Source organism: Exiguobacterium sp. s146, assembly GCF_018618415.1.
In the GTDB taxonomy this organism is placed as follows: Bacteria; Bacillota; Bacilli; order Exiguobacteriales; family Exiguobacteriaceae; genus Exiguobacterium.
The window spans coordinates 1,139,997-1,196,959 of the sequence record NZ_JACSMA010000001.1 but is presented as its reverse complement, the minus strand read 5'-3'; the positions used below and the strand labels follow the sequence as shown (position 1 = coordinate 1,196,959).

Below are 56,963 nucleotides of genomic sequence, written 5' to 3'. Positions count from 1 at the left end.
TGAGCGCTTTGAACTCTGCGCCTTCGACTGCCACTTCACCGTTGACGTACACATCTACTGCAGGTGCGTCAGGTGAAGCGTGGAGCACACGTACCATCGCGTTCTCGTGACCATCTGCACTGACCGGTACGATGAGTGCGAACGCCAAGGCGAGTGTACCAAGTAAAGACATCAATTTCTTCATGTGAAATTTCCTCCTTTTTCTGCTTGGGTTGACCGATTGACTGCATTCAACAAGTTTGATGCGGTGCTGCAATGTGTGCTACATCTGATTGCTATGTAGCTGGTGACATCTTTAATTTAAGACAACGGAGCAACGGCGTAAAGACGACGGTGTGCTCTCAATATGTCCGTGAGCACATTCGAATGAAACCGCTTTCTTTACATTAACCACACTTCCCCTTCCCTTTTATTTAAAAACCCCGTAACGCGTAACGTTACAGGGTTGAATATGCTTTTGCCCATTCGATGTCGTTCACGAACAGGGCATCGACGCCGAGACGGCGGAAGCGTTCGAGGTCCGCCACGGTTTTGACGGTATACGGCCGTACCGCGAGCCCAAACTCGTGAAGCCCGAGGATTTCATCATCGGTCAACGTCCGGACATGCGGATGCACTGCCGTCGCCCCGACCTTCTCGCAGTACGCGACGAGATCGTAGAGCGGTTGGGCCAGGAGCACGGCACGTTCGAACTCTGGCGCCAGCTTCTGCAACCGATTCAGAGTCATATGGTTGAACGAGGAGAAGACGACTTGTTCGACAGGGAGATGTTGATTACCGATGACGTCTATCAGCCGCTCCTCAATGCCCGGGTAGCGTTCGATATCGGTCTTGACCTCGAGATTGAGTCGAAGCGATGTCCCCCGACATAGGTCGAGCAACTCTTCCAACGTCGGGATGCGGTCCTCGACGTCGAACGGGACACCGGCATTGACGCGTCGCAGCTCCGACAGGCGCATCGAGGCGACTTGACCGTGTCCGTCCGTCGTCCGGTCGATCGTCTCGTCATGGATGAGGACGAGTTCCCCGTCTTTCGTCATATGGACGTCCGCCTCGATCCCATCGGCATTGGCGTCGACCGCGGCTCGGAACGCTGACATCGTGTTCTCAGGATAGCACGCCATCACGCCACGATGTGCATACAGTTTCATCAACGTCGCCTCAATTCGTTTGATATTTGTTCGTCAAATAGCGGATGAGCGGACGGACCGAGATATCCTCACCGGTCACTTGCTTGATGAGTTCGTTCGGTGTCAGCGCTTTGCCATGGCGATGGACATTGTCCTCGAGCCATTGTTTGATTGGACCAAACGTGCCCGTGCTGACGAGCGTCTCGAAGTCAGGGTGTGCGGCTTGAAGCGCTTCTGTCAATTGGGCGGCATAAATCAGACCGAGGGCATAACTCGGGAAGTAGCCGAACGATCCACCGGCCCAGTGGACGTCTTGCAGGACGCCTTTCGCGTCACTCGGTACATCGACGCCGAGATATTCCTTATAGAGCGCGTTCCATGCCGCTGGCAACTCCTCGACCGATAGCTCACCTTGGATGAGTTTCTTTTCGAGCTCATAACGGATGATGATATGCAGGCTATACGTCAACTCGTCCGCCTCGATCCGGATGAGCGACGGTTTCGCCTCGTTCACGCCGGCATAGAACGTCTCGAAGCCGACGTTCTGCAATTGCGGATGTTCGGATTGCAGGCGCGGATAGACACTCTTCAAAAAGGCCTCGCTCCGTCCGACAAAGTTTTCAAAGAAGAGGGACTGCGACTCATGAATTCCCATCGAGGCGCCACCACCGAGTCCGAGTTCATCGAGTTCGGAGTCGATCTGTTGCTCGTACGTCGCGTGTCCGGCCTCATGCATCGTGCCGAACAAGGCGTTGCGGAAATCGGTCTCGTCATATTTCGTCGTGATGCGCACATCACGGCGGTTGATCGTGATCTCAAACGGATGCACCGTGGCATCGAGACGCCCGCGCGTCAAATCATAATCGACGACACGCATCCAATCCTCACATAGTCGCTGCTGCACGGCCTTATCCATCGACCAGTCGAGTCCCTGGACCGGTTCAGGCAACTGGCGGATAAGCGGGACGAGTTCGTCGCGCAGTGTCTGGAACAACGCATCGAGCTGGTCGACGGTCATCCCCGGCTCATAGTCGTAGAGAAGGGCGTCATACGGGTGCGACTCATAGCCGAAATAGTCGGCGAACTTCCGCTGAAATCCAATGATTTTCTCGAGGTATGGGGCAAACATGGCCCAGTCGTCCTGGTCCTTCGCTTTCTCCCACGCCGTCTCGGCTTCGGAGACGAGCGTCACATACGCCTGATATTCCGAAGACGGGATTTTAGCGTTCCGCTCATATTGGGTCTTGGCGACCGCGACCGAACGCAATTCGATCGGTGTCAAATCCTCCGTCTCGGTCATCTCCGCCAACAACGCTTTGAACGGTTCGCTCGTCTGGCGTTTGAACGCCTCGGTCGACAGATAACCGATTGTCTCGGCCCGTAGCGGTGCCGACTGTTCCGGCATCTGGGTACGCATGTCCCAATACAGTAAAGAAATCGCCTCGTCGAAGGCACGCAATTGTTTGAAATGGTCACGCCACTGCTTTGTTAGTTCCATTCTGATTCCACCCCTATGACAGTTATATCGTTACTTCTTTACTTTAATATAGACGACCCGCGTTGCCTATTGTTTCGGCACATCGATTTTCCGATCATAGGCGAGCGGTTGTGTCGCCGGTCCTTCCAACACGTTTCCTTTCGTGTCGAACCGTGAACCGTGGCACGGACAATCCCATGAGCGTTCCGCATCGTTCCAATTGACGGTACATCCCATATGGGTGCATCGTGTCGAGACGAGATGGCATTCGTTGTCGAGGTCACGGTACGCGCCGACCTTCTTGCCGTCTACCTGGACGATCCCGCCTTCATCAAGTTGCAGGTCGTCGAGTGTACCCGGTCTTTCCAGTGACCCTTTGACGAATTGAACGGCCGTGTCGAGGTTCGTCTTTAAGAATTGCCCGACGTCGGCCGGTTTCAATTTCGAGCGTTGTGGGTCCAATAAGTCGTTGAACCGATTCGGGCGCCCGGTCAGTCGATCGGCCAGCAACAGTCCGCCGGCAATCCCGTTCGTCATCCCCCATTTGGCGAACCCGGTGGCGACGAACACGTCCGGCTCACGGCTGAACATTTGCCCGATGTACGGGAGGTGGTCCAACGTGATCAGATCCTGGGATGACCAGCGGAAACTCGCTTTCTTGGCCCCGAACGAATCATGGGCGAAGCGGTCCAAGCGGTCATAGCGCGAGCGGGTCTCGGTGACGTGTCCGCTCAAGTGTCCTTCGCCTCCGACGAGCATATACGTCTTGTCGCCATCCTTGAACGTACGGAACGACCGGCTCGGCTGATCGACACTCAAATACATACCGTCCGGGACGCTCTGTTCCGTCTCACAAGCGACGATATAGGAACGCTCGACCTCAAACTTCGAGAAGTACAGCCCCCGGATGTCGTTGAACGGGTAATGGGTGGCGACCACGACCTGATTCGCCTGGACCCGTCGCCCTGTCGACGTCGTGACGATCGGGCGCGGTCCCGGACTGATTTCGGTCGCCCGTGTCTTCTCGTGGAGTCTCCCGCCAGCCCCGACGAAGCGGTTGGCGAGCTCGTGTAAGTATTTGACCGGATGCATCTGGGCCTGGTCGCGAATGACGATCGCTTGTTTGACCTCGAACGGGAGGACCGCCTTCACTTCCTCGGTCGCGTCTCCCCCGGGCAGCTCAAGTTGTGCATACGCCTCGCGCTCGGCGACGAGTTGACTCGACCCATCGATTGAATATAAATATGAATCTTTTGTCTCGAAATCGATGTCGAACCCGGCCTCGACCTGTTGCCGCAAATAGGCGAGTCCCTGCTCGTTGAACTCGTAATAGAGGCGCGCCGTCTCTTGATTGAACGTCCGAATCAATTTGGAATAGACGGTCCCATGCTGAACGGAACATTTCGCGGTCGTGTGGCCGGTCGTCCCCCGGCCGATCTCAGTCGCTTCGAGCAAGACGACTTGCTTGCCGCGCTGTTGCAACTCATATGCCGTGACGAGCCCGGCGATTCCTGCCCCGATGACGACAATGTCACACGAAATAGAGCTCTCAAGTCGCGGATAAGGTGTTACCGCATTGTGCTGACGCCAGAGTGAATTGGTGAACGGATGACGATGCATAAACGTACCTCCTCTAATAAGATAAGTGTCTGTTACTGTGTATACCCCTTCCGATTCATTTCATACGCCTCAATTATTGACCTGATTCTTGATTTTGAAGACGATTTCAGGAGGCCTCATCCATTATGGTAGAAAAGTAAACAATGAAGGAGCGATTATCTAGTGAAACGAAACCGCAGACATCGAAGAAACACGTACATCATGAGGCGACTCTTTGTCGGCCTCGCCATGATTGGATTACTTGCCATCATCCCTGCATTGATCGGCTTTAAACAAGAAGCAGAACCGAAAACCGTTGCGCCGGCCGCGGCCGCCGTACCGGTCAAACAAGGACCGTCGTTCCCCGAGATTCCAATCAAACCATGGACGACTCAACCGCTCGTGTCGCCCGATACGGCCGAACTTCTCGTCGGGTCGATGGCGTTCGTCAATTTGACAGATGGCCAGGTGCTGATTGACAAGAATGGTGCCGACCGCGTCTTCCCGGCCAGTACGACCAAACTGATGACCGCACTTCTCGCTTATGAGAAGGCCGTCGCCGAGAAAGAACTCGATCAAAACGTCGTCATCGTCAAAAAATCTACTTTGGATATCCCATGGGACAGCCATATTGTCCATCTCGCGGTCGGTGACCGCTTGACCGTTCGCCAGGCCTTGTACGCGACATTGCTCGAATCAGGAAATGACGCGGCCAATAGTCTAGCCGAGTACGTGAGCGGCTCGACGAATGAGTTCGTCGAACTGATGAACGCACGCGCCCAAGTGCTTGGACTGACCGGGACCCAGTTCCGGAATGCCCATGGCTACTCCGACCCGAATCATTATACGACTGCGCTCGACATGGCTCGCATCACGTATGCGTTCGGCACTTATCCTGAACTCGTCGAGATTGCCGGAACGTATGAATATGAGGCAAAGTTTAAAGATGCTGCCGGAAATCAAAAGCGACGCTGGTGGTATCATCTCGGATCGGCCGTCAATGAACGGAGCATCCATTACTCGAAACTCGTCACAGCGACCAAGACCGGCTATACCGACGAATCGGGCTATACGATGGTGTTCTTGATGGAGCGGGATGGGAAACAATATGCCTTGGTAACGATGCAAGCCAAATCCGGGCAGACGTTCCCGACGATGCGTTCTGTCGAAAAAATCGCGTTCAATCTCACCACCGAGTGATTTAAGCAATCAAACGACGGTTTCTCTCTGTAAAGGGAGAAGCCGTCGTTTGCGTTTAAAGACATAAAATATGACGAGTTATATGACAAAAAGATGACACAGAAGTGTCACGAACATAACTAATTGTTAGAATGTTTAAACTTTAATCATGGAAAATAATGCACTCATCCGTTGATACTATGCGCTTTAGAGCCGTTTTTATGAAAAGATGCCAGTTTGCAATGATTTCCGTGGTCCGTTATGGTTAGTCACAAGTTCGCCTAGTCATTCAAGTTTGACTCATTTGTGTGAGACACACACATGATTGAACCGTGATTGATTGAATCGACACAATTGAAAGCAAACAGGAGGTAATCAAATGTTATGGCAAGAATGGGTATCCATCGCGCTTTACCTCGTGATGATGCTCCTCATCGGATACGTCGCTTATAAACGGACGACCGATTCATCAGATTATATGTTAGGTGGCCGCAAGATGGGGCCAGGTGTTACCGCCATGTCAGCCGGAGCTTCGGATATGAGTGGTTGGATGTTAATGGGACTTCCGGGCGCAATGTATGCCACGGGATTATCAGCGATTTGGTTAGCCGTTGGATTGGTCATCGGAGCTTACTTGAACTACTTGTTAGTCGCTCCCCGTCTACGTGTCTTCACAGAGATGGCAAATGACTCGATCACGATTCCTGACTTTTTAGAGAATCGGTTCCGAGATCACTCGAACTGGCTACGGATCCTGTCTGCATCCGTCATCATCATCTTTTTCACGTTCTATACGTCAGCCGGACTTGTCTCTGGCGGGAAGTTGTTTGAAAGCTCATTCGGGCTCGACTATCAGACAGGTGTCATCGTGACGATTAGCGTCGTCGCACTATATACACTGTTCGGCGGTTTCACAGCCGTCAGTTGGACGGACTTTGCGCAAGGTGTCATCATGTTCCTCGCTCTCGTCCTCGTCCCAGTCGTCGCCTTGACTGACGTCGGTGGTGTCTCGAACGCCGTCGATACGGCTTCGACAATCAACACGGAATTGTTCGACCTGTTCAAAGGAACAACGACGCTCGGAATTATCGGTCTCCTCGCTTGGGGACTTGGGTACTTCGGTCAACCGCACATCATCGTCCGCTTTATGGCGATTCGTGATGTGAAATCATTGAAGACGGCACGCCGTATCGGTATGGGCTGGATGACAGTCTCAATCATCGGTGCCGTCATGACTGGACTTGTCGGGATCGCCTACTTCCGTGGTCAAGGCAATCCTCTCGCTGACCCGGAGACGGTGTTCATCCGTTTCTCAGAAGTATTGTTCCACCCGTTCATCACTGGATTCTTGCTCGCTGCAATTCTAGCAGCGGTCATGTCGACGGTATCGTCGCAGCTTCTCGTGACATCTTCGGCTTTGACAGAAGACTTCTATCGCAAGTTCTTCAATAAAGATGCCAGTGAAAAAACGATGGTCCTCGCCGGTCGAATCGGCGTCTTGACGGTCGGACTTGTCGCGACACTCATGTCGCTCAGCCCGTCGAACACGATTTTGACGCTCGTCGGTTATGCTTGGGCCGGTTTTGGCTCAGCGTTCGGTCCAGCGATTCTCTTGTCACTATACTGGAACAAGATGACGCGCCAAGGTGCACTTGCCGGTATCCTCGTCGGGGCCATCACGGTCATCGTTTGGATCGTCACCGGACTCTCGACGGTCATCTATGAAATGGTGCCAGGCTTCTTCCTCAGTATGCTCGCCATCGTGCTCGTCAGTACGTTCACGAGCCAACGTGAGCAGAAACTGATTAACCGTGAATTCAGTGAAATGGAAGCTGAACTCGCCGTTGCGAAAAAAGAATAACATCAATCAAAAAACGCGGGCCGTTCGGCTCGCGTTTTTTGTTGCGCACGGTCACGTATCCTTATTCTAACGCGGCTCGTTTTATAAATGACTGTGACAATGGATTAAAGAAAAAACCACAGACATCTTGTCTGTGGTCTGAATAAATTACATCGCTCTCGCCATGAACCATAGTTGAATGAAGAATGGCACGAGGACGAGCACGAGCATCGCGTTGCGCATCCGACGATTCCGGTTCCAATAATACGCCATCAAGACGAACGGATGAAGCGCCGTCAGCTGGTAAGGGTTGAACCAGAACCAAGTGAGCAACAAGACGATAAAGAAATATAGGACCGAGCGCTGTTTCGTGGCACGCCATTCTCGCCACATATCGAACGCCCCTTTGAAGAACACAATAAACGTTACTACCCAAAATACCATCACAATCACACTATTCAATGATTAGACCACCTTCATGAGACATTTTCGATATAGAATCCGCCCCAGTAGATATGCCGATACGTGTACTCTTTCCCACTCTCTGCCGTGATGATAATTTCATCCTCTGTCAACACGAGCACGTGTACTGGAATCTCACCTTTTCGAAGCATCGGACTGAACAATTGGAACTGCTTGTTCAACCACTTCCGTTCTGTGAAGTCACGGTAATGGTGCAAGGCGAGCGAAGGATGGACCAAGAACACGCCGAGCACAAAGGCGATGGCCCCTGGCGATGCTGAGACTTCAAGCAGTAAAGAGAAGACGAGGACGAGCGATAGCACCGCATAGCCGAATTCGAGTAACTCCATCAACGAAGCCCGGCTCGCAATCACGTACTGCATGACACGGAACGCCACATACAGCAACAGACTGACCGCCACATACTGGGAAAACGGGGCACTGCTCATCGAAACGTCTAGATAGAACAAGACCGGTAGTAACATAACCCACTTCCATAATTGTAAGGCGAGGTAAAACAATGTTTGATCGATGAAACGACGATTGTGTACGAGCCGTTGCATATCCATGTTTCCCACCTCCGATTAAAAGATGTGACCTTAACCGTATCATTCCCTGAATCAAAGAATGATAACAAGCATTTACACGTCAACCGGATATTTCTTTTCGTTCGATAAGCGTGGCGTTTAACAGCCCCCCGAGAAGGATGACCGAGGCCGCCAAATAAAACCAGATCAGCAAGATGATGAAGGCACCAAGTTGACCGTAAAACTGTTCATAGTTTGCATACTGTGAATAGTAGCTGAAGACGTTCGAAACTGTCAAGATGCCGATGGTAGCAAACGCCGCCCCGGCCCAACTGTCACGGAATGTTCCGCGATGGCTCGGCAACCACTTATAGACGAGCAAGAAGACGCTGAACAGGACGAGCGTGCCGACAATCCAACGGAAATAGAACCAGATTTGCGCATAGCGTTCGACGATGTCGTCAATAAAGATGATATGTGTCGCCAACTCCCTGAGCGCGGTCTCGATGACCGGGATCAGTAGCGAGAATGGCAAGACGAACATGAGCGCGAGCGTCACGGCGATGTCTTGCAAGACGCCCCGCCAGAACGCCTTGTTCCGAATCAGGCGATAGGCGTCATTGAGCGACCGGACGAGCGATTGGACCGCCATCGATGAGATCCAGAGCGCCGGCAAGATGCTGAGTGAGGCAATCCGCAACCGTGAATCATCAAAAATCGCCTCGATGTTCCCTTCCAGCAATCGATAGCTGGCTTCAGGCATGACCAGGGCGAGTGCGGAAATCACGTCTCCGCTCGAGAACGGCAGCCACCCGACAATCCCGAGTACGAACAGTAAGAACGGGAACGTCGACAGGATGAAATAATAGGCCAACATGGCGGCTTGGTCAAAAAATCGTTCGGCAAAAAATCGTTTGAATGTATGAAGGAATGGTTGTATCATTTCGTGCACTCTTTTCTGTATTTTATTAAATAAATACGGTATTTGAAATAAAAAATCGATAAACGAAAGGCAAGAATGGCGCGACGCGTCCGATTCTTGCCCCGATTTTAACTGATGTTCTCTCGTTTCGCTTCCCACGCCTCGACATGTTCTTTACCAGGTAAATCCACATCATCACGATTGAACACCGGATCACGTCCGACCCGCTTCTGTGCCACATAATCGTCGAGCAGCGCTTTGGCGACCTTACTGAGTCGGAAGATGGCATACATATTGACGAGCGCCATCAAGCCCATAAAGATATCGGCGATCGACCAAACCAACCCCGCCGATCGAACCGAGCCGAACAAGACCATCCCGACGACCGCGATCCGGTAGATGACCAGATACACTTTTCGTTCGGAGATGAACTCGATGTTCGTTTCCCCATAATAGTAATTCGCCAAAATCGAACTGAACGCAAACAATAGGATGGCGATTGTCATGAGTGTCGTCGCGAGCGGTCCAATTTCTGTCAAGAGCGCCTCTTGTGCGAGCTCGATGCCTTGGAAGTCCTCTGACCCCGGCACTCCCGAGATGAGGACAATCATCGCCGTCGCCGTACAGATAATGAGTGTATCGACGAACACGCTGAGCGATTGAATGAGACCTTGTTTGACCGGGTGGCTGACCTCCGCGGTCGCGGCCGCATTCGGAGCCGACCCCATCCCCGCCTCGTTCGAGAACAATCCGCGGCGAATCCCTTGCAGGACGGCCGCACCGACCGCACCGCCGAGCAGTTGGCGGAAGCCGAGGATCCCTTCTGAGAAGATGGCCGAAAAGACGGCCGGGATGACCTCTAGATTGGTGAACACGACCCACAAGGCGAGCAGGATATAGCCGCCGGCCATGATTGGGACGATAATCCCTGACAACGTTGAAATCGAACGGATTCCGCCGAAGATGATGATGGCGGTCACGATGGCCAAGACGATGCCGACCCAGAGCGTATCGATTTCGAAGACGTTATTGATGGATAGAGCGATCGTATTGGCCTGAACCGAATTGAACGCGAATCCAAATGCGAACGTGATTAAAATCGCGAACACGATGCCGAGCCACCGTTGACCGAGCGCCCGCTCGATATAGTAGGCCGGTCCACCGCGCCAAGCCTTCCCGTCGTGCACTTTATACACTTGGGCGAGCGTGCTCTCGACGAAAGCGGAAGCCGAACCGATGATCGCGATGAGCCACATCCAAAAGACGGCCCCCGGTCCCCCGAGCGCGATGGCCGTCGAGACGCCGGCGATATTCCCGGTCCCAACCCGTGCGGCCGTTCCGATGGCGAACGCCTGGAACGACGACACCTGCCCTTTCTCGTGTTTAATTCCTTTGACGAACAGCAACTTGAACATTTCAGGCAGCATGCGGAACTGGACGAATCCCATCCGGATGGTGAAATACAACCCTCCGGCAATTAAAACGAAAATGAGTACATATGTCCATAACAGGTCGTTCACCTGCATGACGAGCTCACGAATATCCATGCGCATCCCCTCCTTTTACGGAGTTAATACCCGCTCGACGGATCGCAGAAACGACACGATCAGTGCGAAGCCTGTTCTAGTATGCGTTCACAGAGGGCGTGCGTCGTCAAACTGTCCTCAGCTCGCACCGAGTCGTTCGGTTCACCGACGAGTAGCTTTAGGAACTCGTCAAGCATGGTCGTGAAGCCGCGGCGTGTCAGATTCGACTCCCACGGGTTAAGCGCGCGCTCGAGCATGCCGTCACGGGTAAAGTCATACACTCGCTCGACATCGCGCGACACCCGTTTCAGACGAGGGGACATCACTTCCATCACTTCTTCCGTACAACCGTTGTCCCGGTTCATGATGCCAATCGCCTCTACCCCTCCGGCCGTGAATTGAATCTGGAGCTGTTTCAATGTCCCGGCCTCATGGCGCGTCCGAACGGTCAGATTCTCGACAGGCGCGAGCCCGGTCAAAAAGCGGAGCGTATCGACGACGTGGACGAAGTCCTCGATGATGAACTCACGCAGCGTCGCCGGTTGATACGTCCGATTCTTTTGAATCAAAACCAGATTCGGGTCGGATACTTCTTTCAAGGCAGCCGTCGCCGTTGCGAAACGGCGGTTGAACCCGGTGATGAGCTCGACGCCTTGCTCGGCAGCGAGGCGAACGAGACGCTCCGTGTCCTCGAGCATGAACGTGACCGGCTTATCGATGAAGACGGGCACGCCTTGCGCGAGCACGTAACCGACCTGATCGGCATGGACCGATGTCGTCGAGTGTATCAGCGCGCCGTCCATCGTCTCGAACGGGACGTCTTTGAGCGATGCATACTGACCGGCAAAACGATACTTTTCGACGAGTTGACCCGCTTTCGCCTCGTCTCTCGAGACGAGATAGACGTCAACCCCCTCTAAACCGGCATAGACCGGCAAATACGCCTTTTTGGCGACGTCCCCTAACCCAACTACGACAATCTTCATGTGCACATCTCTCCTCTTCATAAGACTGAACAAAACCCCATGGCGTGCGCCCGGGGTCAAGGGTTCGTTTAATGGACTGCTACAATTTCAAAACTGGTGATTGGCTTACGAATCGCATCTGACACGATTTGATACAGGTCGGCCAATTGTTGATTATCATTCAAGTCGGGCGCCCGATCGAGAACGACCTCACACGTGCGAGTCGTCTGTTCTTTGTCCTGGAACGCATATTCAATGGTATATGTCTGCATGACACGTCTCCTCTCAAGCGATGTATACGTATGTATAGCCTGAAACGAAATGATTGAAACGCCTCGGGTGTGCGACTCAAATCGCTCGAGAGCCCCCTGTTCGACCCGTTCTCCCCCCATTGTACCATTCGTACCTAAGGCGACGCCTCCCCCATCTGTGACAAAATCTGTCTCGTTTGTCGGAAGCACGATTAAAACCGCCTCCAATCCGTTTGCTTGTAAATGTGGGCGAAGATTCCTAGAATGGACAAGTATGCATCAAAGACATAGGAGTTTTAACATGAAAAACAATCTTACTTATCTTGCCTTCCCGCTGGCCATGCTGTTGTTGGCCGGTTGCACGAACGAGACAGAACCGAATCCCGAGTCGAAGACGGAACCTCAGGAACAGGTTACCGTTGAGACGGAGCCCCCTGACCAGACCGAAACGAACGATCACTTCACGGGCTACGACTTGATTGAAGTCGAGGGTGGAGATTTGTCAGGCGACCGCGAGCATAATGTCGTCGTCGATATCGGATACGGGGAACGCGAGTACTGGGCGTTCACGAACGAGCACGGACAACTCGTGAAAGTGCTCGCCGACGAGATCGTCTTGCAAGATGATGAGCTCGAGGACGTCACGTCTTCGGGTCGCTATTATTCAGACGAGGCGAAAGTGCCTGGTGTCGAGCATCGCGACCTCGACGAAGGGCACGTCATCGCCGATTCGCTCGGCGGCGTCTCGAACGCCTTCAACATCACTCCGCAGGACAGCACGCTCAACCGCCACGGGGACCAGGCGTACATGGAGAGCGTGATCCGGAGCGCAGGCGGCGCGACCGACTTCGAGGCCATCATCACCTATCCGGATACGGAGACGCAAATCCCTTCACACTATGAGTACACATACACTATCAAAGGAAATGTCATTACCGATTCGTTCGACAACGTGAACCCGGACGAGGTGAACGAGTCGCTCGGGCTGACCGAGAGTGCGACTGAAGCCGAGTCCGTGTCTGAAGACGGTGACGTCGCGAGCATCGATATGAATGGGAACGGCCAAGTGACGATCCAAGAAGCAAAAGATGCCGGGTTCAGCATGCCGATCTCAAGCGATCATTGGCTCTATCCTTACATGCATGACAACGATGGCGACGGGATGGTCGGAGAATAAGCTATCGGGATTACCCACAACGATATGAAAGAATCATCGACGTCACGCTCTTCCTGATCAAAGGGAGAGTTTTTTTTTTATGGCGCGTCGATATGAGATTGAATTGTCGGCCCTTCGATATTGTAAAACATAAAATCAAGCAAAAAAAGGACCATAGACGAGTGTCTACGATCCTTCGACCAATTGTTATTTTGAGTCAGCCGACTCAACAGGACGTTTCGGCGGACGATTGCCGAAAAACTGGTAGTACTGTTTATAACATTCCATCCGTTATCAATCACCATCTCTTGATATCCATACGAAGTAAAATGATTGGGTTGACACCATTAATTATCCACCTAGTCTGCAATGCAGTGTGCAATGCAATATAAATACGATTCTGTGCAATATGGTTTATATAATTTAATAAAACAAATCATTATCCTGTATTATAATAGTAACTCTATACTTAAACGATGCCTTTATACATAAACGCTAAATATCTTGGGTATTCGGATTTCATGGTGGAAAAGGGCTTATAAATCACCCTTCTCCAAATTCTTAATAAGTGTGGAAAAATCGACACCAAAGTTGTCTGTAATGTCGTGATCATTCACTTCATACCAATTGAAAGTATCGTATAACATAGCTTTATTGAAAGCACTTGAATTAAATCGTGGCTTACGCTTTTTATGGAGCTTCTCATTGAAAAGGATTTTGGCTCGTAAGGCATCAAACGAGTAACCTCTACCCATTCGCTCTACCTGCCTAATAATGCTGTTAATTGACTCCGTATAAGCATTAGTGAGCCTTTTATCAAAGTAGTTGAATATTTCGACATGCCAGTTGTCTACGGCTCTCACGAGGTCTTTATATGCGTCTTTAGAGTTGCTGGACATACAACGGTGTCTCCATTGACTATAACGAAGATGACCTTCATCTGGATCAGGAGTATCCCATATCCAGTAAAACTCTTCTTTGAGTTCATAGGCTTCTTTTAAAGCAGGAAAATTACCTAACCAAGTATCTAAGAGGAATGATTCACGTTCATTTAGATCGTGTTTACGCTTTAGAAGGATAAACCTTTCACGCATAAGGGTACGTCTTTCTTTTTGGCTCATATGGGCTTTCAAAGACTTTCTGACGTTATCTAAGGCTTGATTAGCCATTCTAACTACATGAAACTTATCTACGACAACTTTAGCGTGTGGAAGGATAGTGTTCACTGCGTCTTTGTAGGGCTTCCACATATCCATTGTGACGTACTCAATGTAAGTCCTGTCACTGATTTCTGAAAGACGTTGGATGACTGTTTCCTTGTTACGGTTAGGCTTGATGTCATAAATAGTCCTGCGTTCAATATTAGTCAATACAAGCCGAGGTCTACGGATAATATGTATCTCGTCTATCCCAAGCCACTTAGGAGTTTCAAACTGGTATTCACGTTCTTTGAGTGCCACATAGTCCTTAAAAACGTTCCTAATGGTTTTCTCGTCAACACCAACGCTTTCTGCGACTTCTACAAAGGTCTTAGACATGGATTGCTCTTGAATGGACTTTAAAAGCTTTTTGGTCATACTACGCTTTTCATCTACAGATATTAGGCGTTCCCAGAAGGTAGATCCGCATTCACGACACTTGTATCGTCTACGGTTCAATTGTAAGCCCACTCGCTTTAAACGAATGGGCAAATCCATAATTAGTTGATTTCTTGAACTGTGTTTGTACAACTTGTCAAAACCACATTCAGGACAACGTTCAGGTGGTCCGACTGCTTCAACTTTAAACATCATATCGGTTTCATTTTCTTGTGGCGGTTCTATTGTTTTAATGTCTGGTAGGGATAATAAGTCTGACATATTATTCATCCTTTATTACTCTGCGGTGTTAAGGTATCAAATATAGATTTGATGTCGAAATCATCAGTGTTAAATTATTTTTGTGACCACAAATGCACTTAGAAAATCCCTTAAAGCATTAGCTGGTTCACTTGAATAGGGAGTTGTAAAAAAGTTCCCTTAGCCTGCACAACAAGATAATTTCGAAATATCTTTATCGAACGTAAGTGCAGCTAATTTTAGCCCTTCAGCCATTGTTAAATATGGTGCTAGGGTTTCTGTTAAATCTTCTATCGTTAAGCCAAATTTAACAGCTAATGATGCTGCATAGATGACATCTCCTGCATTCTCAGATACAATATGAACCCCTAATACTTTTAGTGTTTCTGCATCTGCTACTAGTTTAAATACACCGGTTGTTTCACGGTTTACAATTGCTCTTGGAACAGCATCTAAAGGTAATACAGATGTCTTCACATCATACCCTTTCTCTTTTGCTTGTTCTTCTGTTAAACCAACCGTTGCAACCGTCGGATTCGTAAACGTAACAGCAGGAACTACCGATAAATCTATTTTTTTGTTTAATCCACCAATAGCATTATCAGTAATAATTCCACCTTCATAGGCTGCTACATATACAAATTGTGGTCCTAAAGTCACATCTCCTGCTGCATAAATCTTTTCATTACTTGTTTGACCAAAATCATTGATCAGGATTTCATTATTTTTTCCAGTTTCAACACCTGCTGCACTTAAATTTAAAGAATCCGTATTTGGTTTTCTTCCAGTGGCAACAAGTAACTGATCTGATTCAATGACTTCTCTACTGCCATTTACTGTTACGTAAACCCTTTTTATCTCTCCACTTTGTTCAACACGCTCAAAAGTTGCCCCTTTGACAAGGTTTATACCCTGTTCAATTAACGCTTTTTCAACTGACTCTGAAATCTCAGGATCATACTCCTTTAAAAGTCGCTCACTTCTTTGCATAAGCGTTATTTCTGAACCTAAATGATGAAATAGTTGTCCAAGCTCCATTCCAATGTATCCTGAACCAATTACAGTTAATCGTTTTGGTATTTTTTTTAACTCAAGAAGTGTTGTACTAGTTAAATAGTCCATTTTTTCAAGTCCTGAAATTTGGGGCAACGAAGGCGATGCACCTGTTGCAATTAAAAAGCGTTTTGCAGATAACTTTGCCCCATTGACCTCAACCGTACTAGCATCAACGAATTTTGCTTCACCTTTAATTAAATCAAAATTATATTCATCAATTAAATCCATATATTTTTGATTCCGAAGTTCGCTCACCAATTTATCCTTTTGCGTGATTAAACTAGCTAAATCCACTTCTCCAGCGGATGTTTGTAAACCTATAAACGGATTGTCTTTTGATAAATGATTGATTTCCCCTGCCCTAAGAAGAGTTTTTGACGGAACACAGCCAATATTCACACAGGTTCCCCCAACCGTTCCACGCTCAATCATTCCAACTTTTGCACCGTATTCTATAGCTTTAACTGCCGAAGAAAAGGCAGCAGCACCAGAACCAATAATAAGAAGGTCATAATTGTCTTCATTAATTAACGCCACGTTTTCTAGTGATGATACTTCTTCAATTTCTCCGGCTTGGTAATTTGCTTCATCAATCGCCTTTATTGCACTTTCAACCTCAATATCATCGGGCAGTTCAAATACTGCTTCACCACGACGATAACTAGACTCAATATTTTTAGCACCTATCTTTTCAAGTGCTGATTCTACGTGTTTTTCACAACCCGTACAAGTCATTCCTGAAATGTTTACCTTAAATTTATTCATAAAAAAGCTCCTTTCGTTAATTAATCTCTCATGTTAATGTTTCTATTATTGGACACAAATGTAATTGCTTTTCATCTGGACATCGTTGTTTTAAGTCGTCTAACATAGTTTCAATTCGTTTTAAATCCTCTATTTGTTTTTGCACTTCCTTTTGTTTTTTAGAAACAAATTCGAACATATCTTGACAACGAACTTCATCTTTATCTACAACACCAAGTAATTTATAAATCTCGCTTAAAGAAAAACCAAGTTCCTGTATTCGTTTAATAAACCCAACACGCTTAACGTCATCATATGAATATATCCGATAACCAGCTTCCGTTCGGTGAGGTTCTTGTAATAAATTTTTTCGCTCGTAATATCTGATCGTTTCTTTATTAACTCCACATTTATCTGCAAACTCACTAATTCGATAAATCATCTTATTTCACCCCATGAATATTATAAACCGTGTACCATAGTACACGGTCAAGTAAAGAAGAGGAACTGACCAACGAGGAGAAGCTCGAACGTCGCATTCAACAGATCGAGCGGGAGAACGAGCGCCTTCGTGCCGAGAACCTGTTCCTAAAAAAGTTGGAGGAAATCGAGAGGAGAGGTTGATCAGCCAGATCAGGCTACAATTGCGATACATGGTCATCGAGGAAATGTCGACGACCGACACGTTCCCGGTCGTGCTCCTGTGCGAGATCGCGCAGGTCTCACGGGCCGCCTACTATAAATGGTTGAAGCGTACCGTCTCGGTACGCGAAGAAGAGAACTTGAGCCTATTGGAAGACATCCGCCTCCTTTACGACCAGGTGAACGGGACCTACGGTTATCGACGGATCACCATGACGGTCAATCGCAGACGACGCCAGCATGACCTGCCGGCATACAATGAGAAGCGCATCTATCGTCTCATGCGTATCCATGAGATCCGTTCGGTCATCCGCCAGAAGCGAAAACGGCACAAAAAGTCGTCACCACAACATGTGGCAGAGAACGTATTAAACCGTGAATTCACAGTTAAAAAGCCGAATGAGAAATGGGTAACGGATGTGACAGAATTTAAATATGGCCTATCTAAGAAGGCCTATCTCAGTGTGATTCGTGATCTTTATGACGGATCCATTATTAGCTATGTGCTGGGACACTCTAATAATAATCAACTGGTATTTAAAACGCTTGACCAGGCAATCGTACGATTGCATCAAGAACACCCACTGATTCATAGTGATCGTGGATTCCAATACACCTCTAAGGCGTTCAAGCGTAAATTAGAGGCGGCAGGAATGACTCAAAGTATGTCACGGGTTGGTCGCTGTATTGATAATGGACCAATGGAATCTTTTTTCGGCACGTTAAAATGTGAAAAGTATTATTTACATAAGTATCAGACCTTTGAAGAACTTAACATTGCCATAAATGAGTACATCTATTTTTATAATCACGAAAGATACCAAAAACGATTAAACGGCCTCAGCCCTAAAGAATATAGAGCGAAAGCCGCTTAAATCACTTTTATTATTTCCACTGTCTACTTGACGGGGGGCGGTTCAGATTATTTTTTAATAATTTATTAAACTCAAAAGGGCACTGAAAGTTTCGTTCTCCACTATGATATAGATTCCTAAACCAATAAAGACAATGGGTATAATCCATCTACCGTAATTCTCTAAGGTTTCAGAGACATGTTTAAAAGCTGCCAAACGATATCCAATAAAACACCAAATCGCAACCATAATAAAGAAAGTAATAACCGTTACTGCTAGTTGGTTCATGGTTAAAGTAGAGAAGAAAGGAACATATATTCCAATGTTATCTCCGCCATTAGCAAATGTTATAAATGCTACACTTAAAAAGACATTATTATACTTTCCAGAATTTAAACTTGAAAGAATTGCATTTTCATCCTCATCTTCTCCCTTTATAAACAACATAATCCCTAAATAGATTGGGATTAGTCCAAGTAATCCTACCCATTTCTCTGGAATTAACATAACTCCAAAAGTTCCTAAGAGACTAACTACTACTAACAAGGTAAAACCTAGATATTGTCCAATAATTATATCCTTAGGGGTTATATGCTTATTCTCTGTCTGGTTACCTTTTAAACCTTCACTCGTTTTCACCTGTGCTTTTGCCTGTGAAAATAGCAGCATCAAAACAAAAATATCATCAATATTGGTAACTATAAATGCCCCTATTGCAGAAATAACGTTCAAAATTAAAGTCAATTACATCAACTCACTAACTGATTTTTTATTATATTTAGAAGTTATACTCATAATGAGTCCTTTTTAAAAAAGGAATTTCCATCTGTCTGGAAGAGCCCTTTTTAGCACTTTTTCCTTTATTCTTTCACTCTCATTAGTCGCAAACCATTTAGAGCTACTAGAAGGGTTGCGCCCATATCGGAAAGAATGGCAATCCAAAGCGTTAACCAACCTGGGATAACCAATAGTAAGGCAATAAATTTAATAGCAATTGCAAAAGTAATGTTAGCTTTGATGATATTAAGAGTTTTCCGGCTAAGTTTTACAGTGAATGGAAGTTTTCTTAAATCGTCTCCCATTAGAGCGACGTCTGCAGTTTCTAAGGCTGTGTCTGTACCAGCTCCACCCATTGCAATCCCAACGGTAGAAGCTGCTAACGCAGGGGCATCATTGACCCCATCTCCTACCATTGCTACGTTGCCATACTCGGATCTCAACTGTTTAATAAAGTCTAATTTGTCCTGTGGCATTAATTCTGCCTCTATATCAGATACTCCAACCTGCCCTCCGATAGCATTCGCAGTGCCTTTGTTATCACCAGTAAGCATAATTGTTTTTTTGATTCCAAGTTGATGTAACTTTTGAAGAATTTCCTTACTTGACTCACGAACTTCATCAGCAACTGCAATAACTGCAAGTATTTCTTTTTCGGTTCCAATAATCATGGCTGTCTTACCTTGATTTTGAAGAGTAGTAACATTTTGCTCTAAGTCTTTATCGAAATCATTAGTCAATAATTCCTTAAAGAGTTTCGGGCTACCGATGTAATAAGTCGTCCCGTTTACGATACCCTTTATACCCTTTCCTGTGATAGAAGAGAAATCCTCTACCTGTACGTCAGAATAAGTAATGTTTTCTTCTTCTGCTTTTTTCATGATGGCTGAAGCAAGAGGATGCTGAGAACGATACTCCAATGCAGTAATAATGGATAGTAATTCTTTTTCATTTATCTGTTTGTTCAACACATTATAATCAGTTACAGCTGGGACCCCTTTTGTTAATGTTCCTGTTTTATCGAATGCAATAGCCTTTAAGGCGCCCATTTCTTCTAAATACACTCCGCCTTTTACAAGGACCCCTTTTTTCGCAGCATTTCCAATCGCTGAAACAATAGAAATAGGAGTCGATATAACCAACGCACAAGGACAACCAACAACAAGAACAGCTAATCCTTGATAAATCCATGTTTCCCAACTGCCATCAAAGAATAATGGAGGGACTATAGCAACTAATGCTGCAATGATCATAATAATCGGTGTGTAATATTTTGCGAATTTATCAACAAATGCTTGCGAAGGAGCACGTTCCCCTTGTGCTTCCTCTACAAGATGAATAATTTTAGAAATTGTTGTATCTTCTACAAGTTTCGTTATTTCTACTTCAAGTAATCCTTCTTCATTTAAGGTACCTGCAAATACTTCATTATCAACCGTTTTCTCGACAGGGACTGATTCACCTGTAATAGCTGCTTGGTTAACGGCAGAGTACCCACTTACAACTACACCATCCATCGCAATCTTTTGACCAGGTTTTACAATCATGATATCCCCAACAGCAATATCATCAACATGAATCATTATTTCTTGTCCATTACGTCTAACAAGTGCCTCTTTAGGAGCGATATCCATTAATGAACGAATCGATTGTCTTGCTCTATCCATAGAGAATCGCTCAAGTGCTTCACTGATTGCAAAGAGAATAACAACAATGGCAACTTCTGCCCATTCTCCAATAATAGCACCACCTATAACAGCCACTGTCATAAGGGTTTTCATATCAAATTCAAAACGTAGTAAGTTTTGCAAACCAACTTTAAAAAGTGATAATCCTCCGATAAACATGGATGCTAAAAACAATAAGGTAGTAACAATGTTCTCTTCTCCATTCACATACGAGGAAAGATAACCAAAGGCAATCAATAAGGAAGCATAAAGTAGAGTACTATGCTTTTTATAAAACGGCACTTTATCTTCTTTCGTATCTTCTTTTACCTCTTGTGATGCTTGGCGAGCAGATTTTTCAGGTGTCACTTTGAGATTCTCAAATGCACCTGCTTTTTCTAGTTCTTCTATCGTTGCATTACCATAAACAGCAATTTTAGATGCACCAAAATTTACTTTTGCATCCTCAACTCCAGATAGCTGTTTTACATTTTTTTCGAATTTACCCGCGCAGTTTGCGCAAGTAAAACCTTGTACACGATAGGCCTTCATTTCTTGTTCAGATGTTATTGCCTTTTGATCAGACATTGACATTCACTTCTTTCTTATGTTCTAGTACAATCATCATTATTTGTCTAATATGTTCATCGTCTAACGAATAAAACGCTAGTTTTCCTTCTTTTCTATATCTTACAATCCCCTGCTTATGAAGGGTCCTTAAATGATGAGAAGCATTTGCCACCGTAATACCAATAATATTTGCTATATCACACACACATAACTCTTCATCTTGACACAAAGCATAGGTAATCTTTGCCCTATTTTCATCCGCAATTGCTTTTAACATTTGGGCAACACTAACAATATCGATTGTTTTTAAATCACCTTGTATTCGATTGACCTTTTCCTCGTCATAACAAAAAATTTCACAAGTATCTTTCTTATTCACATTATCACCCCATTGATATTCAAGTGTTCACTTGAATATAGTATATACCTTTCCTTGGTCAATATTCAAGTGAATATTTGAATGAAAAACATAAAATGATTTTTCTAATAGTAATTCCCGTTAACGAACGTTAGAAAGACATATTTGTTTATCTTTTCACAAAAAATGAAAAGGGCTTTAAATAGTCCTTTTCATTTTGTCTTAATTGTCCATTAACTCATCTTTTTATCAATGTTCGTTTTTTATATTTGATGAGTAAGCAAACGAACAGAGGTCCTTAATGATGAAATTGGATATACACGAGTCTCAAACAACTTGGATTCACAGTCAGATAAATAAAAGAATTGGTAATACTGAAACTATTCATTCAAAGAGAAAGGAAATGAATTTCACTTACTCAGCCGCACCTCAAGCTATACCTTTATTTTCCTGATGTTCCCAATAGAGCAGTTCCTCTACAGTAGAGAACACAGAAAAAATACTTACGACAGAGGAAAAACATCAAGACGTCCGAGCCGGGCACCACGGAATCAAGTGCGGCGACTATTACAGAAGGACCTGTCGATATCAAATATGGGGATTGCGAGTATTGTGCGTCCACGAATGAGCATTGTAAATTGATCCGTGTCACGTCAGACGGTCGTTAAGGTTTCAGGCGTCGAATACAGTAAGCTCGACAGGTGACATGTTATCCGTAAGGACGGCGGCGCGATTGACTTTAAAATGATCATCACATATCTAGATACGAAAACTTATATTACATCACATTACCAATACACATATACGGTCAAAAGAAATGTGGTTACCGACTCGTTCGACAAGGTCAATCCGGACGAGTTGAACGAGGCACTCACAGAAAGTGAGTTAGAATCCCCAGCCACGAACGAGCCTGCTGGTGATGAGATACGAATGGAGACGGTCAGGTGACGATTCAATAGGCGAAAGACGCCGGTTTCACGATGCCGATAATGAGCGACCATTGGCTTTATCCTTATATGCGTGATAACGACAATGACGGGATGGTCGGGGAATGATTTCAACCCAAAAATTAAAACAATGATGATTGTAAAAAAGACATTCTCCATTTTTTAAGAGAATGTCTTTTTATATTCTTCCGTTTGTCAATTTAAGCTAGACAGATCGACTCCATTCAGGTGACTCAAAAATGCCTCCAACGGTGTGCGGTAATTCAATGACTTTCTTGGGATGTTATTCCGCTTGTCGGCCACCGACGAAATGAATGTTTGATCCACCTGGTTGAAGTCCATTTCCTTTGCCAAGCCGTCTTTCCGCAGGAGCCCGTTGGAATTTTCATTCAAGGCGCGCTGAGAAGGCGTGCCGGGATCCGCAAAGTAAATCGAGACGTCGTGCCGGGTTGGTTCAAGCGCCTGAACATGGACAACGTGAAACCGCAGCACTGCCTACGTTTACTCCGTGAATACCTCGACTCTGGCTTACAGCCGAACACCGTCAACATTCGCCGGAGCGTCTATGTCGGCTTCTTCTCCTGGGCGCGCCGTCTGGGCTATTATAAAGGTGACAACCCGATAGCTGCCGTCGAGAAACTGTCGGAGGGCTTGAAAGAATACAAGACGCTCACGCCTGATGAGCTGAGACGTTACCTCGAGACGGCGGATGAGACGATGGCGAATGGTTATCGTACAGCGGTCCACCTGATCGCCTATACCGGCATGCGTGCCCGCGAGGCGACGTCCCTCCGTTGGTCCGACATCGACTTCGACCGGAAACAGATCACGATTGCCCGTACCGCCATCGAGACGAAGGGCGGCTATTCGTTCGAGCAGACCAAAGGGAAAAAGGTGCGGGTCGTCACCATCCCCGACCAGTTGATCCGCTTCCTCGAGAAGTCGCGGCTTCGTCAGAAGTATGACATGGTCAAGTTCGGATGGCGCAACGACGAGGACCTTGTCTGCCTCGGCATCAAGGGCGCCTATGTCTGGTATTCCGGATTGCGACGACGCCATACCCTGACCGTCAAAACGGCCGAGATTCCTGAGATCACGATGCGTGAGTTACGACATACCCATGCGACGCTGCTCATCAAGGCCGGTGTCCATGCGAAGGTCATCCAAGAACGTCTGGGGCATGCCGATGCCAAGACGACGATGGATATCTACGCTCACGTATTGCACACTACTCAGGGAGATACGGCCGAGCTCTTCTCCACCATGATCGAGGACGTAAAAAAACCGCTCTAGGGAGCGGTTTTCGTGTGTCTGCGGCAGAAAAAAATAAAAAGTGTGCGATTAGTGTGCAATGGGTGATTACTTACCCTCTACAAACGTCTCTGTTGAGCGTCTTTTTGGACGTAAACCATAATACTGGTAGTATTGCGTCTCGATATTCCCGTTGTACAGCTTACGACGTTTCGTCGCTGGACGGCCGTACGCTTTCTCGAAGTCCTCATAACTCGTCAACATATAGACGCTATAGCCAGGATACTTGGCGAACTGTTGGCCAATCCGCTCGTACAGGTCGATAATCTCTTCTTCGGTCTGCAACCGTTCGCCGTATGGCGGGTTGCCGATGATGACGCCGTACTCTTCTTTCGGCTTCAAGGCAGCCGCGTCACTGTGAACGAACGTGATGGCGTCACGGACGTCGGCGAGCTCGGCGTTATCCTTGGCGAGCTTGACCATGCGTGGGTCGAGGTCGATGCCGTGGATTTTGAGCGGTTTGTCCCACTCCGCTTTCTCGTTCGCTTCATTGATGGCATCATACCAGGCTTTCTTCGGTACACACGGCCAGTCTTGTGAGCAGAACTCACGGTTGAGACCAGGCGCGATGTTACGACCGATGAGCGCCGCCTCGATGGCGAGCGTCCCTGAACCGGTGAAGACGTCGTAGAACGGCATGTCCGGCTTCCAGTTCGTCAGCTGAATCATCGCCGCAGCCATCGTCTCTTTGAGCGGGGCCTGTGAATGGAGCTCGCGGTAACCACGACGGTGAAGCGCGTCACCTGACGTGTCGATCGTGATCGTCGCCACGTCTTTCAACAAGGCGACTTCAATCGGATAGTAGGCGCCCGTTTTCGGGAGCCATTCGCCCGGCTTGTTATAGCCACGTTGCATCGCGTCGACAATCGCTTTCTCCGTGATTTTCTGACAGTCGCGGATCGAGAACAACTTCGACTTGACCGAGCGGCCGTCGACGATGAAACGGGCGTCCCACGGCATGAGATCCGTCCAAGGCAGTTCGACGACACCGTCGAACAGTTCTGTGAACGTCGTCGCCTTGAATTCGGCGACGACGAGCTTGACGCGGTCTGCCGTCCGGAGCCACAGGTTCAATCGTGGAATGTCTTCCATTTCTGCGTCGATATAGACGCGTCCGTTCTCGACCTCACACGTGTAGCCGAGGTCGCGCACTTCTTTGGCGACGAGCGCTTCGATGCCCATCGCTGCGGTGGCAATCAGTTTTCGTTTTGCCATAGTATCCCTACTTTCTATAAGTGTTACTCCTAAAATGGTCATGTAAAAAGGAGCTCAAGTAGGATTGCTTGAACTCCTGGTCAATGTTAAATGAGAGACTATGCTGCCCTGTAAGCCATGTTCTGTACTCCGGTGCTCATAACGGTCTCCCTGGCACGATGGAGTGACAATCATCTATCTGCGCCGATTGGCGCCTTCCGTCACGTTCGGTTCCGGTCAGGAAGTTCCCCTACCATAGTTTGGGTTTCTCGCTCGTGGGGTTTACCTCGTTCCACTCTGAACGTTTCCGATCAGACTCCGTCACTGTGGCACTTTCAAGAAGCTTGCACCATATCCGAGGACTTAGGTGCTTCTTCTGCCGTCAACTTGCGTTGCCTACACTTATCTTTTCGTGTAGCACGATCACTACAGCCATCACAGGCTGTGCGAGCATGGACTTTCCTCAAGACTTGCGTCCCGCGATTGCCCAGACCTCATAGTCACTTTACCCATTGTAGCGGATAACCCGTGAAATGACAACCGAGAACCTGAACTTGATTTTCAACGGCGTCAGCGCTAAAATAAGGCGTGTTCCATTGAACAAGGAGGGATTTTGATGCGTCAAGATGCAAAAAAAGGTTGGATTCAACGACTGACCTATGTGATTGAAATCGATGACATTAAAGCGCTCCACCCGAACAACGGCGTGTTCGCCTTCTACCGGAATAATCGACTCGTTCGAGGATTCGAGCCGTTTGACATTAAAGCACCGAATGAACTGTCCAAACGTCCGTATCACTTCGACCATCATAACTTGGCCCACTTACAGGAACGTTTTCCTGAATCGATTCCGACGTTCGACGCGTCGACTCAGACACGTCGTTCATGGAGCGAGGATGTCCGCGTCGGTCTCTGTGAGATTATCGTCGACGGGAAACTGAGTTTTGAACATATCGACGACAACGGCAACGTTTTAGAAGCAAACATTCGTTGGAGCGGTGAAGCCATCACGAAAGCATAAATCAACACCCGGAGCCATGCGTTGGCTCCGGGTGTTTTTTCATGTCGATTCCGCCGAACTGTCCGTCTCGGCTTGGACCGGTTGTGGCGCATACTTGACCGTCACCACTTTTTCCGAGACGTCGGTCGGTTTCAAGACGACCGTGTAAACGGCGCCCGTGTCGCTCCGGACTGGGAACTTGCCTGGTACATGAAGCGCCTCATAGACGACTTTTTTGTTCGCATCGAGCACGGTGACGACCCCTTTTCGCGTCGTCGCTAATTCAAACGTGCCCCCGTCGGACGCTTTGACCGCGACCGCAGGCTTGACGGGATTCACATACTTGAAGGACCGACTGGCCGTACGTTTATGTTTACCATCCGTGACGACGGCTTGGAGTTTATACGAGCCGCTCGGTAGCCAATCGCCACCGGCGTACATCGTGAACATGGAATTCCCTGCCGAGAGCGTCTTCACTTTGCGTGTACCTTGATATAAGGCGTATGTCGTCTTCACATTCGATTTTTTCATGACCGTCAGTTTAGCTTCTTTGACGTAACGGCTCTTGAGCGTCGACGGCACCGAGAGCGTCACGGGACGCGGTGTCGCATCGAGGAGCCGCTTCGTATTCAACTCCGTGTACGTCTTGCCACTCGTCCGTGGCATCTTTTGCAGCAACGCGTCCACATCGGCTGGTGTCAAGAACGGATTGACCGACTTGACGAGTGCGAGACCCGACGATACCATCGGCGCGGCCATCGATGTCCCGTCCATATAGACGAACCCGTTGTTCAGACCGAGCGACAAGATGTTCACCCCAGGTGCGACGATTTTGACTTGCGCAGCCATATTGCTGAAGCCGGCGACGCGACGGTTGGCGTCAATCGCCCCGACGGCGATGACTTCCTTCATATTGGCCGGGAACGAGACGGTCTTCTCGCCATCGTTTCCGGCCGAGGCGACGATGATGACGCCTTTGGTCCGGGCCCGGCGAATCGAATCGGCGAGGACTTGATCATAATCTTGGCCACCGAGCGACAGGTTGATGATGTTCGCCCCTTTCGCCACAGCCGTATCGACCGCTTTGGCGACGGTCCACGAATCCGTGAATTCCGAATTCTTCCCGTAAAAGACGTTATAAAAATGATAGCGTACGTTCGGAGCTAGTCCAGCCATCCCGAACTTGTTGTGACGGCCCGACATGATGCCAGCCGTATGTGTCCCATGATAGTCGACGCTGTAAGGGCCTTTCATCGAATTGACGACGCGTGGGACGTTATAGAGTTCCTTGTGACGCCGGTCGGCCGACGAGTCGATTAAAGCGATCACGATGTCTGACGCACCGCGCGTCGTGTTCCACGCCAAATCAGTGCCCGTTTGCTTGATATAATATTGGTTCCCGACCCTCGGCTCGGCCACGACGTAACCATGCTTCTCCAATACGACCGGCTTCGCCGCGTCCACTGACGTCGGCACGAGCAGCGCGAGCGCCGCCACAAGCATCATTTTTTTCATCGCCTACCGCTCCAATCCACACTTCCTAAGATGTCCCCATTATCTCAAATTACGGAATCAATTTCCCTTTTTATCGAAAAATAGATTGTGACATTTTTTCGACGCTTACCAATAGTTCGGTTCGTCGGGCTCATCCATCTCATAATCGACGATCTTTCCGATGGTCAAATACGTATAATAACGCGCCAGTTCCGTCCGATATGGATCGGGTGTGAACCCGTTGAGGTCCTCACCGAGTGGAGAGCCGTCAATCGTCTCGAACTGTTGACAGAAAAACGATTCCGTCTCTTTGTCCCAGACGATATTATCGCCGATATATCCACTACCGAACCGAATATAGTCGATGATGGAAGGGACGATCACCTCGGCCGGGAGTCGCTCACTCATCCGGCCGACCAATTCATAGCGGTCTCGGTCGACATAGTCGGCCTGATCAAGGGACGTACATTTCAATACTTCCTTGTTGATTTCAATCAACACGACATAATCCCCCGGATCGATCGATAGCTTCATCTCATCACCTCATCTCAACATCCGCATAACTCTATCTTATTTCAAGTATTCGCAATCAATCCACGAAATCCTGTATGCCTGTAAAATTTTCCATCTGGTCGATTCATACAACATGACGAAATTTGTTTTTGGTATACTAAATCATATGACTGCAAGAAAGGAAGTGCACCATGGCCAAACGTCCTTTGACCCCTCGCGAGAGCGAGTTGATTGCCACCGCCCTGTTCGTCGTCGGGCACGTCCCGTATGTCGGACATATCGACAGGCTCGAATCAATCACGCTCCGAGATATCGCCGACGATTATTTGAGCGGCAAAAATTCCGTCAGCGATGCCGTCGAGGCGCTCGATCAATACATCTTCGTCCGCCGACATCGTTTCAAGAACGTCACACCGAACAATCTGTGGACACTTGACGACAAGACCGAGCAAGAGGCGCTCCGTTACATCGTCCGACGCCCGGAACTGAAAAAGGGCGAGACGCTCAACAAACAGAACCAGCCGTTCACGGTCGGTCAGGACATCGAGTTCAAAGTCGATAAACAACTCGACCGCGGCCAGTTCCGCATTTATATCGGGAAATTGAACGGCTACACGGTCAAAGCCCAGTCGAAAGACAAAGACAGACTGAAGACGGTCAAAGGATGGATCACCCACCTCGACCGCAAAGACCGCCTCGTCTTCGTCAATATCTCCGAATTCGGGCGTGAGCCGATCGAGTCGGACGCGAAAACCCGACTCGAGGCGATGAGTGCCGGATTGCTCGGCTGGTTCGCCACGGCCACGTTACCTTCCGAGGATGAAGCGATGACGGCCAAACAAATGATCGCCACGCTACAACGTCGGGACCAACCGTATTGGTTTACGTTGACCGTCGCGATGAACCATCCGAAGCCCGAGCACGTCAAGCGCTGGGGGACGGTCGTCAACCTGCTCGTGAAAGCGAGCGCCGGCGATGCGGCCGCGCTCGAGACGCTCGAGGCTCAGGAAGACAAGTATTTCAAGGACGCCTTCTTACGGGCGCTCCGGTCGTTACACAAAGAACTGACCAAAGCGACATAACGTCCAGGTGACCTGACACGGGTCACCTGTTTTCGATATCCTTCACAAGAAAGGAAGAGAGACATGCACGTACTGATTGTAGAGGACGATTTGGCCATCCTGCATCTGATTGAGACGACGCTACAGCGGGCTGGCCACACCGTCACGACGGCGACAGACGGGACCGTCGCCGAACGACTGTTTGAAGAACGACCCGCCGATGCGGCCGTCATCGATATCCTGTTGCCGGGCCAAGACGGGCGGACGCTCTGTTCGCGGCTGAAACGGATGACGGATGTCCCGGTCATCCTGTTGACCGCCCTCGGGGAATGGGAAGAGAAACGGAGCGGTTTCGAGCACGGGGCCGACGATTATATGACGAAACCGTTCATTCCGGAAGAACTGCTGTTCCGGCTCCAAGCCGTCGCGAAACGTTATGCCAAGAATGCGGCCACGGTCGTCACCGCCGGACCGCTCAAACTCGACTTGCGCGACTATCGGCTCGAGCTGCATGAGGAGACGATTCACTTGCCGAAAAAAGAGTTCGAGCTGCTCTATCAGTTGGCCGCATTTCCAGGTCGCGTGTTCACCCGCGATGAATTGATCGAGCAAGTGTGGGGACTCGAGTTTGAAGGGGACGACCGAACGATCGACGTCCACATCAAGCGCTTGCGGGGTCGTCTCCGCGACGAAGGTCACATGATTCGGACGGTACGAGGCGTCGGCTATACGTTTGAGGTGACGCCATGAAGACGCTCTATACGCGAATCGTCTTGACCGTGTTCATGATTTTACTGTTGTCGGGCGCCCTCGCCCTGCTCGTCAGCAACGTCGCCTACTACATGTGGTGGCAACCGTCCTATAGCGATAAGACCGAACAGACGGCCGAGGCTGCGCAAACATACTTCGCGACTCATACCGACGGTGAGACGTCCACGTTTTATACGTTGCTCGCGCAGACCGGGTATCAGTTGCTCGTCGTCCGACCGGACGATACGATTGAACGCTATGGTGGAACGTTCCGGGACGAGGGGCTCGATGCCGACGTCATCGCCTCTGTCAGGGCCGGCGAGACGTATGACGGGATGCACACCTATCCGTTCCATTTGTTTTGGCTCGGACTGTTCGACAACGAGGCAGTCAACACGTACGGGTTTAGCATCGATGGGAACGACGCCGTCTTCATCCGTCCCGACCTGAGTGCCCAAATCCGCGAGCTGCATTTATTCGTCGGCTTGTTTTTCGCGTTGTTGACCGGACTCGCGTTCATCTTGATCGCCTTGTCGACGAGTCAACTCGTCCGCCCGCTACGGACGTTGACCGCAGCTACCGATTCGGTCGCGTCCGGCGGCCGACCGCGTGACCTGCCGATTGAGCGCAACGATGAAATCGGCACGCTCTCCCGCCGCTTCAACGATATGGTCGATTCGCTTGAAAAATCGGAAGGCGAGCGCAGACGTTTCGTCTCGAGCGTCTCCCATGAGTTTCAGACCCCGCTCACGTCCATCAAAGGCTACGCCTCGGAACTCGTCGAAACGACCGACGGTGCCACGAAGGCGCATGCCGCCATCATACGCGATGAGGCGTCGCGTCTGTCCGAGCTGACGAGACAGTTACTGCTCCTCGCCCGACTCGATGAGGCCAACGTGTCGTTAACGACACCGGTCGATGTACGTGCCTCCATCGAGGATGTCATCCGCCGGCACACGTTCCAACTCGACGAGAAAGGGATTGCTGTCGCCACGGACCTCGATTCGACGCTCGTCGTGACCGGCGACCCGCTCTTGCTGGCCCAAGTGTGGTCCAATTTGCTGACGAACGCGATTCACGCTTCGGCAGAAGGAGACCTCATTACCATCAAGGCGTATCAAGCCGAACGACCGACCGTCTCGATTCAGGACGTCGGCGTCGGGATGGATGAGGCGACGCAGGCTCGGCTGTTCGAGCGGTTCTATAAAGGGGACGCCTCCCGGTCCGGACGGGGCACCGGGCTCGGGCTCGCCATCGCCCGAGATATCGTCCACCTGCACGGCGGCACGTTGACCGTCGAATCCCGGCTCGGAACAGGTACCATCTTTTACGTCACTTTGTAATCTTGTTCATCTTCCGTTCATCTCGGTCAGTTATGCTTCCTTCATCGCTATGAAGGAGGCTTTTTTATGAATTTAGGATTGAAAGAGATGTGGCGGCAAAAACGAAAATTTTCGCTCATCTTCGTAATCACGTTGCTGATCGTCTTATTGTCGACATTGATCACCGGACTTGCGGACGGCCTGGCCTACGATAATGGGGCCACCTTGCGTGAACTCGATGTCGAGATGTTTCAACTGGCCGATGATGCGGACGGGCAATTGACCCGCTCGTTCATCGAACGACCGACGCCCGAAACGCTCACCCCGCTCGGCGTCAAATCGATGACGCTCGTCCATGGGACGACAAAACAGGACGCTACGCTGTTCACACTGCCGAAAGATTCCACGATTGGACCCGAGCTTGACCTCGCCGTCGGGGACGTACTCGTCGACTCGAGCTTTCTCGGTGACGTCGAGATTGGGGACACGGTCCGGGACTTCGCGTCTGGGTATGCCTTCAACATCGTCGGGACGACGGACGGGCGCTATAGCCACGCCCCGGTCGTCTGGGGAACAGAAGAGACGTGGGAAGCGTTACAGACGGCCAGCGGTCAGCCCACCTACGTCTCGGCCTGGCTCGGGGAAGCTGACACCTCACTCGTGGTGATGACGAAACAGGACGTCGTCGAGGCCGTTCCCGGGTATACGGCGGAACAAGGCACGTTCACGATGATGCGCGGTTTCCTGCTGTTCATCGGTGCATTCATCTTGACCGCTTTCTTTTATATGTTGACGCTCCAAAAGCTCCCGGAACTCGGGATACTGAAAGCAATCGGCATTCGTCCCCGGGTGATTGGCACGGCACTCGTCATCCAGGTCATGGCCACCGTGCTCGCGGCGAGTCTGTTTGCCACGTTGCTGACAGGCTTCACCGAAGCGTTCGTCCCGGACGCCATCCCGTTCCGGTTCGACTTAGGTAACGTGCTCGCATATGGTGCAATCATGACCGTCCTCTCACTCATCGGGACGCTGTTGCCGCTTTGGAAATTGCGCCGGCTTGACGCCGCCGACGCGCTAGGAGGAATCGGACAATGAAACTGACGAATATTTGCCATACGTATGACGGACAGCCGATTTTGCGTGGCATCGAATTACAGATCGAGCCTGGGGAATGTATCGGCATCATCGGACCGAGCGGGAGCGGAAAGAGTACGTTGCTCCAAATTCTTGGTTTGTTGAAACGACCTGACGTCGGGCACATCGAGCTCGAGGGACGGGAGTTGCTCGCCGCGGGCGAAGAAGAACGGCGCTTGCTCCGATTGAATGAAATCGGCTTCGTGTTTCAGCAGGCCCACCTCGTCCCGTATTTGACGGTTCGGGAACAACTCGAGCTCGTCCAGGCCGAAAGCGAATCTAAACAGGACCCGCTCCACCTGCTCGACGTCCTCGGTCTGAGTCATCGGCTCAATCAACTGCCGAAGCACTTGTCGGGTGGCGAACGCCAGCGCGTCGCCGTCGCCCGTGCCCTCATCAATCGCCCACGGCTCCTGTTGGCCGATGAACCGACGGCGAGCCTTGATTTCGAGAACGGTCGTCGCGTGATGGAATTGCTCGTCACCGAGGCACATCGACACGGACGGCGCGTCCTCGTCATTACCCACGATGAACGCATGCTCGACGTCTGTGACCGGGTGCTGTTGCTCCAGGACGGGCGACTCCAACCATCGCCCCGTCATTAAAAAAGGGAAGACCGCGTCCGTCGCGGCCTTCCCTTTTTGTCGTTCACAGAATCACATGATAGGCACGCGAGCCGGCAGCTCGACCCACTCGCCCGATAGATGTCCTAAATGATGTGTCAGCCAGGCGTTGAAGTCGATGACGAGCGTCAGTCGACCCGCTTCATCGATGCCCGCCGAGACGACACGAATCAATCGTTCTTCAATATGCTGCGAGACGAGCGTGATGCGGGCGAGCGCGAGTACCGACCGGACAATCTCGTCCGCTGACACGTCAATCGAAGCGGCGAGATCCGGGACCGACAGTTCGATCGTCTGTCCCGGCCGACATATATAGCGGTCAATCAACACGTCCAAGATGATTGCGTGCTGTCGCTCCCCGTGCGTCGGGGCGCGATAAAACGTCACCCCTTCCACCGTATAATCCGTCTGTCCCGCCAAACATGCCTGTAAAAACTGATACATCGCCTGTCGCTCCATCGGTCCGCATCCTCCCAGTTGGTGACTGTCCGCACTCATCATATGCGGCATCTCTGTTCGGCACAATCTGGGTTGTCACACATAAGCCTTGGCGTTCCGTCACACAAAGCACGCCCCGTCCCACATGGTGCGTGAATTGAAAACGCGTTTTCGGGTACAATAATGTGGAAAGGAGCGGTTCAGATGCAGAAAAGATGGAAGGTTGGACTCGCAACATTATTCACTGGCTATTATGCCATCAGCTACTATGCGTTCAAGCGCATGACACGAGGGAAACGGAAGACGCCCGAGATGCTGTTGGCCCCCTATACGAAGGAAGATCAATCCTTTTATCACGACGTGCCGTTCGAGCACGTCTCGCTCCGCTCTCAAGACGGATATCGACTCTATGGGCGTGTCTACCGTAACGAAGGGTCGACGAAGTGGATCGTGTTCGTGCACGGTTATACGGCGTCACACAGCTTCATGGCCCCGCATTTGGCGATGTTCCATCGCCTCGGTTACAATCTGCTCGCCGTCGATTTACGGTCCCACGGTGAATCAGAGGGCGTGTACGCGTCGTACGGCTATCATGAGAAACATGACATCGTCGATTGGGTCGATTGGTTGCGGGCCAACGAGTCCGTCTCCGAGGTTGGCCTGCATGGCGTATCGATGGGCGCCGCCTCGATTTTGCAAGCCGGACCTTTGACCGATGTCGACTTTTTGATCGCTGAGTGCCCGTTCGATGACATGAGACAACTCATGCGTCATCAGTTGAACGTCCTGCACCGACTGCCTGGCGATTTGTTGTTGCCTGGAATCAATTACTTCCTTTGGACGCGGGCCGGATTCCGGATGCACCAAGTCCGCCCGAAACGAGCGCTCGCGGCGATCGATGCGCCGGTCTTGTTCATCCATGGGACCGAGGACGATTTCGTGCCGACATGGATGTCCGTCGAGATGAATGCGCTCAACCGCCAAAATGAGCTCGCCCTCATTCATGGCGCGGAACATACGAACTGTATCTTGAAAGACCAGCCCGCCTATGAGGCGGCTGTCAGTCAGTTTTTGAATCGGCGACATGAATCGGTCCCGCGATAAGGTCGAGCAAGGCATGAACGATCATCACCGGCCATAGGATGCCCATCGCCAAGTATAAATAGCCAAGTCCCCACCCGACGAGACCGGTCACAAGGATACCCCGGACACCTTGGTAGGCGTGGGCTAGACCGAACAACGCCCCGCCAATCAAGGCGAGCATCGGGGACGAGACGTCCCACCACAGGGACACCGTGTAGAGCAGCACGCCACGGAAAATGAACTCCTCGGTCACACCGGCCGTCCAGGATACGGCACCCCACGCTCGCGCCTCCTGGTTCGTATGTGGCAATAACAGCTTCTCAATCTCGAGCTCATAATAAGGCCGTAACCGATGCCGTAAACCCGGTGACGTTTTCACGAGCAGATAGCATGCAATCAAGACAGAGATGAGCACGCTCGTCAGAAAGAAGAACTGCCAGGCACGCAAATCCCCCTCGACCGGGGCGAAACCGAGCCCTACCGCTTCAGGCGGGACGCGGAACAAAAAGATGAGGGCGAGCAACAGCAAACAGAGCCCCCACGCCGACTTGACGGTCTGATCGTACACGCGGCCTCGCCCGAGCGTCTCAATCATCGGTTTCATCAACCGGGCGTTGAACAATTGGACAATCAATAAGTACACGAGAATGATGGTAAAGACGGCCTGTTCGAGCATGAATATCCACTCCTGTCCTTCCTGTTAGCTATATGCTACACTATTCGGGTATTGTCTAGAAAGCTAGGAGGCGGAATCTTGAAACGATTGATTTTGCGACTGACCGGTCTCATGCTTGTGATCGTGCTGTGCCTCGGCGCAATCGGCTGGTTTGGTCAACATGATAAAGTGAACAACGCCCTTTACCGGGCCTACTACGGAGATCATGGCATCCCGGCCGTCCATCGCGACGTGTATGAGGAGGCGGCAGCGACCTATGACGTCGATTGGCGACTCCTCGCCGCGGTGCATCGTGTCGAGACGATTTTCTCTCATAGCTCATCGATGCGTTCATCGGTCGGGGCGATTGGTCCGTTCCAATTCATGCCGCGGACGTGGCTCGGTTGGCAGTACGACACCGACGACCAAAAAGGAGACGTGCCCGAGGACGAGATCGATTTGACAGACCTCGCCCTCATCGAACAGTATGGCGGTCTCGGACGTGACGGTAACAACGACGGCCAAGCCGACCCGCACAGTCTCGTCGATTCGGCCCATGCAGCCGCCTATTATTTGAGCGAGCACGGTGGGACGACGGCAGATTCGACCGATTCGATTCGGAACGCCATCTTCGAGTACAACCGAAGCGAGCAGTATGTCAACGATGTGATGTCGTTTTATGAGTCATATCAAACCGACGTGTCTTATTTACCGGATGACAAGGCGTCGGCGACGCAGCAAGTCGCCCGCTATACGATCCGCTATTTGGAATGGTTCGCTGGCTGGGTCTGACCTGGCACTATTTGAGCAAAAGTGAGGAAATATTATGAACACCCATATCGAGGAAGTGACGATTCGCGTCAAGTCCGTCTTCAATGAAGATAAGACGAAACGATATATGCGAACGTACGAGTTCACCGATGTCGTCGATGGCGTCATCTGTGCCGTCATCATCTATTCGCCCCGGATGAGCGATGCCTTCTTGTCCGGCACGACCACGCAGCGGGCCTATATGCTCATGCGGAACCATCTCGCACAACCGATCCGTGAGATGCGCGTCATCAGTCTCGTCCCGACGCTCGCCATCAATGACAACCTGCCATACGTCGAGTCACAGCTCGACGAGGTCAACTTTCATTACGTGGAGGAAACGCTCGATGAAGTCGAGGCGAGCGGCGGGATGGCAATCGTCGGCTGGGGCTCGCCAGGTCGCTTGATGCACCACGCCACTCCGTATAAGGCGCTGTTCGCCGACCACGAGGCTCATATGTTCTGTATCGGCACGACGTCAAAAGGCGAGCCGCAACAGATTCGTATGGCCAACGAGAACACCGTGCTCGAGGCGTTCAATAACGAATCGGTCAAACCGAAGTTTAGAATCGTGAAAGAAACGAAACAAGACGACTCCGAGTGAGTCGTCTTGTTTTTATTTTATGCCAAGCCACGCGCTAACTCCGAACAATAGAAGTAAGAGCGACGCCATCAGAAAGTCACTCCGCGTGACGGGGACCACTTCATAGGTAGCTCGAGGCTCCCCCGTGAACCCGCGCGCCTCCATCGAGAAAGCGATTCGTTCCGCTTGACGAATCGCGCCCGCAAGAAGTGGAATGATTAACTTCGGGGCATGTCGTATGTGATCGAGTCGCGTCTCTAACCGTATGCCTCGTAAAGCATGCGTCTCATACAATTGCATCAGTTCATGTTTTAAAATCGGGAAGAAACGAAAACCGACGAAGACACTGTAAGCGATTTTGGGCGACAACTTCCCTTGTTGCATCAAGCTGTAGATGAACCGTTTGGGGTCCGTCGTCAGTGTGAACAGGAGTGACACCGCCGTGAATGCTAACACCCGTAAGGCGAGTGTCGCTGCCAGCATCACATTCTCGGCAGTGACATCGTTGCCTAACAACGTGAAGAGAATTTCCCCGCCCGTCTCCTTTCCAAAGACGAGTGTCGTCCATAACGTCCCGAGCGCGGTGAATAAAAAGGGAATCATGAACAGCCCCCACCGCCTCCAGCTAATGGAAGAAAACAGCGACTGAAGGATTAGTATGCCAATGAATACGGTGAGTGGGGTCCATGGGTTATAGATAAAGGCGAGGCCGAACATGAGCAACGTGACGGTCAGAAATTTAATGGTCGGGTTCATCTCATGGAACGTCATCACGATTCCTCCAGCAATAAGCCGTGAGATTGTAGTAATTCTGTCTCATCCCAAAGTGAGTCATCATATGGTCCGCTCAAGTTCCCACCACGCATCAAATAGAAGGTGTTCGCAATTCGGGCGAAACTAAGATCATGCGTCACAAACAAAACCGTCTGGCCGGCGCGAGTTCGTTCAGCCATTAACTCATAGAGCGCACGAAGCGATTCCTCATCTTGTCCGGCAGTCGGCTCATCAAACGCGATGAGCTGTTTACCCGAGAGCATCATCACGCCGATGGCGAGCCTTCGTTTTTGACCGTGGCTCAGCGAAAGCGGGTGGTCATCCCGCAACGACCCAAGCCCGAGCCGTTCCATGATGTCCTCGATTGGTCGGTTATGATTATATGCGAGTTCACGTGTCACATCATTCGTGATAAACAGATGTGCCGGAGATTGTGGGACGAGTCCGACTTCACGATGATGGCGAGCGAGACTTCTCAGCCAAGTCGACTTCCCACTTCCGTTTCGACCGAGGACGGCAATGAGGTCACCCTCGCCGATGCTTACCTCGCTCGTTGCTAGTTTAAATGTATTTCGTTCCAATTGCGGTACGTGAAATAACATTTCTTTGCCTCGTTTGACCATAATCGGCGAGAAGGTATAGTCCGGGCGAGCAACGAACGGTCCGTCATAGCTGACGCGCCCGTTCACGAGCCCCACCTCTCTGTCGAAAAACCCACCCCAAATGAATGGTCGATGTTCGATGACGACAACGTTTACCGTCTGCGCGACGGTGTCGAGCCAATGCACGAAACGTTTGGCCGTCTCAGGATCGAGGTGTGCGAGCGGCTCATCGAGTAAGAGCCATTCCGGTCGTCCTATCAACGCACAGGCGACGGCGATTTGTTGCTTCTCTCCTCCCGACAGATCATGGATGGTCCGGTGGCGATAGTCGGTCAAGCGCAACGTTTCTAACATCGCAACCACTTTAGGCATCATCTCCTCCCTGGGCACGCCAAAGTTTTCGAGCGTAAAAATCAATTCTTCCTCCACCGTCTGCATGACGAACTGACTATCTGGATCTTGAAACACTGTCCCGACACGACGGTTTACCTCACCTGCTTCATACACATCATAAGAACGATTAAACAAGTGCAGTTTGCCCGTCACAATCCCATCACAGTTATCTGGATACAGACGATTCATCAACGAGAACAATGTCGATTTCCCTGATCCGCTCGCCCCGGTGATGAGCGTCCTTCCAGCCGTCAATTGAAGCGTGATGTCCGTCAATACCTCGCACGGTTTGTCCGGATAGCGGAACGCCAGCTGTTCTGCCTCAACCATGCACACGTCCCTGACGAGCGACAGCATATCCTTCAAGTGCACCCGTCCGAAGCAACAAGTCACTCAAAATCTTACCGCCTACCCCGGCAATGAGCATCCCACTCGTTGCGCGCAGTGCGAACATCGTCGCCACGTACGTCGGACTGAGGGCAGCGAGCCCACCCATGACGTATGTATAGGCAAAACTTGTCACGGCCGCACCGAATCCAGCCAACATGAGTACCCATAGGTCATACCTTCTGTACCCAGTGACCGCGAACGCGGCCTCGGCCCCTAGCCCTTGAATGATTCCGACGAGAATGATACGCGGTCCAATGGCATTGCCAATCATCATTTCAATCGATGCCGCTAGCACTTCTGACAACAACGCAGCGCCAGGCTTGCGAATGATGTAAGCCGCAATAATCGAGACGATGAACCAGATGCCGAAGATCCACTCGTACGCGATCGGGCCAATCAAGCCGGCCCATAGATTTCCGACATGGACGAACGCCAAATAAACGACAGCGAACACGACCGACAATATGGCCAACAAGACGATTTCTTTTAGCTTCCACGATTTAAGCATTCGTACGTCCCTCATGTGACGGACTGTTCACACTGAACGTGACCGTCATGACAACGTGGCTCGTTTTCTCACGAACCCGATTAAATGTCGCCTCGTAAAATGCGAACACCGGCTCAATCTGGCCGTGAATTCCAGAGGCATAGTGCATCGAATCATTAAACACGCCGCGCTCCTTTGCAAACGCAATCTCCTCATAAATAATATCCATATACTGCGTGTCACCGAGCGGATAGAGTGCGAATTGTGAAGAGACGTATTGCGCACGGACTCTGCCGTTCACAGGCTCTGTCGTCACGTCGAGCAGATTGTCTCCCATTGTATCTCCTGGACAGCCGACTGAGAACGTCCCGCTCATCGAGACGTGGGTCCCCGTCTTCGTCGCATGTGACAGGACGGCTTTGGCCACATCGAACACATGCTCACTCCGTCCACGGATGACCGTCGAGACATCGTCGGTATGACGCCAAACGTTTTGCAAATCCGTCTCTTTCAATGCCCCCTTGATGACGCTCACAAAATCAGACGTCATCGGGCTCAGCGTAAAGCGGAACCCGACAATCGGGCTCGTTCCACATTGGTTGTTCATGTTCTATTCCCCCTTGTTATGTATGCACAAAAAAGCCGCATCCATGAGAATGCGGCCACTCGTCCAATTTACAAATTCATTAGAAAAAGTGCCACACTTCCTCACGCCGGTATTACCCGGATCGAGTCATAAGGGATCGGAGCCATGCTCACATCTCAGCCGAAGCACCCCTAGTGTAGTCCAATGTATGCGGTTGTCTATGCAACGAGAAGTATAGACGAACACTTCGCGTTTGTAAACGGTTTATGAGAAAGTCACGATACCATTTCCCGGAAGCGTGTCGTGCAACGTCGTCCAGTCAGAAGCCATCTCCGCATCCGTCAACAGACACGTGTCGAGCCCGGCCTCAATCGCCGCACGCTCCATCCGCTGTCCAATCAAGACGAGCTCTGTCTGGCGATCTCCGTACGGTTCGACGTAATCGGCGGCGAGCTCGGGTTCTGCCGCGAACATGAGGCGACGCTCCTCTTCCGGCAGCGTCGCAAGCCAACGTCCCGCGTGTTCGAGCGTCGAGGCGTAACCGGCCTGCGAGAAGAGGCAAGCGAGGTCGTTCCGGGACGCGATCCATAAGAAGCCCTTGGCACGGACGACCTGTTCCGGGAACGTTTCAATCCAGGCGTGGAGCCGCGCCGGATGAAACGGGCGCCGTCGACGGTAGACGAACGAGCTGATGCCGTATTCTTCTGTCTCCGGAGTATGTTCTTCTGCCTCGAGCTCTTGAATCCAGCCGGCGGCGTGCATCGCCTGCTCGAAATCGAACAGGTTGACGTCGAGCAATTCGGTCAATTCAACATTCGCGTGGACCGACGTCAACAGCTTGGCGGTTGGATTGAGCGCCTTTAACAGCCCGGCCATCTCGGCCAGTTCCGACTCGGTCACACGGTCCGCTTTGTTTAAGACGATGATGTCCGCGAATTCGATTTGATCGACGAGCAGGTCGACGACTTCGCGCACGTCCGTCTCATCAATGGCTTGTTTGCGCTCGTGGAGCGACTCGCCCGAATTGAAGTCTTTCAAGAACCTATATGCATCGACGACCGTCACCATCGCATCGATATAGACACGGTTCGTCAAGTCGATGCCGAGGGCGTCATCGACGTATGTAAACGTTTGAGCGACCGGAATCGGTTCTGAGATGCCGGATGATTCGATGATAATCCCGTCGAGATCACGGTCTTTCGTGATGTCCTGCACCGCTTCGAGCAGATCCTCACGGAGCGTGCAACAAATGCAGCCGTTCGATAACTCGACCAATTTTTCGTCCGTCCGCGAGAAACCGCCCTGCTTGATCAACCGTTCGTCAATGTTCAGCTCGCTCATGTCGTTGACGATGACCGCATATTTCTTGCCGATACGGTTGTTCAACAGATGATTCATCAACGTCGTCTTGCCGCTCCCTAAATAACCGGATAGCACCGTGATTGGAATTCGATTCATAAATACCACCCCTAAATCGTAATCATTACTTTTTAGATAATGACGGGTCGGCTTTGTCTTGTCAAGAAAAAAACACGCCCGTTTCCGGACGTGCTCGCTCCCCTTACTCTTCCAACGCCTTCCGTTCCGCCTCGGAGCGGGGATACGCGTTCGCCTGCCATTCGGCCCGATAAATCGAATCGAGTTGTGTCAGACCGACCTCATCCTCATCCTTATCGGCATCGACACTCGGGGCCTCGTCCCAGCGCGGATTTAAATATGTGTGGTCGTCTTCCCGGTTCGCATCCAATAGTTTTTGGATCCCGACCCGGGCCACTGCCGCGAGTGCCAAACCGATGCCTGCACGAACGAGCAATCGCTTTACCATCTCCTTACCTCCTTATCGTCCAAACCGATAGAGCGGCATCCCTTTCACGTCTGTATCGATTTTAAAGACCGACCCCGCGTCCGGATGGGCGTTGAGCGCCTCGTCATCCATCCCCTCACGAGCCGTCGTGATGGCGAGTTGGTTCAAATCATCACCGACGAAACAGCACGACGTGACGTTCGGGGCCGGCACGAGCACCTCGAGCACTTTTTCCCCTGTGTTCGGGTTCCAGCGCGAGACGCGGCCGCCGGCAAAGTGGGCAATCCATAAGAATCCTTCCTCATCGGATGTCATGCCGTCCGGGAACCCTTCCTCGACCGTGAAATCGATGATGGCCTCCCCTTCGCCGAGCGTCCCCGTCTTCAAGTCGAACGCGTACTTACGGACCGTCTCGGTCGGTGTATCGATATGATAGAACGTCGAATGGTCGGGTGACCATGTCAGTCCGTTCGACAATGTCAACTCGCTCAGCATGACCTCGGTCGTGCCATCGCGATTCAGGCGGTATAGCGTCGCCTGCTCATCTTCGTCCTCCAGATGCAGCGTCCCGGCGAAGATGCGTCCGTACGGGTCGGCTTTCCCGTCATTGAACCGAAGTTTTCCTTCCGGGTCGTCGAGTTCGACGATTTTATCGAGCTCTTTTGACGTCTCGTCCCACTCATAAATCCCATCTTTCAAGCCGACGACGACACCGTCCGTCACTTTCGGGACCGCAAATCCGATCTGTTGCCCCATATCGAACGACGACAGCTCATCCTCTTTCTCATCGTACCACCACAGTGTATGTCCCTCGATATCGACCCAATAGAAGCGTTTCAGTTCCGCATCCCAACACGGGCCTTCCCCAAGCGTATTTCGAACTCGAATCCACAACGCAGCGTTTACTGTCTCCATTGAATTGCCTCCACTCTCTACATTGATTTCAAGTGACTATTCCCTGAGGGGGCCATCTCTATTCAACATTTCCCAAAATAGCAACCGGGCAACTGAAAAAACGTCGGCCAAGACAAAAAAACTCCTTGAATCACGTGATTCAAGGAGTAGCTGTCATTTGGCGCCTTCGACGTTCATGTGCTTGCTGCGCAACTGGCCACAGGCCGCATCGATGTCGGTACCGTGCTCGAGGCGGACACCGGTATTGATGCCCCGTTTCTTCAAGACGTCGTAAAACGCCATGATGTCCTCGGACGTGCTCCGCTCATACTGGATATGCTCGTTGACCGGGTTGTACGGAATCAAGTTGACGTACGACTTGTCTTTAATGTCATCAATCAAGTCGGCGAGTTCCTCGGCGTGCTCCGGCAAATCGTTCACTTTCGAGAGCAAGATGTACTCGAACGTGATCCGTTTGTTCGTCTTCTCGACGTAATACCGGATGGCCGGCATGAGTTTGTCGAGCGGGAACGCTCGGTTGATTTTCATGATTTGCGTCCGGAGCGCATCGTTCGGGGCGTGAAGCGACAACGCCAAATTGATGCGCAGGTCGAGATCCGCGAACTTGTAAATCTTGTCGGCGAGCCCGCTCGTCGACACGTTGATTTTACGTGGTGCGATGGCGAGTCCGCGCTCATCTTTGACGACACGGAGGAAATCGACCAAGTTGTCAAAGTTATCAAACGGTTCCCCGATTCCCATGACGACGATATGGCTGACGCGGGCACCTTCCCCGACCTCGTCCAAATAATGTTGGACGGTCATGATTTGTTCGACGACTTCGCCGGCCGTCAAATCACGTGTCTTCTTCAAGAGACCGCTCGCGCAGAAGCTACAGCCAATGTTGCAGCCGACTTGCGTCGTCACACAGACCGAACGTCCGTATTTATGACGCATGAGCACGGTCTCGATATAGTGTCCGTCGTGCAGTTTAAGTAAAAATTTGACCGTCCCGTCGCCCGCTTCTTGTTTGACGAACAGGTCTTGTGTCGAGATGACGTATTCGGCGGCGAGCGCCTCACGCACCTCGGCCCGTACCGAGATTTCCTCGATGTGTTTGACTCGGTCGATATAGAGCGAGTCCCAGATTTGTCTCGCGTGGAAGGCGCTGTATCCCCAAGAGACGCACGCTTCCGTCAGCTGATCGAATGTCAGCCCGTATATAGATGGTTTCATTGCTATCTGTCCTTTCTTCAATCCGCATACGTACCATTGTAGCGGACGTGGACGACCGGTGCAACGTTCTTATAACGGTGGGACGGGACGTGTCACATGACACTCGAACGCATAGGCGAGACGAATCAAGTCGCGTTCAGCATAGCTCGTCCCGGTGAACGACAGACCGAACGGGGCTCCGCTCGCTTTCAAGCGATACGGGATGGTGATGGTCGGATGCCCAGCTTTCGCCGCCATGTCGTAATTGTGGTCATGCGGCAAAACGAGTGCATGGAGTCCCTGCTCGGCCAACAATCGGTCGATACCGTCCGTCTTGGCGTGATAGACGTCATCGAGTCTCCGCGTCAAATAGGCGGCCTCAATCAAGCGACCTGAGTGATGTTCCGCTTTCTCGAACGTCTTCTGTCCGTGCGGGATTGACTCTGTATGGCTGTTGTTCCAGTTGATTAAATCCGACAGCGTCTCGAACGGGAGCGTCGTCGAGGCGAGATATGCCTCAATCCCGAGCTTGAACTCATGATACAAGATATCGCCTTGGTCGAGCCCTGCTTTGGACGGCAAGTCGACGGTGACGACCTCGATGCCGCTCTGTTTCAGCAAGGCGATCGCTTCGTCGTAGAGCGCCTGCTCTTCTTCCGACAAATCGGTCTTGACGACCCCGACACGCATCCCGACCGCTTGGCGTTCATCGAGACACGTGCGATACGGCGGTCCGACCGGAAGGTGCGTCGTCGCCGGGTCTGCCGGGTCTTCCCCGACCATCGCCTCAAGGGCGAGCACCGCATCCCGGAGCGTCCGAGCCATCGGTCCGGCCGTGTCCTGCGACCGAGAGATCGGTATGATGCCACTACGGCTAACCAAACCGACGGTCGGCTTGATGCCGACGATACCGTTATGAACGCTTGGATGGATAATCGAACCGCTCGTCTCACTGCCGACGGCGAGTAACGTCAAGTTCGCCGCGACCGCTGATGCCGAACCTGAACTCGACCCGCCGACATCGAGCTTGTCGCCATATGGATTGAGCGTCTGGCCACCGACCCCGCTCCAACCGTTCGGCATCCCCTCGGTCAAAAAGTTGGCCCATTCGGACAAATTCGCTTTCCCGAGGATGATGGCCCCGCTCGCCCGCAAGCGCTCGACGAGGTGGGCATCCCGGCCTGCGAAATGATGCGCCAGGGCGACGGCACCGGCCGTCGTCTTCATCAGTCCGGCCGTCTCGACATTGTCTTTGATCAGCACCGGGATGCCGAGCAACGGTAATCGTTCGCCTCGTTGATAGGCACGATCCGCCGCTTCTGCCTCGAACAAGGCGTCCGGATTCACTTGGATGACCGCTCTCAGCTTGTCGTTCAACTGGGCGATTCGGGTCAAATAGTAGGCTGTCACGTCACGCGCCGTGAACGTCCCTTCTTTATATCCGCGATGGGCGGTCTCGATATCGAGTTCAAAATAAGTGTTTGGTTCAGTCATGTTGTTTCCTCCTTTGGTCACTCGTTCGTATTCGCTATCGTGATTGGAATTCCTGTTTTCGATCGCCAACGAATGTGTAACTTGGTACACTGAAAGAAAAGGGAGGTTACTATGAACCGTTCGTACGTGATTGTCTTGCTTGCCGTGTTCGCCCTGTTCTTCTTACAACTGTTTGCCGGCGACCAGCCGTTCGTCTGGCCAATCTCAATCGGGCTCATCGTTTTGATTATCGTTGCCACTTTGCTGCAACTCCGACGAACATCAAATCGTTGACGTCACTTCGAGACAGATGGTATGATGCTGTCACCAACTACATATCGATATCTTGAGTGAACGAGAGACCTGGCTCTATGACTTCACAGCAACCTGCTTCGGCAAGGTGCTACTTCCAGCAAGGCGTAAGCCTTGGCCGATATGACAGAGCGCTCATGTCGATGACATGGGCGCTTTTTTTTGGGAATGAGCATAAGGGGGACAACATGATGGAGAAAGCAACATTCGCAGGTGGGTGTTTTTGGTGCATGGTGACGCCGTTCGAGGAACAACCCGGCATCGAATCGATCGTATCGGGTTATACGGGAGGTCACGTCGACGACCCGACGTATGAACAAGTGAAGACAGGGACGACGGGACACTACGAGGTCGTCGAGATCACGTTCGATCCGACGCTGTTCGCATATGAGCGACTGCTCGAACTGTATTGGATTCAGACCGACCCGACCGACGACGGCGGCCAGTTCCAAGACCGAGGCAGCCAATATGCGCCGGCCATCTTCTATCATACTGAGGAGCAGCGCATCGCGGCCGAGAAGAGCCGGGACGAGCTCGCGGCGAGCGGACGCTTCAAACAGCCAATCGTCACGAAAATCTTGCCGGCTGATGTGTTCTATCCGGCCGAGGAGTACCATCAAGATTTCCATAAGAAGAATCCAAAACACTATAAGGAAGATCGCGCTATTTCAGGGCGTGATGAATTTATAGATGTAGCGTGGGCGGAAAAGGTCTAATCATTATAATTGAAAATGAAAAGACGCGGCCATATCACATTGTGGCCGCGTCTTTTAACTATTCCAGTAGTAACAATTTTATAGAATTCAATTCATCAATTCACCAATTAAAATATCGAAATAGGTAAACGGGGTCAATGTTACAAGTTGATGAATTATATTACTATTTAATGTTCCTGGATGATCATTCAAATTTAATGTTGTTAGTCCATGCGATTCAAAAACATTCTTCTTACTTCGTTTACTTGTAGATATCGCGTCCTCATAATTATCGTAAAGATATTTAGCATTTTTTTTGAACCAATCTTCTTTTTTTTCGTATCCATTCATTTGCATATCATCAGTTAATACACCTTGTGTAGTGAAAGGTTTAGTATATATCTTATTATTATACATACATAGCCATGTTTCAAAACTTCGAGCTGAGAGAATCAATTTAGCTCTAGGATATTTTGCCTGATAAGAGTTTAAGTCTCTCTTCACAATATCAATATTATTACGGGAAGGAGATATGTCTGTATCGCACACTATAAAAAATTGATCATTATGTTCATTTTTTTTATATTTTTTTAAAAAATCTTTTTGGTGTTCGAAGCCATAAGTTTTTAAAACTTTTTTGGCGTTACGTTGAAATGAATGTTTTAAATAAAAGTCTTCCGAGAGATTTATTTTTGTTCCTTTACAAGAAGCTTCAGGAAAATAAACATGAACGGTAGATTTAGGTGCTTTATCTCTCATTAAATTATCACCTCGGGAATAGCGCCTAAACGTCCTTCTAAATACATATTCGCCCAGTTGTGATTATTATAAGTAATCTCTTTAAAATCACTTAAAGGATAAGTAATAGACTCTTGAGTATCTCTTTCTTTTTCAACAAATAAAACTTGTTCTTTTGCAAAATATTGTTGATTAAGCAATAATGGATTATGTGAAACTATTAAAAACTGAGATTTTTTACCATTATCATAATAGTTATTTATAAACTTATTTATAATTCCCTTCTGAATATTAAAATGATATTTACTATCAAATTCATCTGCTACATATATTTTTTCAGAAAATAGAGCTTCATAGATATCAAATGAATTTTTAAGAAATTTTCTTGTCCCATTTGATTCTGATCCCAAACCAAGGGGATACTCAACGTTATCTATTTCATGAATTGCATGTACAATATATTGATTTTGTCTCTTCAAATCATTTATAACTTGCTTTCTTAAGAAATCAGGCAAGTCATTCATTAACTTGTTATTTTCAAGAGCTTCTGATAAATCTAGCGACATGTCTTGGATTGAGAAATCAGAAATTGAAAAATCGAAATCATGTAAGCTTTCTAATATGTATTCTTTGAAGTCTGGATTTTCTAATAACTTTTCAGGAAAAACGTCATGTCTAGGAGTAGAGTCAACAGTGAAGAAATTATCTGATAAAAATAATCCAAACTGTTGTACTATGTCATATTCAATACTCTCCATTTCTTCTTTAAAGAAATCTTTATTTAAATCAAAGTTCAATAACGATAATAAAGATTTATACTCAATATTATCTTGCTCAATTTTTTTTATAATTTGTTTGATATTTGAAGAGAAATGATTTATTTTTCCGTTTTTTCTAACAAAAATGTTGGTAGAAGAAGCTACGGTAGTTTTAAGAATTTTAGAGTACGAAAGAGTTTCGTAAATAATTTTCTGCGTTCTAGAATCGATGCTTATTTCATAATTTATTTTGTAATTATCATTATTTACGGATTGAATCGTTTCAGTACCAAGTGTTGTAGGAATTGATTCTTCGCTACGCTCTTTGAACATGAATTCTTTAACTGTAGAATTAATATCGCTTAGAGTATTATAATCAAAACTGTTTAAATATATTGATTTCATAGAAGACATCGCATTTACAATATTAGACTTCCCAGATGCATTGGCTCCCAAAACAAGCAGCCCGTTGAGTATGACTCTCTTCTTTCCAAATTCTTCGTACTCAAATAAAATATTATTTTTAAATATTCTTGCATTACTTGAACCATGATTAAAGCTAATTTCGTGTTTTCCTTTAAAAGATAAAAAATTCTCTATAAAAAGTCGTGATAGCATTTTATCCCTCCTATAATTTTTATTATGACAATCTAGTTCTAAAATAGCAAACCTATCGCAATAAAGGATTTGTTATACTAGCCCCTATAAAAAATGCGAAATTTGACTTGTTGCACTAAAAATCAAAAATCTTGCCATATCAAAGTGGTGAATCAATACCCTTTAATTAGAAACTCATATCATTAAAAAAATCATATTATTCTAAATTTAACTCATTACAATTCTATGAATTGTACTTATTTTTAGGATGATTTATACTGGCAATCATTAGTTCTGAAATCGCTGCCTGATTCAATTCGCCCTTTTAAATAACTTTTTAATGAGAGCTTTCATTCCATCTCCAACGAGAATTAAGCCACTCGAAAGCTGGCCATCTCCAACGAGAATTAAGCCACTCGAAAGCTGGCGGTTTGATTATACGTCATTGAAGAGGTCGCGCTCGCTAAATTAATCAACCATAACACCAAACTCAATATGCTATCTGAAACAACAAAACTGTTTCATCTTCTTAAAAAATTCTTTTGCATAATTTATAATATATTTATTCAAATCCCACTCACTAACATTCCTAATTTTTTTATTTATTGTAGATACATGAATTCATTTCTCTTTAACTAAAAAAAGAACCAAGTCGCATCAATCAACCTGGTCCTTCTTTATAAAATTCATTTAGCTCTTCGCAATCCCGAGCATGAACCCGGCCACGACGATGAGCCCGATTCCCATGAAGACGAAGACACGTTCTTTCGTCGTCTTCTCTTCTTTCAATAGATAGATCCCACCGAGCGTCGCCACGACGACGTTCAATTGGGATAAGGCGAACGAGGTGGCGATGCCGACCTCACCGCTCGAGACGAACAGACCGAAGTTCCCGATTCCCCAGGCCAGACCGGCCAAGATGTTTTTGAACGTCTTCGGATCGAACTTTTTGACGTCTTTCTCTCGCAGGCTGAACAACAGTGCTGCGATGAACATCCCGACCGATTGCGGCAAGATGGCCGTGATGCCGTCGACCTCGAAATAGTTCGTCAAGACGGCGTACGTCACGTACCCGATGCTCGACACGAGCAGGACGAGCAAGCCTTTCTTCAAGGCGCCGCTGCTGTCGCCGTCTTTCTTCTGTTGATACGACGTCAGCGCCGCCCCGATGATAATCAACACGAGCGCGGAGAACCCGAGCCACAGTTCGGTCGACGTCTGCCAATCACCGAGCACGATGACGCCGAACAAGGACGTCCCGACGAGCTGCATCCCGGTGCTGATCGGCATCGCTTTCGATACACTTAAAATTTGGAACGATTGGAACTGTAAATATTGTCCGAGTGCCCAGAACACACCGGAGATGAAACCGGTCACGAGCGCGAGCGTCGTGAACTCCGGACTGAAGACGAGTGCGATGATGACCGCCATCACCATCGCCCCGATCGTCGTCCCAATCAACTGTTGAATCGGCTTGCCGCCGACTTTTGAAACGATGAGCGGGATACTCCCCCACATCAAGGCAGGTAAGAGTGCGAGTAAAATCATTTCCATGGATGACACCTGCTTTCGTAGAATAATATTACTCATGATTTTCCCACGTTTAGGCCGGATTAAACTTTGTTCAAAAAAATTTAAAAATACCCATTGCCAAACGTTTTACTAGGATGATATAATAATTTTCGAACGGGGCATTAGCTCAGCTGGGAGAGCGCCACGCTGGCAGCGTGGAGGTCAGCGGTTCGAGCCCGCTATGCTCCATTATCGAAGTCACCACTCATTTGAGGGGTGACTTTTTTGCGTCTGTGCCCGGTTTAAGTCACCTGGTAGCGGGTAATGATTGTAAGACATCATTATTCTAAGGGGGACTTACTATGGATCGTGTCTCTGTCGAAGAGACCGTTTTAGCCGTCATCGACTGCATGCGGGCAAGCAATCACTGTTTCTCAAAATGTTTACAAGAAGAGGATTTATTGATGGTCGCCGAATGCATCCGGCTCACGAAAGAATGTTCGGAGGTATGCGCCCTCGCCTTGAACGCACTCGAGACGGATTCGGCCTTCATGAAACCAATCGGTGCACTCTGTGCGCAGGTGTGTGACACATGTGCCGTCGAATGTGGCCGGCACTTGCACGACCATTGTCAACGCTGCGCCGAGGCGTGTCTGCGCTGTGCCGAGGCGTGCCGGAACTTGGCAGCCGCATAATCGCTTTTTAGTCTAACGATATGTTAGACTTTTTTTATACTTGTTTTTAGAGAAAGGGACCGATTATGTCACATTCCATCCTTGCCATCGACGTCGAGACGGCCAACCGCGATAGTCGCAGCATCTGCTCGGTCGGCTGGAGCCTGCTCGTCGACGGTGAAATCATCGAGACGAACCAACTGCTCGTCAATCCAGAAGAAGACTTCGACGCTGGTAATATCCGCGTCCACGGCATCCGGCCGAGTCACGTCTGGGATGCGCCGGCGTTACCCGAGGTGCTCGAACAGCTTTATCCGACGTTCCGTAACGTCGACCTCGTCATGGCGCACAACGCTTCATTCGATATGGGCGCTTTCAAAAAAGCGATCGCCAAATATGATTTATATACGTTCCCGACAATCGAGTACGGTTGTACCGTCAAGCTGTCGCGAAAACTATACCCCGGACTTCCGAATCACAAGCTGAACACGATGGCGGAATATTTGAACGTCCCGTTCATCCACCACGATGCGGCTGAGGATGCCCGCGTCTGCGCCCTGCTCATGCGTGACATGATGCAGAAGACCGGCATTGATGACCCGCGTGAGTTGCACCGGTATACGTCGGTCAAGCTCGGGAAGCTCGCCTATTAAACTACATGTACGTCAGACAGGCCAAGACAATCGTCTTGGCCTGTCACCGTTTAAAGATCCATCTTTTTTGGACGTAATAACTGAGGACGAACAAGAGACTGTCGACGAGCACTTTAATCCATACTTCCCCGTCCCGAATCACCAGGAACAATACATAGACGAGACCGGCCGACAATGCCATCTGTACGCCGACGAGCCCGAAATACTTCGGCATCGCCCGTCTCGCTTTCGAGTGGAACACGACTTTTCGGTTCACGACATAATTGAATAAGGACGAGATGATGCGGGCCAATACCGTCGCAATCAAGACATGGGTCGTCTCGAACCACGGATTCAATAAAAAGATGAATAAGGCATAGGCGCCGATGTCTAATAAAAATGAAGCGACCGAGGATAATGAATAAGCCAAAAACATGCGATAAATCAGAATCGAGTCGATGACCGGACGAAAATGAGATGAGGCGTTCTCAGCCACATACACGGTTTGAATCGGAATCTGTTGAATCGGGACTTGCCAACGTTTCGTGAACGTCAACATGTTCATCTCGAACTCATAGCGGTTCCCTGGCACATCCAGCAACTGTTCCGCATAGCGCAGTGGGACCGCCCGCAAACCGGTCTGCGTGTCTTTCAACCGGAGTCCGCTGCCGACGAGCATGACACCACGTGTCATCTGGTTCCCGAATCGGCTCCGAAACGGGATGTGCGCCCCAGAGAAATCACGGCAACCCATGACCAGATGATGCGGCCTATGAAGCCCCGCCTCATATACATGGCGGACATCTTCCGGCAGGTGTTGCCCATCGGCATCGACAGTAATGACCCCGTGCGTGTCCGGGAACTGTTCGACGACGTGACGGATCCCCGTCTTCAACGCTGCGCCCTTGCCCTGATTCCGCTCATGGATGAGGACGGACGTCACCCACTTCCCGACTTCTTCAAATACAGGCCGGGACGTCTCGACACTTCCATCGTTCACGACGATGACATGGACGAATCCAATCTCTTTCAGCTCACGGACAAGTGTGACGAGCGCTTGATCCGGATTATAGGCCGGAATCAAGACGACATACTCATCTAAACGTTCCACAGAATGCATTTGCATCGCCACCCCTCCTTCCCTCCTTCTATACCCAAGACGATGAAAAGTGATTCCTCGAAACCAAGTAAACAAAAAACACGGTGTCTCGGAGGACACCGTGCCAGATTAACCGATGAAGATGAAGTAAGACGAAGCGAAGTAGACGAGCACGACGAGCACTGACGGTAAGACATAGCGGAACTTTGATGTCACGTCTTTACGTAGGAGCGTATACATGACCAATACCGACAAAATCGTGATGCCGATTGCTGTCACCAAGTGAGACGCCGACACGTCGGCCAGAATCGAACCGTTGCGGTAAAACACGTCCGACATGGCGATGATGAGCATGTTGAAGATGTTACTTCCTAAAATCGAACCGAACGCCAAGTTGACGTTACGGAGTTTCAAGGCGACAAATACCGATACCGCCTCCGGGAGCGAGGTCGTCGCGGCAATCAAGAAGCTACCGACGAAGCTCGAACCGAGGCCCGTGACGACGGCGATTTGATCACCCAACACCGAGAGAGCCGTCCCGGCCGCCATGATGACGAGGGCGGCGATGATGAAGCCGATGACCGCACGTTTGACCGTGATTGAACTCGTCGCGCTGGCGCCGACTTTTTGTACGGCCTCGTGGGCAGCCTTCCGCTCAACGGCAGGTTGTTGCGGGCGTTTTCCGATATAGTAAATCCCGATTCCGTACAATGCCGCAATCAACAAAGCATCAATCCCGATGCCGAGAATCGTGAAATCGATGCGCACGATCAGGGCAATCATCGTGACGAGCGTCAACATGAGACCGAGACCGGCCGTATAGAGATGATCTCGGTTTGCCTCATTGAACAGGCGTTTCTGACGATAGAACAGATCGAACATCGCCAAGATGAAGATGTTGAACAAGTTTGACCCGAGCATGTTCCCGATGGCGATATCCGGGTTGTTAATCATGACGGCCGAGACGCTTGTCGTCACTTCCGGCAACGATGTCGCACCGGCTAGCAACACGGTGCCGACCAGCATCCCGCTCATCGTCGACTTCTCACTGATGACGTCAGCGTAAGTCGAGAGTTTCATGGCGGCGTACACGGTGATGGCAGCGGCCAAGATGAAATAAATAAATACCATTTGAATAAATCTCCCCTTTTCGTGAATTCAAAAAGACCTTTATATGGACGCCGAAAAAAGCATCCATAAAAAGGTCTTGCGGACTTGGTAAGAAGCTCGATGGACCGAGTGCGTTGCACCGTAATGACGACCCATCGACCACAGCTGTGGTCGCTACTCCCCCTCTTATGTTCACGACGAATATATCACGTTACAATTCATTTGACAATCATTCGATCTTTAAATGTCCGACGACGTCATCGATGGGCATCGCCGTCCGGTAAGACAGTTCATCGATCGCTTGAAGCATCGGGAGCGGCAATGGTTCCCAGAGTCCCGCTTCCTTCAATTGAGCGGACAAGCCCTCAAGCTCTGGTTGATTGACGTCCGTACCGTGACGATAGCCCTCGCGCATCGATTCATGTATCTCGTAGGCGGTCTGACAGAGCGTCGTCGTTTCTTGGAGCCAATCCTCTTCGTGGAATCCTCGCTGGATGACGTCAAATAATTTTCCGAGTTTGGCGAAGCGCTCGTCAGCGACGCCGTAAAACAATAAGTTCAACTCGGTCTCGAACGACTCGATGAGCGTCGTCGTCTGACGGAACGGTTTGAACGCTTGCAACAGCTCGTGATAATACCATGACTGGTCGCGGAGCGGTCGTCTGAACCGGTCCCACACTTGTCTCCCGGCAGACTCGACGTCGAGTCGTATCGAACGAAGATTATGTAGCTTGTCCGCCGCCAAGAGCGCCACTTCGTCGTACTGCATCGTCTGCACGTGCTGAACTGTCATCCGTTTCCGTTCCTCCCACGAAAGATGCTTCCCGGGTTCGGACACCGCTTCGACGAGTCGTCTCACTTCACTTCCGAACCGTTCCTCGATTTCTTCAGGGGACGTCAACGTGTCTTCGAGCAAATCATGGAGCAGGCCGGACGCCACGACCGGGACAGGTTGTCGGTCTTCGACGAGCAGCATCGACACGGCGACGGGATGGGTCAAGTAGGGAATATTCGTTCCTTTTCGAAACTGTCCGTCGTGTTGGACGGCCGCGAATCGGAGTGCCTCTTCAATCAACTGGTGCACGGCGATTCCTCCTTCAATGGGTTCATAATATGTCCCCATCCTTTACCCGCGACTAGTCCCATCTACTCATATCATGAATTAAAACATAGGGTAATGGTCCTGTTTCTTCCGATTACGGCTCGTAAATCATCTTTTTCGTCATTCCGCCGTCGACGACGAGGTTATGCCCGTTGACGAAATCGTTCTGTTCATCAATTAAATAAGCGACCGCACGGACGATATCGTCCGGTTTTCCGACCCGGCCCGACGGATGTTGCGCATGGTCGATGTTACGGAGTGCCTCATCCGACGTGTGAATCCAACCGGGACTGATCGCATTCACCGTAATCGGGCGCTCCGCGAGCGATACCGCCATCGATTGGGTCAATGACACGATGCCGCCTTTCGACGCGCCGTACGCTTCCCAATCGGGCTCGTTTTGAAGTGAGCGCGTCGAGGCCAGGTTGATGATGCGGCCATATCCCGCTCCCTCGTTCAACGATAAGAACGCTTTGGCACAAGCGAACGTCCCGACAAGGTTGACGTCAATCACTTGCTTGAACGTCTCGACGTCAAGTTCGGCCATCGGTTTGACGAGCGAGGAGACGCCGCCATTATTGATCAGCACGTGAGCGACACCGACTTTGCGCTGAATGTCGGCGAATACGCGAGCGATTGCCCCATGGTCACCCAAATCCAGCTCGTGAAACGTCACTCCGTCCAGTTGCGGATCATCGCCTTTATCGAGTCCGATGACGTGATACATGTCGCGGAAATGACGTGCCAATTCATGTCCAATCCCTTGGCTGACACCTGTGATAATCATAACTTGTTTCATATACATCCCTCCTGCAAAATCACATACCCGGATTCGATGGATTTGATTCCTATCCGTTCGTCCAAAGCCGTTGGTCGGACGTCGTCACGACCGTCGCACCGGCCTCGAGGGCGGCCTCGACTTCCTCGGTCGACGAAATCAGTCCGCCGGCAAAGACCGGGATTCCGGTTTCCGCCTTCACGGCCCGGATATATTTCGGGACGAGACCCGGTAACACTTCAATATAGTCCGGTTGCGTCCGCTTGATGAGGCGATAGCTTCGCTCGAGCGAGCTCGAATCGATTAAAAACAAACGTTGGACCGTTTTGACCTGTTTTTGCTTCGCTTTTAAAATGACGCTTCCTTTCGTCGAGATGATGCCATAAGGACGATACGTCTGGCAAATATACTCGGTCGCATACTCATCTGCCTTCAATCCTTGAATCAAGTCGAGATGGACGAAGACGTGTTTATTGTGAGCCGCCAATAACTGAAACACGGCATCGAGCCGGGCGACGTGCACTTCGAGCAGGACACCGATGTTAAACGGGCCTTTTACAAATTTTTCGAGGTCTCGCATATCACGCAGGGCGGGTAAAATCGTTTGACCTTCTATCATCTGAACACGTCCTTTTTTTCATATCCTGGTTTCATTATTTGAATAACGCGGACCGGAAATCAAGGTTTACCGATTCAATATAGCGGGAAAATAATTTTAACTTGTGTACAGAGAGGAAGTAGCGATATGGTCAATGAAGTGGAAGTACGAATCGAGACACCGACACCGGAGGAACATCAGCGCCTGCGGGTCATCGCCGGGATGCCGAAACGTTCCGACTCGGGAACTGTGAAAGGGCTGGCCAACACGTTATATGGCGTTTGTCTGTATAAAGACGATCACATGGTCGGGATGGGCCGTGTCGTTGGCGACGGCGGTATGGTGTTCCACCTTGTCGATATCGTCGTCGACCCGGAGTGTCAGGGGCTCGGGCTCGGAAAATTGATCATGGAGCATTTGATGGCCTGGATTATGCAGGAGGCGGACGAGACGGCTATCATCAGTCTCATCGCAGACATCCCGGCAGACGGACTGTACCGTCAATTCGGCTTCGACTATTCTCGTCCGGAATCGGTCGGGATGGAATACCAATGGAACCGAGACTGATTCGTTACCCAGTAATCCTGTCTGATATCTGGTGTGTCATATGGAACTAAATATGATCGTCTTGCTCGGTTTAGCGTTAGCCGTCATTTCCGTGCTCAGTCTCATAATCGAGCGGTTATTCTTCCCAAGTATTCTTGCCTTTATTGCAATCGGCGTCGTCGTCGGCTTTTTCTGGGACGGAAACGAGGTCTTTAAAATCGCCGGCGAAATCGGGATTATCCTGTTATTCTTTTTACTCGGTTTGAAGTTTCCGCTCGGCGAGTTGATGAAGCGCCTCAAACGGGTATGGAAGGCAGGCGTTTTGGATATTTTGCTCGCCTTTGGCGTCACGATTGGGATTGCCCTGCTGTTCGGACTCGATTTTTCACAATCTTTTTTAATCGGTGCCGTCTTATTTGCGACGAGCTCGTCGATTTCGGCACGCCTGCTCGAACGACATGCCGATAAGCATGAAGATGTGAAAGAGTTCGTCCTGGCGTTACTCATCTTCGAGGATATGTTCGCCCCGCTCATTTTGACCGTCGCGCCGTTCATCATCCAAGATGAGCCGATTGAAGTGTCCGATATCGGGAAAGTCTTCGCTGGGTTTCTCATCTTCGGCGTGTTGCTCTTTATCGGATCGCGCTTCGTTAAAAAACAACCAAAGATCACCAAACATCTGTTGCGGCAAGATGACGCGAGCATTGGCTTGATCGGCTTGATTCTCTTTTTCGCC

57 protein-coding genes, 1 tRNA gene, 1 other RNA gene, 3 pseudogenes and 2 riboswitches (2 of these 64 cut by a window edge) are annotated in these 56,963 nt (G+C 49.9%); of the genes and pseudogenes, 22 read left to right on the top strand and 40 right to left on the bottom strand.

The window, feature by feature from the left end; all coding sequences use genetic code 11:
* The 4 genes from KNP83_RS06190 to KNP83_RS06175 form a co-directional block, all read right to left on the bottom strand.
* Positions 1-184 carry the start of a DUF4397 domain-containing protein gene (locus tag KNP83_RS06190; protein ID WP_021067496.1) on the bottom strand. It extends 614 nt beyond the left edge of the window, so only the first 184 of its 798 coding nucleotides appear in the window; it begins with the start codon at positions 182-184; its stop codon lies off the left edge, out of view.
* Positions 185-437: 253 nt separating this feature from the next.
* Positions 438-1,151, bottom strand: coding sequence for a glycerophosphodiester phosphodiesterase (locus KNP83_RS06185; protein WP_214761461.1), 714 nt, complete (start codon positions 1,149-1,151; stop codon positions 438-440).
* Between the two features lie 10 nt (positions 1,152-1,161).
* Complete coding sequence (locus tag KNP83_RS06180; protein WP_214761459.1) at positions 1,162-2,628, bottom strand: carboxypeptidase M32; 1,467 nt, start codon at positions 2,626-2,628, stop codon at positions 1,162-1,164.
* A 66-nt stretch (positions 2,629-2,694) separates the two neighbouring features.
* Positions 2,695-4,227, bottom strand: a complete 1,533-nt coding sequence (locus KNP83_RS06175) for an FAD-dependent oxidoreductase (protein ID WP_214761457.1) — start codon at positions 4,225-4,227, stop codon at positions 2,695-2,697.
* A gap of 201 nt (positions 4,228-4,428) precedes the next feature.
* Here KNP83_RS06175 and KNP83_RS06170 point away from each other — a divergent pair, with 201 nt between their 5' ends.
* Both KNP83_RS06170 and putP read left to right on the top strand, forming a co-directional pair.
* Positions 4,429-5,406 (top strand): D-alanyl-D-alanine carboxypeptidase family protein, encoded by a 978-nt coding sequence (locus KNP83_RS06170; RefSeq protein WP_214720013.1) that lies wholly within the window; start codon positions 4,429-4,431, stop codon positions 5,404-5,406.
* A gap of 358 nt (positions 5,407-5,764) precedes the next feature.
* A complete protein-coding gene (putP, locus tag KNP83_RS06165; protein WP_214761455.1) occupies positions 5,765-7,246 on the top strand; it encodes a sodium/proline symporter PutP in 1,482 nt (493 codons plus the stop codon).
* A 147-nt stretch (positions 7,247-7,393) separates the two neighbouring features.
* On the opposite strand, the gene KNP83_RS06160 is transcribed toward putP, so the two are convergent.
* The 6 genes from KNP83_RS06160 to KNP83_RS06135 all read right to left on the bottom strand — a co-directional run bounded on the left by KNP83_RS06160 (position 7,394) and on the right by KNP83_RS06135 (position 11,899).
* Positions 7,394-7,618 carry a hypothetical protein gene (locus KNP83_RS06160; RefSeq protein ID WP_251026068.1) on the bottom strand — a complete coding sequence of 75 codons (225 nt, stop codon included), beginning with the start codon at positions 7,616-7,618 and terminating at the stop codon, positions 7,394-7,396.
* Between the two features lie 83 nt (positions 7,619-7,701).
* Positions 7,702-8,256, bottom strand: a complete 555-nt coding sequence (locus KNP83_RS06155; protein ID WP_021067503.1) for a hypothetical protein — start codon at positions 8,254-8,256, stop codon at positions 7,702-7,704.
* Between the two features lie 79 nt (positions 8,257-8,335).
* Entirely contained in the window at positions 8,336-9,157 is an 822-nt protein-coding gene (locus tag KNP83_RS06150; RefSeq protein ID WP_131471179.1) for a YihY/virulence factor BrkB family protein, read from the bottom strand.
* 107 nt (positions 9,158-9,264) lie between these two features.
* Positions 9,265-10,683 carry an alanine/glycine:cation symporter family protein gene (locus KNP83_RS06145; RefSeq protein WP_214761453.1) on the bottom strand — a complete coding sequence of 473 codons (1,419 nt, stop codon included), beginning with the start codon at positions 10,681-10,683 and terminating at the stop codon, positions 9,265-9,267.
* A 59-nt stretch (positions 10,684-10,742) separates the two neighbouring features.
* Positions 10,743-11,648: a Gfo/Idh/MocA family protein gene (locus KNP83_RS06140; protein WP_214761451.1), complete on the bottom strand. Its 906-nt coding sequence runs from the start codon at positions 11,646-11,648 to the stop codon at positions 10,743-10,745.
* 68 nt (positions 11,649-11,716) lie between these two features.
* On the bottom strand, positions 11,717-11,899 hold the full coding sequence (locus KNP83_RS06135) for a hypothetical protein (RefSeq protein ID WP_214761449.1): 183 nt from the start codon (positions 11,897-11,899) through the stop codon (positions 11,717-11,719).
* A gap of 280 nt (positions 11,900-12,179) precedes the next feature.
* On the opposite strand from KNP83_RS06135, the gene KNP83_RS06130 reads away from it, so the two are divergent.
* Positions 12,180-13,055 (top strand): DNA/RNA non-specific endonuclease, encoded by an 876-nt coding sequence (locus KNP83_RS06130; protein WP_214761447.1) that lies wholly within the window; start codon positions 12,180-12,182, stop codon positions 13,053-13,055.
* A gap of 515 nt (positions 13,056-13,570) precedes the next feature.
* Here KNP83_RS06130 and KNP83_RS06125 read toward each other — a convergent pair.
* From KNP83_RS06125 to merR, 3 genes are all read right to left on the bottom strand, one after another.
* Positions 13,571-14,893, bottom strand: a complete 1,323-nt coding sequence (locus KNP83_RS06125) for an ISL3 family transposase (RefSeq protein ID WP_214761445.1) — start codon at positions 14,891-14,893, stop codon at positions 13,571-13,573.
* 159 nt (positions 14,894-15,052) lie between these two features.
* On the bottom strand, positions 15,053-16,693 hold the full coding sequence (gene merA / locus KNP83_RS06120) for a mercury(II) reductase (RefSeq protein WP_214761443.1): 1,641 nt from the start codon (positions 16,691-16,693) through the stop codon (positions 15,053-15,055).
* 28 nt (positions 16,694-16,721) lie between these two features.
* Positions 16,722-17,114: a mercury resistance transcriptional regulator MerR gene (gene merR / locus KNP83_RS06115; protein WP_214761441.1), complete on the bottom strand. Its 393-nt coding sequence runs from the start codon at positions 17,112-17,114 to the stop codon at positions 16,722-16,724.
* A 44-nt stretch (positions 17,115-17,158) separates the two neighbouring features.
* Between merR and KNP83_RS06110 the strand changes: the two are divergent.
* Positions 17,159-18,189: pseudogene (locus tag KNP83_RS06110) on the top strand (IS3 family transposase); the annotation flags it as partial.
* A 54-nt stretch (positions 18,190-18,243) separates the two neighbouring features.
* On the opposite strand, the gene KNP83_RS06105 reads toward KNP83_RS06110, so the two are convergent.
* From KNP83_RS06105 to cadC, 3 genes are all read right to left on the bottom strand, one after another.
* Complete coding sequence (locus KNP83_RS06105; RefSeq protein ID WP_214761437.1) at positions 18,244-18,912, bottom strand: CadD family cadmium resistance transporter; 669 nt, start codon at positions 18,910-18,912, stop codon at positions 18,244-18,246.
* Positions 18,913-19,028: 116 nt separating this feature from the next.
* The gene (locus tag KNP83_RS06100; RefSeq protein WP_003322300.1) at positions 19,029-21,200 is read right to left on the bottom strand and encodes a heavy metal translocating P-type ATPase; all 2,172 of its coding nucleotides are present in this window, start codon (positions 21,198-21,200) and stop codon (positions 19,029-19,031) included.
* The gene (cadC, locus tag KNP83_RS06095; protein ID WP_003322301.1) at positions 21,193-21,561 is read right to left on the bottom strand and encodes a Cd(II)-sensing metalloregulatory transcriptional repressor CadC; all 369 of its coding nucleotides are present in this window, start codon (positions 21,559-21,561) and stop codon (positions 21,193-21,195) included. The genes KNP83_RS06100 and cadC overlap by 8 nt, the downstream gene beginning before the upstream one ends.
* 560 nt (positions 21,562-22,121) lie before the next feature.
* Between cadC and KNP83_RS15050 the strand changes: the two are divergent.
* Positions 22,122-22,595: pseudogene (locus KNP83_RS15050) on the top strand (DNA/RNA non-specific endonuclease); the annotation flags it as partial.
* A gap of 87 nt (positions 22,596-22,682) precedes the next feature.
* Here KNP83_RS15050 and KNP83_RS06090 read toward each other — a convergent pair.
* A pseudogene (locus KNP83_RS06090) lies at positions 22,683-22,934 on the bottom strand (transposase); the annotation flags it as partial.
* 21 nt (positions 22,935-22,955) lie between these two features.
* On the opposite strand from KNP83_RS06090, the gene KNP83_RS06085 reads away from it, so the two are divergent.
* Positions 22,956-23,780, top strand: a complete 825-nt coding sequence (locus tag KNP83_RS06085; protein WP_214761435.1) for a tyrosine-type recombinase/integrase — start codon at positions 22,956-22,958, stop codon at positions 23,778-23,780.
* 66 nt (positions 23,781-23,846) lie between these two features.
* Here KNP83_RS06085 and KNP83_RS06080 read toward each other — a convergent pair whose 3' ends face one another.
* Positions 23,847-25,013 carry a THUMP domain-containing class I SAM-dependent RNA methyltransferase gene (locus KNP83_RS06080; RefSeq protein WP_214761433.1) on the bottom strand — a complete coding sequence of 389 codons (1,167 nt, stop codon included), beginning with the start codon at positions 25,011-25,013 and terminating at the stop codon, positions 23,847-23,849.
* Between the two features lie 106 nt (positions 25,014-25,119).
* Positions 25,120-25,487, bottom strand: an RNA gene (gene rnpB, locus KNP83_RS06075) — RNase P RNA component class B.
* Positions 25,488-25,608: 121 nt separating this feature from the next.
* Between rnpB and KNP83_RS06070 the strand changes: the two genes are divergently transcribed.
* Positions 25,609-26,013: a hypothetical protein gene (locus KNP83_RS06070; protein WP_214761431.1), complete on the top strand. Its 405-nt coding sequence runs from the start codon at positions 25,609-25,611 to the stop codon at positions 26,011-26,013.
* Positions 26,014-26,052: 39 nt separating this feature from the next.
* On the opposite strand, the gene KNP83_RS06065 is transcribed toward KNP83_RS06070, so the two are convergent.
* Together KNP83_RS06065 and KNP83_RS06060 are read right to left on the bottom strand one after the other, a co-directional pair.
* Positions 26,053-27,507 (bottom strand): S8 family peptidase, encoded by a 1,455-nt coding sequence (locus tag KNP83_RS06065; protein WP_214761429.1) that lies wholly within the window; start codon positions 27,505-27,507, stop codon positions 26,053-26,055.
* 105 nt (positions 27,508-27,612) lie between these two features.
* Complete coding sequence (locus KNP83_RS06060; RefSeq protein ID WP_214761427.1) at positions 27,613-28,020, bottom strand: hypothetical protein; 408 nt, start codon at positions 28,018-28,020, stop codon at positions 27,613-27,615.
* Between the two features lie 170 nt (positions 28,021-28,190).
* Here KNP83_RS06060 and KNP83_RS06055 point away from each other — a divergent pair, with 170 nt between their 5' ends.
* The 5 genes from KNP83_RS06055 (at position 28,191) to KNP83_RS06035 (ending at position 32,871) form a co-directional block, all read left to right on the top strand.
* Positions 28,191-29,081, top strand: coding sequence for a hypothetical protein (locus KNP83_RS06055; RefSeq protein WP_214761425.1), 891 nt, complete (start codon positions 28,191-28,193; stop codon positions 29,079-29,081).
* Positions 29,082-29,144: 63 nt separating this feature from the next.
* Positions 29,145-29,810: a response regulator transcription factor gene (locus tag KNP83_RS06050; protein ID WP_214761423.1), complete on the top strand. Its 666-nt coding sequence runs from the start codon at positions 29,145-29,147 to the stop codon at positions 29,808-29,810.
* Entirely contained in the window at positions 29,807-31,153 is a 1,347-nt protein-coding gene (locus tag KNP83_RS06045) for a sensor histidine kinase (protein ID WP_214761421.1), read from the top strand. Before KNP83_RS06050 ends, KNP83_RS06045 begins: the two co-directional genes overlap by 4 nt.
* Positions 31,154-31,219: 66 nt before the next feature.
* The gene (locus KNP83_RS06040; protein WP_214761419.1) at positions 31,220-32,227 is read left to right on the top strand and encodes an ABC transporter permease; all 1,008 of its coding nucleotides are present in this window, start codon (positions 31,220-31,222) and stop codon (positions 32,225-32,227) included.
* Positions 32,224-32,871: an ABC transporter ATP-binding protein gene (locus KNP83_RS06035; RefSeq protein WP_214761417.1), complete on the top strand. Its 648-nt coding sequence runs from the start codon at positions 32,224-32,226 to the stop codon at positions 32,869-32,871. The genes KNP83_RS06040 and KNP83_RS06035 overlap by 4 nt, the downstream gene beginning before the upstream one ends.
* A gap of 51 nt (positions 32,872-32,922) precedes the next feature.
* Here the strand turns inward: KNP83_RS06035 and KNP83_RS06030 are convergent, their stop codons facing one another.
* Positions 32,923-33,348 (bottom strand): hypothetical protein, encoded by a 426-nt coding sequence (locus KNP83_RS06030; protein WP_214761415.1) that lies wholly within the window; start codon positions 33,346-33,348, stop codon positions 32,923-32,925.
* A gap of 183 nt (positions 33,349-33,531) precedes the next feature.
* On the opposite strand from KNP83_RS06030, the gene KNP83_RS06025 reads away from it, so the two are divergent.
* Positions 33,532-34,431, top strand: a complete 900-nt coding sequence (locus KNP83_RS06025) for an alpha/beta hydrolase (RefSeq protein WP_214761413.1) — start codon at positions 33,532-33,534, stop codon at positions 34,429-34,431.
* On the opposite strand, the gene KNP83_RS06020 is transcribed toward KNP83_RS06025, so the two are convergent.
* A complete protein-coding gene (locus KNP83_RS06020) occupies positions 34,388-35,086 on the bottom strand; it encodes a CPBP family intramembrane glutamic endopeptidase (protein WP_214761411.1) in 699 nt (232 codons plus the stop codon). The two genes, KNP83_RS06025 and KNP83_RS06020, sit on opposite strands and share 44 nt — an antisense overlap.
* Positions 35,087-35,164: 78 nt before the next feature.
* Between KNP83_RS06020 and KNP83_RS06015 the strand changes: the two genes are divergently transcribed.
* Positions 35,165-35,857: a lytic transglycosylase domain-containing protein gene (locus tag KNP83_RS06015; protein WP_251139197.1), complete on the top strand. Its 693-nt coding sequence runs from the start codon at positions 35,165-35,167 to the stop codon at positions 35,855-35,857.
* Between the two features lie 34 nt (positions 35,858-35,891).
* Complete coding sequence (locus KNP83_RS06010; RefSeq protein ID WP_058763756.1) at positions 35,892-36,479, top strand: DUF1643 domain-containing protein; 588 nt, start codon at positions 35,892-35,894, stop codon at positions 36,477-36,479.
* Positions 36,480-36,491: 12 nt separating this feature from the next.
* On the opposite strand, the gene KNP83_RS06005 is transcribed toward KNP83_RS06010, so the two are convergent.
* The 9 genes from KNP83_RS06005 to KNP83_RS05965 form a co-directional block, all read right to left on the bottom strand.
* Complete coding sequence (locus tag KNP83_RS06005; RefSeq protein WP_251139196.1) at positions 36,492-37,229, bottom strand: energy-coupling factor transporter transmembrane component T family protein; 738 nt, start codon at positions 37,227-37,229, stop codon at positions 36,492-36,494.
* A complete protein-coding gene (locus KNP83_RS06000; RefSeq protein WP_214761409.1) occupies positions 37,229-38,557 on the bottom strand; it encodes an ABC transporter ATP-binding protein in 1,329 nt (442 codons plus the stop codon). The genes KNP83_RS06005 and KNP83_RS06000 overlap by 1 nt, the downstream gene beginning before the upstream one ends.
* Positions 38,550-39,125: an ECF transporter S component gene (locus KNP83_RS05995; RefSeq protein ID WP_214761407.1), complete on the bottom strand. Its 576-nt coding sequence runs from the start codon at positions 39,123-39,125 to the stop codon at positions 38,550-38,552. Before KNP83_RS05995 ends, KNP83_RS06000 begins: the two co-directional genes overlap by 8 nt.
* Positions 39,118-39,711, bottom strand: coding sequence for a Ykof family thiamine-binding protein (locus KNP83_RS05990; RefSeq protein WP_214761405.1), 594 nt, complete (start codon positions 39,709-39,711; stop codon positions 39,118-39,120). Before KNP83_RS05990 ends, KNP83_RS05995 begins: the two co-directional genes overlap by 8 nt.
* An 81-nt stretch (positions 39,712-39,792) precedes the next feature.
* Positions 39,793-39,893: riboswitch (TPP riboswitch) on the bottom strand.
* A 61-nt stretch (positions 39,894-39,954) separates the two neighbouring features.
* Complete coding sequence (locus KNP83_RS05985; protein WP_214761403.1) at positions 39,955-41,148, bottom strand: GTP-binding protein; 1,194 nt, start codon at positions 41,146-41,148, stop codon at positions 39,955-39,957.
* Between the two features lie 103 nt (positions 41,149-41,251).
* Positions 41,252-41,515: a hypothetical protein gene (locus tag KNP83_RS05980; RefSeq protein ID WP_214752910.1), complete on the bottom strand. Its 264-nt coding sequence runs from the start codon at positions 41,513-41,515 to the stop codon at positions 41,252-41,254.
* A gap of 12 nt (positions 41,516-41,527) precedes the next feature.
* On the bottom strand, positions 41,528-42,409 hold the full coding sequence (locus KNP83_RS05975; RefSeq protein ID WP_214761400.1) for an SMP-30/gluconolactonase/LRE family protein: 882 nt from the start codon (positions 42,407-42,409) through the stop codon (positions 41,528-41,530).
* Positions 42,410-42,562: 153 nt separating this feature from the next.
* Positions 42,563-43,624, bottom strand: a complete 1,062-nt coding sequence (rlmN, locus tag KNP83_RS05970; RefSeq protein WP_214761398.1) for a dual-specificity RNA methyltransferase RlmN — start codon at positions 43,622-43,624, stop codon at positions 42,563-42,565.
* Positions 43,625-43,693: 69 nt separating this feature from the next.
* Positions 43,694-45,097: an amidase family protein gene (locus tag KNP83_RS05965; protein ID WP_214761396.1), complete on the bottom strand. Its 1,404-nt coding sequence runs from the start codon at positions 45,095-45,097 to the stop codon at positions 43,694-43,696.
* Between the two features lie 111 nt (positions 45,098-45,208).
* Here KNP83_RS05965 and KNP83_RS05960 point away from each other — a divergent pair, with 111 nt between their 5' ends.
* Both KNP83_RS05960 and msrA read left to right on the top strand, forming a co-directional pair.
* Entirely contained in the window at positions 45,209-45,370 is a 162-nt protein-coding gene (locus KNP83_RS05960) for a hypothetical protein (RefSeq protein ID WP_214761394.1), read from the top strand.
* A gap of 44 nt (positions 45,371-45,414) precedes the next feature.
* Positions 45,415-45,515, top strand: a riboswitch (SAM riboswitch).
* 64 nt (positions 45,516-45,579) lie between these two features.
* A complete protein-coding gene (gene msrA, locus KNP83_RS05955; RefSeq protein WP_214761392.1) occupies positions 45,580-46,104 on the top strand; it encodes a peptide-methionine (S)-S-oxide reductase MsrA in 525 nt (174 codons plus the stop codon).
* 87 nt (positions 46,105-46,191) lie between these two features.
* Here the strand turns inward: msrA and KNP83_RS05950 are convergent, their stop codons facing one another.
* The 3 genes from KNP83_RS05950 to KNP83_RS05940 all read right to left on the bottom strand — a co-directional run bounded on the left by KNP83_RS05950 (position 46,192) and on the right by KNP83_RS05940 (position 49,730).
* Positions 46,192-46,842, bottom strand: coding sequence for an RloB domain-containing protein (locus tag KNP83_RS05950; protein WP_214761390.1), 651 nt, complete (start codon positions 46,840-46,842; stop codon positions 46,192-46,194).
* On the bottom strand, positions 46,842-48,197 hold the full coding sequence (locus tag KNP83_RS05945; protein WP_214761387.1) for an AAA family ATPase: 1,356 nt from the start codon (positions 48,195-48,197) through the stop codon (positions 46,842-46,844). Before KNP83_RS05945 ends, KNP83_RS05950 begins: the two co-directional genes overlap by 1 nt.
* Before the next feature lie 669 nt (positions 48,198-48,866).
* Complete coding sequence (locus tag KNP83_RS05940; RefSeq protein ID WP_214761385.1) at positions 48,867-49,730, bottom strand: GRP family sugar transporter; 864 nt, start codon at positions 49,728-49,730, stop codon at positions 48,867-48,869.
* 134 nt (positions 49,731-49,864) lie between these two features.
* Between KNP83_RS05940 and KNP83_RS05935 the strand changes: the two genes are divergently transcribed.
* The 3 genes from KNP83_RS05935 (at position 49,865) to KNP83_RS05925 (ending at position 51,015) form a co-directional block, all read left to right on the top strand.
* Positions 49,865-49,937 (top strand) — tRNA-Ala (locus KNP83_RS05935).
* A gap of 113 nt (positions 49,938-50,050) precedes the next feature.
* The gene (locus KNP83_RS05930; RefSeq protein ID WP_214761383.1) at positions 50,051-50,383 is read left to right on the top strand and encodes a four-helix bundle copper-binding protein; all 333 of its coding nucleotides are present in this window, start codon (positions 50,051-50,053) and stop codon (positions 50,381-50,383) included.
* 65 nt (positions 50,384-50,448) lie between these two features.
* Entirely contained in the window at positions 50,449-51,015 is a 567-nt protein-coding gene (locus KNP83_RS05925) for a 3'-5' exonuclease (protein ID WP_214761380.1), read from the top strand.
* 43 nt (positions 51,016-51,058) lie between these two features.
* On the opposite strand, the gene KNP83_RS05920 is transcribed toward KNP83_RS05925, so the two are convergent.
* From KNP83_RS05920 to KNP83_RS05900, 5 genes are all read right to left on the bottom strand, one after another.
* Positions 51,059-52,120: a bifunctional glycosyltransferase family 2/GtrA family protein gene (locus KNP83_RS05920; RefSeq protein ID WP_214761378.1), complete on the bottom strand. Its 1,062-nt coding sequence runs from the start codon at positions 52,118-52,120 to the stop codon at positions 51,059-51,061.
* Positions 52,121-52,222: 102 nt separating this feature from the next.
* Positions 52,223-53,224, bottom strand: coding sequence for a sodium:calcium antiporter (locus KNP83_RS05915; protein WP_214761376.1), 1,002 nt, complete (start codon positions 53,222-53,224; stop codon positions 52,223-52,225).
* Between the two features lie 208 nt (positions 53,225-53,432).
* Positions 53,433-54,287 carry an HD domain-containing protein gene (locus KNP83_RS05910; RefSeq protein ID WP_353048515.1) on the bottom strand — a complete coding sequence of 285 codons (855 nt, stop codon included), beginning with the start codon at positions 54,285-54,287 and terminating at the stop codon, positions 53,433-53,435.
* Between the two features lie 112 nt (positions 54,288-54,399).
* On the bottom strand, positions 54,400-55,104 hold the full coding sequence (locus tag KNP83_RS05905) for an SDR family NAD(P)-dependent oxidoreductase (RefSeq protein ID WP_214761373.1): 705 nt from the start codon (positions 55,102-55,104) through the stop codon (positions 54,400-54,402).
* Positions 55,105-55,153: 49 nt separating this feature from the next.
* Positions 55,154-55,702 (bottom strand): glycerol-3-phosphate responsive antiterminator, encoded by a 549-nt coding sequence (locus KNP83_RS05900; RefSeq protein ID WP_214761372.1) that lies wholly within the window; start codon positions 55,700-55,702, stop codon positions 55,154-55,156.
* A 126-nt stretch (positions 55,703-55,828) separates the two neighbouring features.
* On the opposite strand from KNP83_RS05900, the gene KNP83_RS05895 reads away from it, so the two are divergent.
* A complete protein-coding gene (locus KNP83_RS05895) occupies positions 55,829-56,248 on the top strand; it encodes a GNAT family N-acetyltransferase (protein ID WP_214761371.1) in 420 nt (139 codons plus the stop codon).
* Between the two features lie 40 nt (positions 56,249-56,288).
* Positions 56,289-56,963, top strand: the 5' portion of a protein-coding gene (locus tag KNP83_RS05890; protein ID WP_214761370.1) for a cation:proton antiporter. It continues 501 nt past the right edge of the window; only the first 675 of its 1,176 coding nucleotides appear in the window; its start codon is at positions 56,289-56,291; the stop codon falls past the right edge of the window.

Bases quoted from the DNA above. Each gene is read 5' to 3' on its own strand.
- KNP83_RS06100 (WP_003322300.1), bottom strand. From the start codon at position 21,200: ATGTCTGATCAAAAGGCAATAACATCTGAACAAGAAATGAAGGCCTAT.
- KNP83_RS06125 (WP_214761445.1), bottom strand. From the start codon at position 14,893: ATGTCAGACTTATTATCCCTACCAGACATTAAAACAATAGAACCGCCA.
- KNP83_RS06010 (WP_058763756.1), top strand. From the start codon at position 35,892: ATGAACACCCATATCGAGGAAGTGACGATTCGCGTCAAGTCCGTCTTC.
- KNP83_RS06180 (WP_214761459.1), bottom strand. From the start codon at position 2,628: ATGGAACTAACAAAGCAGTGGCGTGACCATTTCAAACAATTGCGTGCC.
- KNP83_RS06135 (WP_214761449.1), bottom strand. From the start codon at position 11,899: ATGCAGACATATACCATTGAATATGCGTTCCAGGACAAAGAACAGACG.
- KNP83_RS05960 (WP_214761394.1), top strand. From the start codon at position 45,209: ATGAACCGTTCGTACGTGATTGTCTTGCTTGCCGTGTTCGCCCTGTTC.
- KNP83_RS06170 (WP_214720013.1), top strand. From the start codon at position 4,429: ATGAGGCGACTCTTTGTCGGCCTCGCCATGATTGGATTACTTGCCATC.
- KNP83_RS05905 (WP_214761373.1), bottom strand. From the start codon at position 55,104: ATGAAACAAGTTATGATTATCACAGGTGTCAGCCAAGGGATTGGACAT.
- KNP83_RS06175 (WP_214761457.1), bottom strand. From the start codon at position 4,227: ATGCATCGTCATCCGTTCACCAATTCACTCTGGCGTCAGCACAATGCG.
- putP (WP_214761455.1), top strand. From the start codon at position 5,765: ATGTTATGGCAAGAATGGGTATCCATCGCGCTTTACCTCGTGATGATG.
- msrA (WP_214761392.1), top strand. From the start codon at position 45,580: ATGGAGAAAGCAACATTCGCAGGTGGGTGTTTTTGGTGCATGGTGACG.
- KNP83_RS05930 (WP_214761383.1), top strand. From the start codon at position 50,051: ATGGATCGTGTCTCTGTCGAAGAGACCGTTTTAGCCGTCATCGACTGC.
- KNP83_RS05900 (WP_214761372.1), bottom strand. From the start codon at position 55,702: ATGATAGAAGGTCAAACGATTTTACCCGCCCTGCGTGATATGCGAGAC.
- KNP83_RS06025 (WP_214761413.1), top strand. From the start codon at position 33,532: ATGCAGAAAAGATGGAAGGTTGGACTCGCAACATTATTCACTGGCTAT.
- KNP83_RS05895 (WP_214761371.1), top strand. From the start codon at position 55,829: ATGGTCAATGAAGTGGAAGTACGAATCGAGACACCGACACCGGAGGAA.
- KNP83_RS05975 (WP_214761400.1), bottom strand. From the start codon at position 42,409: ATGGAGACAGTAAACGCTGCGTTGTGGATTCGAGTTCGAAATACGCTT.
- KNP83_RS05965 (WP_214761396.1), bottom strand. From the start codon at position 45,097: ATGACTGAACCAAACACTTATTTTGAACTCGATATCGAGACCGCCCAT.
- KNP83_RS05980 (WP_214752910.1), bottom strand. From the start codon at position 41,515: ATGGTAAAGCGATTGCTCGTTCGTGCAGGCATCGGTTTGGCACTCGCG.
- KNP83_RS06040 (WP_214761419.1), top strand. From the start codon at position 31,220: ATGAATTTAGGATTGAAAGAGATGTGGCGGCAAAAACGAAAATTTTCG.
- merA (WP_214761443.1), bottom strand. From the start codon at position 16,693: ATGAATAAATTTAAGGTAAACATTTCAGGAATGACTTGTACGGGTTGT.
- KNP83_RS06000 (WP_214761409.1), bottom strand. From the start codon at position 38,557: ATGGTTGAGGCAGAACAGCTGGCGTTCCGCTATCCGGACAAACCGTGC.
- KNP83_RS06160 (WP_251026068.1), bottom strand. From the start codon at position 7,618: ATGTGGCGAGAATGGCGTGCCACGAAACAGCGCTCGGTCCTATATTTC.
- KNP83_RS06140 (WP_214761451.1), bottom strand. From the start codon at position 11,648: ATGAAGATTGTCGTAGTTGGGTTAGGGGACGTCGCCAAAAAGGCGTAT.
- rlmN (WP_214761398.1), bottom strand. From the start codon at position 43,624: ATGAAACCATCTATATACGGGCTGACATTCGATCAGCTGACGGAAGCG.
- KNP83_RS06050 (WP_214761423.1), top strand. From the start codon at position 29,145: ATGCACGTACTGATTGTAGAGGACGATTTGGCCATCCTGCATCTGATT.
- merR (WP_214761441.1), bottom strand. From the start codon at position 17,114: ATGATTTATCGAATTAGTGAGTTTGCAGATAAATGTGGAGTTAATAAA.
- KNP83_RS05950 (WP_214761390.1), bottom strand. From the start codon at position 46,842: ATGAGAGATAAAGCACCTAAATCTACCGTTCATGTTTATTTTCCTGAA.
- KNP83_RS06080 (WP_214761433.1), bottom strand. From the start codon at position 25,013: ATGGCAAAACGAAAACTGATTGCCACCGCAGCGATGGGCATCGAAGCG.
- KNP83_RS06130 (WP_214761447.1), top strand. From the start codon at position 12,180: ATGAAAAACAATCTTACTTATCTTGCCTTCCCGCTGGCCATGCTGTTG.
- KNP83_RS06085 (WP_214761435.1), top strand. From the start codon at position 22,956: ATGGACAACGTGAAACCGCAGCACTGCCTACGTTTACTCCGTGAATAC.
- KNP83_RS06035 (WP_214761417.1), top strand. From the start codon at position 32,224: ATGAAACTGACGAATATTTGCCATACGTATGACGGACAGCCGATTTTG.
- KNP83_RS06065 (WP_214761429.1), bottom strand. From the start codon at position 27,507: ATGAAAAAAATGATGCTTGTGGCGGCGCTCGCGCTGCTCGTGCCGACG.
- KNP83_RS06045 (WP_214761421.1), top strand. From the start codon at position 29,807: ATGAAGACGCTCTATACGCGAATCGTCTTGACCGTGTTCATGATTTTA.
- KNP83_RS06020 (WP_214761411.1), bottom strand. From the start codon at position 35,086: ATGCTCGAACAGGCCGTCTTTACCATCATTCTCGTGTACTTATTGATT.
- KNP83_RS06070 (WP_214761431.1), top strand. From the start codon at position 25,609: ATGCGTCAAGATGCAAAAAAAGGTTGGATTCAACGACTGACCTATGTG.
- KNP83_RS05995 (WP_214761407.1), bottom strand. From the start codon at position 39,125: ATGCTTAAATCGTGGAAGCTAAAAGAAATCGTCTTGTTGGCCATATTG.
- KNP83_RS06060 (WP_214761427.1), bottom strand. From the start codon at position 28,020: ATGAAGCTATCGATCGATCCGGGGGATTATGTCGTGTTGATTGAAATC.
- KNP83_RS06150 (WP_131471179.1), bottom strand. From the start codon at position 9,157: ATGATACAACCATTCCTTCATACATTCAAACGATTTTTTGCCGAACGA.
- KNP83_RS06055 (WP_214761425.1), top strand. From the start codon at position 28,191: ATGGCCAAACGTCCTTTGACCCCTCGCGAGAGCGAGTTGATTGCCACC.
- KNP83_RS05915 (WP_214761376.1), bottom strand. From the start codon at position 53,224: ATGGTATTTATTTATTTCATCTTGGCCGCTGCCATCACCGTGTACGCC.
- KNP83_RS05940 (WP_214761385.1), bottom strand. From the start codon at position 49,730: ATGGAAATGATTTTACTCGCACTCTTACCTGCCTTGATGTGGGGGAGT.
- KNP83_RS06155 (WP_021067503.1), bottom strand. From the start codon at position 8,256: ATGGATATGCAACGGCTCGTACACAATCGTCGTTTCATCGATCAAACA.
- KNP83_RS05945 (WP_214761387.1), bottom strand. From the start codon at position 48,197: ATGCTATCACGACTTTTTATAGAGAATTTTTTATCTTTTAAAGGAAAA.
- KNP83_RS05920 (WP_214761378.1), bottom strand. From the start codon at position 52,120: ATGCAAATGCATTCTGTGGAACGTTTAGATGAGTATGTCGTCTTGATT.
- KNP83_RS06030 (WP_214761415.1), bottom strand. From the start codon at position 33,348: ATGGAGCGACAGGCGATGTATCAGTTTTTACAGGCATGTTTGGCGGGA.
- KNP83_RS05925 (WP_214761380.1), top strand. From the start codon at position 50,449: ATGTCACATTCCATCCTTGCCATCGACGTCGAGACGGCCAACCGCGAT.
- KNP83_RS06145 (WP_214761453.1), bottom strand. From the start codon at position 10,683: ATGGATATTCGTGAGCTCGTCATGCAGGTGAACGACCTGTTATGGACA.
- KNP83_RS06185 (WP_214761461.1), bottom strand. From the start codon at position 1,151: ATGAAACTGTATGCACATCGTGGCGTGATGGCGTGCTATCCTGAGAAC.
- KNP83_RS06005 (WP_251139196.1), bottom strand. From the start codon at position 37,229: ATGACGTTCCATGAGATGAACCCGACCATTAAATTTCTGACCGTCACG.
- KNP83_RS05985 (WP_214761403.1), bottom strand. From the start codon at position 41,148: ATGAATCGAATTCCAATCACGGTGCTATCCGGTTATTTAGGGAGCGGC.
- KNP83_RS05990 (WP_214761405.1), bottom strand. From the start codon at position 39,711: ATGAACAACCAATGTGGAACGAGCCCGATTGTCGGGTTCCGCTTTACG.